49 protein-coding genes (2 of these 49 running past the window's edge) are annotated in these 57671 nt (G+C 70.6%); 26 read left to right on the forward strand and 23 right to left on the reverse strand.

Annotated features, from left to right (window positions below; all coding sequences use genetic code 11):
- On the forward strand, positions 1-1776 hold the final stretch of the coding sequence (locus AB0O28_RS01400; protein ID WP_363635039.1) for a HAMP domain-containing protein. It extends 2436 nt beyond the left edge of the window; the window shows 1776 of its 4212 coding nt (coding positions 2437-4212); its start codon lies off the left edge, out of view; it ends in the stop codon at positions 1774-1776.
- A gap of 3 nt (positions 1777-1779) precedes the next feature.
- On the forward strand, positions 1780-2406 hold the full coding sequence (locus AB0O28_RS01405) for a response regulator (protein ID WP_363635041.1): 627 nt from the start codon (positions 1780-1782) through the stop codon (positions 2404-2406).
- Positions 2407-2581: 175 nt separating this feature from the next.
- On the opposite strand, the gene AB0O28_RS01410 is transcribed toward AB0O28_RS01405, so the two are convergent.
- Both AB0O28_RS01410 and AB0O28_RS01415 read right to left on the reverse strand, forming a co-directional pair.
- The gene (locus AB0O28_RS01410) at positions 2582-2905 is read right to left on the reverse strand and encodes a nuclear transport factor 2 family protein (RefSeq protein ID WP_354842435.1); all 324 of its coding nucleotides are present in this window, start codon (positions 2903-2905) and stop codon (positions 2582-2584) included.
- Between the two features lie 257 nt (positions 2906-3162).
- Complete coding sequence (locus AB0O28_RS01415) at positions 3163-3993, reverse strand: SDR family NAD(P)-dependent oxidoreductase (protein WP_363635043.1); 831 nt, start codon at positions 3991-3993, stop codon at positions 3163-3165.
- Positions 3994-4051: 58 nt separating this feature from the next.
- Here AB0O28_RS01415 and AB0O28_RS01420 point away from each other — a divergent pair, with 58 nt between their 5' ends.
- The gene (locus tag AB0O28_RS01420; RefSeq protein WP_363635045.1) at positions 4052-4708 is read left to right on the forward strand and encodes a TetR/AcrR family transcriptional regulator; all 657 of its coding nucleotides are present in this window, start codon (positions 4052-4054) and stop codon (positions 4706-4708) included.
- Positions 4709-5042: 334 nt separating this feature from the next.
- Here the strand turns inward: AB0O28_RS01420 and AB0O28_RS01425 are convergent, their stop codons facing one another.
- Positions 5043-6713 carry an NYN domain-containing protein gene (locus AB0O28_RS01425; protein ID WP_363635047.1) on the reverse strand — a complete coding sequence of 557 codons (1671 nt, stop codon included), beginning with the start codon at positions 6711-6713 and terminating at the stop codon, positions 5043-5045.
- Between the two features lie 273 nt (positions 6714-6986).
- Positions 6987-10475 carry a hypothetical protein gene (locus AB0O28_RS01430; protein ID WP_363635049.1) on the reverse strand — a complete coding sequence of 1163 codons (3489 nt, stop codon included), beginning with the start codon at positions 10473-10475 and terminating at the stop codon, positions 6987-6989.
- A 188-nt stretch (positions 10476-10663) separates the two neighbouring features.
- On the opposite strand from AB0O28_RS01430, the gene AB0O28_RS01435 reads away from it, so the two are divergent.
- Complete coding sequence (locus AB0O28_RS01435) at positions 10664-11206, forward strand: orotate phosphoribosyltransferase (protein WP_363635051.1); 543 nt, start codon at positions 10664-10666, stop codon at positions 11204-11206.
- Here AB0O28_RS01435 and AB0O28_RS01440 read toward each other — a convergent pair.
- Both AB0O28_RS01440 and AB0O28_RS01445 read right to left on the reverse strand, forming a co-directional pair.
- Positions 11178-11627 (reverse strand): hypothetical protein, encoded by a 450-nt coding sequence (locus tag AB0O28_RS01440; RefSeq protein ID WP_363635053.1) that lies wholly within the window; start codon positions 11625-11627, stop codon positions 11178-11180. The genes AB0O28_RS01435 and AB0O28_RS01440 overlap by 29 nt on opposite strands.
- A 237-nt stretch (positions 11628-11864) precedes the next feature.
- The gene (locus tag AB0O28_RS01445; protein ID WP_363635055.1) at positions 11865-12545 is read right to left on the reverse strand and encodes a VTT domain-containing protein; all 681 of its coding nucleotides are present in this window, start codon (positions 12543-12545) and stop codon (positions 11865-11867) included.
- A 176-nt stretch (positions 12546-12721) separates the two neighbouring features.
- Here AB0O28_RS01445 and fbaA point away from each other — a divergent pair, with 176 nt between their 5' ends.
- The 4 genes from fbaA to AB0O28_RS01465 all read left to right on the forward strand — a co-directional run bounded on the left by fbaA (position 12722) and on the right by AB0O28_RS01465 (position 16868).
- Positions 12722-13744, forward strand: a complete 1023-nt coding sequence (gene fbaA, locus AB0O28_RS01450; RefSeq protein ID WP_363635057.1) for a class II fructose-bisphosphate aldolase — start codon at positions 12722-12724, stop codon at positions 13742-13744.
- A 169-nt stretch (positions 13745-13913) separates the two neighbouring features.
- Positions 13914-14336, forward strand: a complete 423-nt coding sequence (locus AB0O28_RS01455) for a DUF3151 domain-containing protein (protein ID WP_363635059.1) — start codon at positions 13914-13916, stop codon at positions 14334-14336.
- A gap of 133 nt (positions 14337-14469) precedes the next feature.
- Positions 14470-15753 carry an adenylosuccinate synthase gene (locus AB0O28_RS01460; RefSeq protein WP_363635061.1) on the forward strand — a complete coding sequence of 428 codons (1284 nt, stop codon included), beginning with the start codon at positions 14470-14472 and terminating at the stop codon, positions 15751-15753.
- 188 nt (positions 15754-15941) lie between these two features.
- Positions 15942-16868 carry a glycerophosphodiester phosphodiesterase family protein gene (locus AB0O28_RS01465; protein WP_363635063.1) on the forward strand — a complete coding sequence of 309 codons (927 nt, stop codon included), beginning with the start codon at positions 15942-15944 and terminating at the stop codon, positions 16866-16868.
- A 184-nt stretch (positions 16869-17052) separates the two neighbouring features.
- On the opposite strand, the gene AB0O28_RS01470 is transcribed toward AB0O28_RS01465, so the two are convergent.
- The 3 genes from AB0O28_RS01470 to AB0O28_RS01480 all read right to left on the reverse strand — a co-directional run bounded on the left by AB0O28_RS01470 (position 17053) and on the right by AB0O28_RS01480 (position 19807).
- On the reverse strand, positions 17053-17247 hold the full coding sequence (locus AB0O28_RS01470; RefSeq protein WP_363635065.1) for a ferredoxin: 195 nt from the start codon (positions 17245-17247) through the stop codon (positions 17053-17055).
- Positions 17248-17267: 20 nt separating this feature from the next.
- Positions 17268-18464 carry a cytochrome P450 gene (locus AB0O28_RS01475; protein WP_363635067.1) on the reverse strand — a complete coding sequence of 399 codons (1197 nt, stop codon included), beginning with the start codon at positions 18462-18464 and terminating at the stop codon, positions 17268-17270.
- A 224-nt stretch (positions 18465-18688) separates the two neighbouring features.
- Positions 18689-19807 carry a magnesium and cobalt transport protein CorA gene (locus AB0O28_RS01480; protein WP_363635069.1) on the reverse strand — a complete coding sequence of 373 codons (1119 nt, stop codon included), beginning with the start codon at positions 19805-19807 and terminating at the stop codon, positions 18689-18691.
- Positions 19808-20263: 456 nt separating this feature from the next.
- Between AB0O28_RS01480 and purD the strand changes: the two genes are divergently transcribed.
- From purD to AB0O28_RS01520, 8 genes are all read left to right on the forward strand, one after another.
- The gene (gene purD, locus AB0O28_RS01485) at positions 20264-21502 is read left to right on the forward strand and encodes a phosphoribosylamine--glycine ligase (protein WP_363635071.1); all 1239 of its coding nucleotides are present in this window, start codon (positions 20264-20266) and stop codon (positions 21500-21502) included.
- Between the two features lie 85 nt (positions 21503-21587).
- Complete coding sequence (locus tag AB0O28_RS01490; RefSeq protein ID WP_363635073.1) at positions 21588-23177, forward strand: DUF262 domain-containing protein; 1590 nt, start codon at positions 21588-21590, stop codon at positions 23175-23177.
- Positions 23178-23181: 4 nt separating this feature from the next.
- Positions 23182-24372, forward strand: coding sequence for a type II toxin-antitoxin system HipA family toxin (locus tag AB0O28_RS01495; RefSeq protein WP_363635075.1), 1191 nt, complete (start codon positions 23182-23184; stop codon positions 24370-24372).
- The gene (locus AB0O28_RS01500) at positions 24369-25241 is read left to right on the forward strand and encodes a phosphoribosylaminoimidazolesuccinocarboxamide synthase (protein ID WP_363635077.1); all 873 of its coding nucleotides are present in this window, start codon (positions 24369-24371) and stop codon (positions 25239-25241) included. The genes AB0O28_RS01495 and AB0O28_RS01500 overlap by 4 nt, the downstream gene beginning before the upstream one ends.
- A gap of 173 nt (positions 25242-25414) precedes the next feature.
- The gene (gene murA / locus AB0O28_RS01505) at positions 25415-26692 is read left to right on the forward strand and encodes a UDP-N-acetylglucosamine 1-carboxyvinyltransferase (protein WP_363635079.1); all 1278 of its coding nucleotides are present in this window, start codon (positions 25415-25417) and stop codon (positions 26690-26692) included.
- A gap of 262 nt (positions 26693-26954) precedes the next feature.
- A complete protein-coding gene (locus tag AB0O28_RS01510; protein WP_363636135.1) occupies positions 26955-28199 on the forward strand; it encodes a transcriptional regulator in 1245 nt (414 codons plus the stop codon).
- Between the two features lie 36 nt (positions 28200-28235).
- On the forward strand, positions 28236-29240 hold the full coding sequence (locus tag AB0O28_RS01515) for an EamA family transporter (RefSeq protein WP_363635081.1): 1005 nt from the start codon (positions 28236-28238) through the stop codon (positions 29238-29240).
- A 275-nt stretch (positions 29241-29515) separates the two neighbouring features.
- The gene (locus tag AB0O28_RS01520; RefSeq protein WP_363635083.1) at positions 29516-29965 is read left to right on the forward strand and encodes a Clp protease N-terminal domain-containing protein; all 450 of its coding nucleotides are present in this window, start codon (positions 29516-29518) and stop codon (positions 29963-29965) included.
- On the opposite strand, the gene hisC is transcribed toward AB0O28_RS01520, so the two are convergent.
- Together hisC and AB0O28_RS01530 are read right to left on the reverse strand one after the other, a co-directional pair.
- Positions 29962-31026 carry a histidinol-phosphate transaminase gene (gene hisC / locus AB0O28_RS01525; protein WP_363635085.1) on the reverse strand — a complete coding sequence of 355 codons (1065 nt, stop codon included), beginning with the start codon at positions 31024-31026 and terminating at the stop codon, positions 29962-29964. The genes AB0O28_RS01520 and hisC overlap by 4 nt on opposite strands.
- Before the next feature lie 77 nt (positions 31027-31103).
- Positions 31104-31580, reverse strand: a complete 477-nt coding sequence (locus AB0O28_RS01530; protein ID WP_363635087.1) for a hypothetical protein — start codon at positions 31578-31580, stop codon at positions 31104-31106.
- Positions 31581-31754: 174 nt separating this feature from the next.
- Here AB0O28_RS01530 and AB0O28_RS01535 point away from each other — a divergent pair, with 174 nt between their 5' ends.
- Entirely contained in the window at positions 31755-33842 is a 2088-nt protein-coding gene (locus AB0O28_RS01535; RefSeq protein WP_363635089.1) for a glycoside hydrolase family 6 protein, read from the forward strand.
- Between the two features lie 8 nt (positions 33843-33850).
- Here AB0O28_RS01535 and AB0O28_RS01540 read toward each other — a convergent pair whose 3' ends face one another.
- Positions 33851-35062: a CU044_5270 family protein gene (locus AB0O28_RS01540; protein WP_363635091.1), complete on the reverse strand. Its 1212-nt coding sequence runs from the start codon at positions 35060-35062 to the stop codon at positions 33851-33853.
- Positions 35055-35657: an RNA polymerase sigma factor gene (locus AB0O28_RS01545; protein ID WP_363635093.1), complete on the reverse strand. Its 603-nt coding sequence runs from the start codon at positions 35655-35657 to the stop codon at positions 35055-35057. The genes AB0O28_RS01540 and AB0O28_RS01545 overlap by 8 nt, the downstream gene beginning before the upstream one ends.
- Positions 35658-35765: 108 nt before the next feature.
- On the opposite strand from AB0O28_RS01545, the gene AB0O28_RS01550 reads away from it, so the two are divergent.
- Complete coding sequence (locus tag AB0O28_RS01550; protein WP_363635095.1) at positions 35766-36566, forward strand: polysaccharide deacetylase family protein; 801 nt, start codon at positions 35766-35768, stop codon at positions 36564-36566.
- Here AB0O28_RS01550 and AB0O28_RS01555 read toward each other — a convergent pair.
- The 7 genes from AB0O28_RS01555 to AB0O28_RS01585 all read right to left on the reverse strand — a co-directional run bounded on the left by AB0O28_RS01555 (position 36545) and on the right by AB0O28_RS01585 (position 45698).
- Positions 36545-37783: an acyltransferase family protein gene (locus AB0O28_RS01555; RefSeq protein WP_363635097.1), complete on the reverse strand. Its 1239-nt coding sequence runs from the start codon at positions 37781-37783 to the stop codon at positions 36545-36547. The genes AB0O28_RS01550 and AB0O28_RS01555 overlap by 22 nt on opposite strands.
- Before the next feature lie 149 nt (positions 37784-37932).
- The gene (locus AB0O28_RS01560; RefSeq protein WP_363635099.1) at positions 37933-38589 is read right to left on the reverse strand and encodes an NUDIX domain-containing protein; all 657 of its coding nucleotides are present in this window, start codon (positions 38587-38589) and stop codon (positions 37933-37935) included.
- A gap of 130 nt (positions 38590-38719) precedes the next feature.
- On the reverse strand, positions 38720-39307 hold the full coding sequence (locus AB0O28_RS01565) for a hypothetical protein (protein WP_363635101.1): 588 nt from the start codon (positions 39305-39307) through the stop codon (positions 38720-38722).
- Positions 39308-39577: 270 nt separating this feature from the next.
- On the reverse strand, positions 39578-41404 hold the full coding sequence (locus AB0O28_RS01570) for a DUF4434 domain-containing protein (RefSeq protein WP_363635104.1): 1827 nt from the start codon (positions 41402-41404) through the stop codon (positions 39578-39580).
- A gap of 150 nt (positions 41405-41554) precedes the next feature.
- Complete coding sequence (locus AB0O28_RS01575; RefSeq protein ID WP_363635106.1) at positions 41555-42643, reverse strand: glycosyltransferase; 1089 nt, start codon at positions 42641-42643, stop codon at positions 41555-41557.
- A gap of 14 nt (positions 42644-42657) precedes the next feature.
- A complete protein-coding gene (locus AB0O28_RS01580) occupies positions 42658-43920 on the reverse strand; it encodes a nucleotide sugar dehydrogenase (RefSeq protein ID WP_363635108.1) in 1263 nt (420 codons plus the stop codon).
- Positions 43921-44030: 110 nt separating this feature from the next.
- Positions 44031-45698 (reverse strand): glycosyltransferase family 4 protein, encoded by a 1668-nt coding sequence (locus tag AB0O28_RS01585; RefSeq protein WP_363635110.1) that lies wholly within the window; start codon positions 45696-45698, stop codon positions 44031-44033.
- Between the two features lie 62 nt (positions 45699-45760).
- Here AB0O28_RS01585 and wecB point away from each other — a divergent pair, with 62 nt between their 5' ends.
- The 6 genes from wecB to AB0O28_RS01615 all read left to right on the forward strand — a co-directional run bounded on the left by wecB (position 45761) and on the right by AB0O28_RS01615 (position 53891).
- Positions 45761-46888 (forward strand): UDP-N-acetylglucosamine 2-epimerase (non-hydrolyzing), encoded by a 1128-nt coding sequence (gene wecB, locus AB0O28_RS01590; protein WP_363635112.1) that lies wholly within the window; start codon positions 45761-45763, stop codon positions 46886-46888.
- A gap of 81 nt (positions 46889-46969) precedes the next feature.
- Positions 46970-49039 (forward strand): glycosyltransferase, encoded by a 2070-nt coding sequence (locus tag AB0O28_RS01595; protein WP_363635114.1) that lies wholly within the window; start codon positions 46970-46972, stop codon positions 49037-49039.
- 222 nt (positions 49040-49261) lie between these two features.
- The gene (locus tag AB0O28_RS01600; protein WP_363635116.1) at positions 49262-50191 is read left to right on the forward strand and encodes a type II CAAX endopeptidase family protein; all 930 of its coding nucleotides are present in this window, start codon (positions 49262-49264) and stop codon (positions 50189-50191) included.
- A 91-nt stretch (positions 50192-50282) separates the two neighbouring features.
- On the forward strand, positions 50283-51602 hold the full coding sequence (locus AB0O28_RS01605) for a sensor domain-containing protein (protein WP_363635118.1): 1320 nt from the start codon (positions 50283-50285) through the stop codon (positions 51600-51602).
- A complete protein-coding gene (locus AB0O28_RS01610; protein ID WP_363635120.1) occupies positions 51590-52249 on the forward strand; it encodes a response regulator transcription factor in 660 nt (219 codons plus the stop codon). Before AB0O28_RS01605 ends, AB0O28_RS01610 begins: the two co-directional genes overlap by 13 nt.
- A 121-nt stretch (positions 52250-52370) precedes the next feature.
- Entirely contained in the window at positions 52371-53891 is a 1521-nt protein-coding gene (locus tag AB0O28_RS01615) for an MDR family MFS transporter (RefSeq protein WP_363635122.1), read from the forward strand.
- A gap of 66 nt (positions 53892-53957) precedes the next feature.
- On the opposite strand, the gene AB0O28_RS01620 is transcribed toward AB0O28_RS01615, so the two are convergent.
- Together AB0O28_RS01620 and AB0O28_RS01625 are read right to left on the reverse strand one after the other, a co-directional pair.
- Positions 53958-54467 (reverse strand): carboxymuconolactone decarboxylase family protein, encoded by a 510-nt coding sequence (locus AB0O28_RS01620; RefSeq protein ID WP_363635124.1) that lies wholly within the window; start codon positions 54465-54467, stop codon positions 53958-53960.
- A 96-nt stretch (positions 54468-54563) separates the two neighbouring features.
- Positions 54564-55250: an MFS transporter gene (locus AB0O28_RS01625; RefSeq protein WP_363636137.1), complete on the reverse strand. Its 687-nt coding sequence runs from the start codon at positions 55248-55250 to the stop codon at positions 54564-54566.
- Between AB0O28_RS01625 and AB0O28_RS01630 the strand changes: the two genes are divergently transcribed.
- Entirely contained in the window at positions 55165-55341 is a 177-nt protein-coding gene (locus AB0O28_RS01630) for a hypothetical protein (protein WP_363635126.1), read from the forward strand. The two genes, AB0O28_RS01625 and AB0O28_RS01630, sit on opposite strands and share 86 nt — an antisense overlap.
- 81 nt (positions 55342-55422) lie before the next feature.
- Entirely contained in the window at positions 55423-56310 is an 888-nt protein-coding gene (gene sigJ / locus AB0O28_RS01635) for an RNA polymerase sigma factor SigJ (RefSeq protein ID WP_363635128.1), read from the forward strand.
- 52 nt (positions 56311-56362) lie between these two features.
- Here the strand turns inward: sigJ and AB0O28_RS01640 are convergent, their stop codons facing one another.
- Positions 56363-57671 carry the 3' portion of an SPFH domain-containing protein gene (locus AB0O28_RS01640; protein WP_363635130.1) on the reverse strand. 200 nt of this gene lie beyond the right edge of the window, so the window shows 1309 of its 1509 coding nt (coding positions 201-1509); its start codon lies beyond the right edge, outside the window; its stop codon occupies positions 56363-56365.

The raw sequence follows: 57671 nt of genomic DNA on the forward strand, positions 1-57671 counted from the left end.
ACGGTCGAGACCGGGCTCAGCCGGTCGAACCCGGCGCAGATCGTCGTGCTGCCGATCCTCTTCGAGAACCAGGTGCTCGGCGTCCTGGAGATGGCCTCGTTCACCCAGTTCAGCGAGGTCCATCTGGCGTTCCTCACCCAGCTCGTCGAGACCATCGGGGTCACGATCAACACGATCATGGCCAACTCCCGTACCGAGGACCTGCTCACCGAGTCGCAGCGGCTCGCGATCGAGCTGCAGGAGCGCTCCGACGAGCTGCAGCGCCAGCAGGAGGAGCTGCGCCGGTCCAACGCCGAGCTGGAGGACAAGGCGGCGCTGCTGGCCAAGCAGAACCGCGCCATCGAAATTCAGAACTTCCAGATCGAGCAGGCCCGGCGGACGCTGGAGGAGCGGGCCGAGCAGCTCGCGGTGTCCTCGCGATACAAGTCCGAGTTCCTGGCGAACATGTCCCACGAGCTGCGCACCCCGCTGAACAGCCTGCTCGTGCTCGCCAAACTGCTGACGGAGAACGACGAGGGCAACCTGACCCCGCAACAGGTCGAGTTCGCCCGGACCATCCACGACGCCGGTTCCGCGCTGCTCCAGCTGATCAACGACATCCTCGACCTGACGAAGGTCGAGGCGGGCCGCATGGACATCCATTCCCAGACGATGTCGCTGTCCGCGCTGGTCGACTACATGGAGGCCACCTTCGCGCCGCTCGCTCAGGACAAGGGCCTGTCGTTCGCGGTCGAGGTCGACCCCTCCGTGCCGAACGAGCTGAGCAGCGACGAGCAGCGACTGCAGCAGGTGCTGCGCAACCTGCTGTCCAACGCGGTGAAGTTCACCCACGAGGGCGCGGTCAGGCTGGAGGTGACCCGCGCGCCCGCCGACGTCCCGTACGTGGACGAGAAGCTGCAGGGCGCGCAGGAGGACATGCTGGCCTTCAGGGTCGTGGACACCGGCATCGGCATCGCGCCCGACAAGCTCGAAGTGATCTTCGAGCAGTTCCGCCAGGCCGACGGCACGACCAGCCGCAAGTACGGCGGCACCGGCCTCGGTCTGTCGATCTGCCGGGAGATCGCCCGGCTCCTCGGCGGCGAGATCCACGTCGAGAGCGTCCCCGGAGAGGGCAGCACGTTCACGTTGTACCTGCCCCCCAACTACACGGGGCCGCTCGCCGCGCCCGACGGCGGCGCGATCGCCGCTCCGCCGAAGCCTGACGGCCGCGAGAACGAGGGCCCCGACCTGCACGTCAAGGACATCCTCCCGGAGATCCCCCTTCCCACCGACCTGCCGCTCCTCCAGTACACGCCGCTCGTCGACAGCCACGACTGGCAGGGGGACGACCCGCTGGCCGGGGCGAAGATCCTCATCGTGGACGACGACATCCGCAACGTCTTCGCGCTGACCAGCGTGCTGGAGCGGCACGGCTCGACCGTCGTGTACGCCGAGAACGGCCGCGAGGGCATCGAGCAGCTCGAACGCAACGAGGACGTCGCGCTCGTGCTGATGGACATCATGATGCCCGAGATGGACGGCTGGGCCACGACCTCGGCGATCCGCACGATGCCGCAGTTCGCCGACCTGCCGATCATCGCCTTGACGGCGAAGGTCATGCGGGGCGACCGCGAGAAGAGCATCGCTTCCGGCGCCTCCGACTACGTGCCCAAGCCGGTCGACGTCGACCGGCTGCTCGAGCGACTGCGCGGATGGCTCATGCGCGGCCGCAGCGGGGGCACAGAACGAACGAGGGGCGTGCCGTCCCCGGAGTCCCGTGACGCCCAGGAGGCGTGATCGATGCCTGAGCGTGCCAGGGTCCTGCTGGTCGACGACCGTGAGGAGAACCTGATCGCCCTGGAGGCGATCCTCAGCTCGCTGGACGTCGTGCCCATACGGGCCCGGTCCGGAGAGGAGGCCCTGAAGGCCCTCCTGTCGACCGACTTCGCTCTCATCCTGCTCGACGTGCGCATGCCCGGCATGGACGGCTTCGAGACCGCCGCGCACATCAAGCGGAGAGAGCGCACCAGGAACATCCCGATCATCTTCCTGACCGTGGTCGACAGCGCGCCCGACTACGCCTTCCGCGGGTACGCCGCCGGGGCCGTGGACTACCTCACCAAACCGTTCGACCCCTGGGTGCTGCGCGCCAAGGTCGCCGTGTTCGTGGAGCTCTACACGATGAACCGGCGGCTCGCCGAGCAGGCGGCGCTGCTGCGGGAACGCCTGTCGAGCGAGCTTCCGGACGGCGGCGACCACACCTCCGTACTCGCCGAACTGGCGAACCGCGTCACCGCCGTGGAGGACGAGTTGCGGCGGGTGCGTGAACTGGCGGACAAGTCCGGCGACACGCCCCTGAACGGCGCGGTCGCCGAGCTGGGCGAGCGCGTCGCCCATCTGCGCGCGGGTTTCGACGCCCTCGGCTGAGCCCACGCGCATCTGACCCCGGCGCGCGCCTGACGCGGGTGGGCGGTGCGAATGCCTGACACGCCCGGGCGGCGTGACTGACGTGCGCGAGCCCGTGAAGGCCCAAGGCCTGTCCGACAATTCAAACAGGTGGAGCTTGATCGTCTCACCGCGGGCCGCCCCGGCCGGTGACGAGTCAGACGGGGTCGATCGCGAGGTCGGTGACCTGGTCGTCCTTGATGCCGAACACGAACGCGAAGGACAGAGGCCCGCCGGGGAACTCACCGTCCCCGGAGGCCACCAGACGGTCGCCCGCGAAAGAGGTCGGCGTGATCACGATCTTGGGGTTGATCAGGTGCCCCTGGATCCACTCGCGGATCTCGGCCTCGCCGGCGTAGGTCGTCCCGTCATCGCGCACGGTGGCCCCGTCGCCGAAGACCGCGGCCAGCGCGTTCGCGTCGTGCGCGTTGGTGGCCGCGATGAAGTTCTCGACAGCCTTGGGAAGGGTGATGTCGTCCATTTCTGCTCTCCGGTCTTCTCGGGTGACAGGACGCGGGCGCGTCCTGGTACGTCCCTGCGGCACCTCAGCAGCACGATGACGATGCGGGCGGCGACCCGCCACAGGCCGTGCAGCGCGGTGACCAGCTCGAGGTGCCGAGCAGGGGTCAAGTCGGCATAGACATGCGCGGGGCGCATACTGATGAAGGCTTCGTCGGGTCGGTTGTGTGTGGTGACTCAATCCACCCCGACGAGGCTCCTCACGTTCTGGCACCAGGCTTAGAAGTCCGCACCGCGCGAGAGCTTTTCGTTAGCGCGCAGCTCCGCGAGTGCGTTCTCGTGCATCGCAACAACGACGTCGTAGCCAGAGTTGCCGAGCACGATCCGTTGCGGCGGAACGGGTGCGTTCATCGCGCTGATCACGGCCTGCACTCCGCGTTCAGGGTCACCCTCTTGCTTGCCGTCATGTTCCACGAACGCCGCCTTGACGCCCTCGACCAGCGGCACGTAGGCGTCGACGGTCTCGTTGACGGGCTCGTTCTGGAAGCCGGCGTAAGCCTTGGTGCGGAACGCTCCCGGCTCTACGACGAGCACGCGCACACCGAACGGCTCAACTTCATGGCGCAGTGTCTCCGACAGTCCTTCGAGCGCGAACTTCGCCGCTGAGTAGTAGCCGAACCCCTGTGCGCCGACGAGGCCTGCCACCGAGGACATGTTCACGATCCAGCCGTCGCCGCGTGCCCGCATACCAGGCAGGACCGCGCGTATCACCTCGACCACGGCGAATAGGTTGAGGTCGAACGTGCGGCGGATCGTCTCGTCGGGGGCCCCCTCGACCGAGCCGAACCAGCCACGGCCCGCGTTGTTGACGAGCACGTCGATCCCGCCAAACCGCTCCTCTGCCGTCTTGACCGCCGCACGCACCTGCTCGGCATCGGTGACGTCGAGCTGGAGAACCAGCACACGGTCGCCGTGCGGTTCAGCCCATTCCCGCAGTTCAGAGGGCCGACGTGCTGTCACCACCACCTGATCGCCCTGTTTCAGTGCAGCCTCGGCATAGACCAGGCCGAACCCTCCGGGTGTCCCGCCGGTGACGAACCAAGTCCTCATGGACTTCTCCTTTCGCTATAGCGGGCAATGTAGCGCTATATGGGCTACTATAGCAAGCATGCAGAACGCACGAGATCGACTCCTGCTCGTCGCGGCGGAGTTGCTGGAGAGCGGCGGCACGGTGTCCACGAGGGCGGTGTGCGAACGCGCCGGGGTGCAGGCCCCGACGCTGTACCACCACTTCGGCAGCAAGCAGGGCCTGATTGATGCCGTGCTGAACCACGGCTTCACCCAGTACACCGCGATCGAGAGCTCTGGCGACCCGCTGGACGACCTGCGCGAGGGCTGGGACAGGCACGTGCGGTTCGGGCTGGAGCACCCGTCGTTCTACGGGCTGCTTTACGGCCGCGTCGAGCCGGGAAAGCCCTGCGCCGTCACCGCTCCCGCGCACGCCGCGTTGCGCGAGCGGTTGACCGCCGCCGCCGCCCAGGGCCTGCTCAAGGTGCCGGCAGACGAAGCCGCCGAACAGGTGCTTGCCGCCAACGTCGGCATCACGCTCACCTTGATCAGCCAGCCGGAGCCGGACTTCAGGCTGTCCGTACGCGTCCGCGAGGCCGCGCTGGCCGGAGTCCTGCACACGCCCTCCGCCGACGCCCCCGCGACCCGTGCGAGCGCCGCACTGACGTTGCGTGCGCTGGTCGGCAACGACCCGGGCGACCTCACCCCTGGCGAACGCGCGCTGCTCGGCGAGCTGCTGGACCGCCTGGCCCGCTAGAGCACGCGGTGTTCCTCAGAGGGGCCGCACGACCTCGTCGCTCCGGACGCGCGGCCCCGCCCGGATGTGCCGCTGCGCTACTTGGTTTGAGTTGTCAGACAGGCCTCTTAACGCGCGCGAGCCCGTGAAGGCCTGACGTGCGCCGGGCGCGTGAATGCCTGACGTGGGTGGGGGCGGAGTTGGCGATTCGCCGTTGGTAGGAGACGTCACTTCGCCGGCCGGAAGCTCCGGTCCTCGCGAAGCCCGCTCCGCTGGGCCTTCGCTGCGGTCCTCCCTCCCGCCCGCTCCGCTCCTCCCCGCCGCACCCGTGCGCCCGGGAGCGAGGACGGCCGGGTCAGCGGCGGGCGCGCTCGAGGGCGTCCCAGAAGCCGCGGCGCAGGGCGTGCCGGACCTCGTCGTGCAGCAGGAAGTCGATCGGCAGTGAGGACCCCTGCAGCAGGCGGGCCTCAAGATCGGACGGCATGCGGGGCTTGCGGGCGAGCACGGCCTCCAGCCACAGGGCGGGCGCGTCCCGGGCGACCGACTCACCGAAGTCGTGGCCCTCCTTGTGCGCCGCCTTGACCGCCTCGGCCAGCGTCGTGGTGCCCCCGGTCTGCACCGGCACCGGCGCGGGCTGAGGGCCCGTGTACGGTCCCAGCTGGGAGGGCGAGTAGCCGGCGCCGGCCCCGGAGCCGTACTGGCTCTGCACCGGGCTGCTCGGCGGCGTCTGGGCCCCCGAGGGCGGCGACGCCGGGGGAGCCGGCAGCGGCGTGCTCACGGGTGGCGGAGCCTGCCGCGGCTGCTGGGGCGGCTGGCCCTGCGGCTGCTGGGACTCCGGCGAGTACCCGTTGTAGGCCGGTGGGGACGGCTGCGCGGGAAGGGCCGGACGCGCGTGGGACGCGGAGGACCGGCCGCCACTGTGTGCGCCCGTGCCCTGAGGAGTGCCCGTGCCCTGAGGAGTGCCCGTCGCATGAGAGCCCGTGCTCTGGGAGCCTGTCGTATGAGAGCCCGTGCCCTGAGAGCCCACGCCTTGGGAAGTGCCCATTCCATGAGAGCCCGTGCTCTGAGGAGTGCCGGTGCTGTGAGCGCCGCTTCCGTGGATGCCCGTGCCGTGCGATCCGGAACTGTACGTTCCCGTGCCGTCCGTCCCTGTGGCGGGTGTCCCTGCGGAGTGTGTCCCTGTGGGGTGGGGTTGTGTGACGTTGAACGCCGTGCCGGACGCGCTTGTGTCGTGCGACGCGCTCGGCGACTGAGCGCCGAACGATCCCGTCGCCGGGTTCGCCCCACCCGGGAGGGCGGTGGCGGCGTGGCTCCCCTGAGACTGGGTCGCGCTCGGCTGTGTTCCGTTGTGTTGGGAGCCGTTCTGCTGGGAGCCGTTGAAGGAAGTGCCGTTGGACAGCGAACCGTTCCCGAGGGGGACGAGGCCATTGCCGTGGGACTGGCCGTTGCTGTGGGACTGGCCGTTGCCGGAGCCGGAGCCGGGGGCCGTCCCGGTCAGCATCGTGACGTACGGCCGCAGATGCCCGCTCACGATCTCGACGAGGTCGTCGCATTCCTGCCGCAGGGTGCGCGCCGCCGACCAGGCGCCGTCGGAGGCGATCTGCATGACGGTCACGCGGATGCCGAGATCCTGCGCGTCGCTGATCACCTGGGTGAGGTCCTCGTCGCCGCTGACCACGACCGCGTCGCAGACCGCGTTGTTGCGTGCCAGGGTCATGAGGTCGCGGTGGACCTGGGCGTCCACACCCTCCCGCCGGCCCGGCCGGATCCGGCCGAGACGAAGCTTGAGCCCGGGGATGTCCGCCAGCACGTCGTGCTCGGGCGTACGGAGGCCCTCGACGGTCGCCTCGTACCAGTAGCAGCGCAGGAGGGGCAGGCCCGTGCGCTCTCTTGACAGGTTCGTCAGGAACTGCAGCAGGCCCGGATAGTCCCAGGAGACGGCCTCGCGATGGCGGGTCCCATGGACGGCCATCGCGCCGTCTGCCAGCAAGTAGCCGGCGTCAACGAACAGCGCGCAGCGATCCACGCGACACCGCCCTTCCTACGTGGCCCTCTCAGGGTAGTCAAGCGTGTCTTCCCGCGAGGGTGATTCCCGGCGATTCAGCCCTCGCCCGCCTGGTGGGGGTCGGGATGCCAACGACCCTGGGATCGGAAGCGTTAACGCCGACCGTACCAGTTTGTCCAGGTATCGCCTCCCACCAAATTGTTATAGAACGAGGGGACATACGCGCTCCGTGCCGCCGAGTGAGCACGTCTGGGGACGCACCCGCGGTGGGGGCTCCCCGGCCGGGACGGACCGTCACGACCATGTTCGCGCGCTCACGACCGCGACGCCGAAGAAGACGGGGTCACGCCCGGTCGCGAGCTGGAGCGCGGGATGGGGTCCCAGGAGGGCGTGGAGGGTGTCGACCACGACGCCTCCGGCGTCGCTCCGGCCCAGGACACCGGGCCGGTGCCGGTCCTCCCTCTGCGCACGATCACCCACGGTGACCACCCCCGCCCTGACCCCCTCGCCGTTCCACACCATCAGGTCGATTCGCGCGGGCGCGCCGTCCGGGGCGAGGCCGTCGAGGGGGAGCCGCAGGGCCTTCTCCTCACCGCCGACGACCGCGGCGGCGTCCAACACCGCCGCCCGCGTGTACGGCTGACGCGCGTCCGTCACGATCACCACCAGACCCCACGCCGCGTGCCGGACCGTCCCCGCACGCGCCGGAACGCCCGCGACCCACCAGCGACCACCGCCCGCCGTACGGACGAGAGAGGTCACGTCGGCGAACGCCTGGTAACCCGACCCGATGGGCAGAGTCCGCCGGGCGACCTCGGCGGCGTGCAGGGTCGCGTATCCCGGCCTCCCCGGAGCGCGCACCCTGATGTCCTCTGCGGGAACGACCCCCCGGCCGCCGCCGGACCAGTAGAGGCCCGCCCACAGCACCTGGCCTCCGCCCGGCAGGGAGAGATCGGCACAACTGGACGTACGCGTCGACGGATCCCTGTCGAGGTCGACCGGCACGCTCACGCCCGGGTTCCGGCCGCCTGCGGCGGCTCCACAGGGTGCGGCCGGCGCCGCGGAGCCGACGAGCACGTTGCCGACGACCCGGGCGGCGAGGCGGCCGTCCGCGGCGAAGCGCGCCGCCGCGCCCGAGGCGCGCACTCCCACGGTCGATTCCGCGGTGGTCTCCAGCCGCCCCGACCGTACCCGTACCGTGAAGGCCCGTCCCGTGGGCGCATCCGCGGCCACGGTCACCTTCAGGAAGATCGCCGTCACCTCACCCCCGGCGAGCGGCCCCCGAACGCACCGCACCGTGCTGCCGGACGTCTTGTTGCCGGACGTCTTGTTGCCGGACGTCTTGTTGCTCGACGTCTGGCTGCTCGACGCCAGACGACCCGACGCCTCGCACGCCCAGTCGTCGTCCACGCCGCTCCCCGTCCGCGCGCGTTCCGCTCGCCCACCCGTCGTGTGCCCCTGACCGGTGCCGTCGTTTGCCCTGCGATCCGCCGGTGTGCCGCCGTTCTGCCCCATGACGTCCGGCTTCGCCTCGTGGCTCTGTCGCCTGTCACCGTTCACGGGGCTCTGTGAAGCACCGTTCGCCGTGCGGTTCCGGCCTCCGCGCTCGTCCTGATTCACGTAGCGAACGCCGGGCGGCAGGGTCACCGTCGCGGTGACTCCGGCGGTGGCCGCGTCGCCCGCGTTCCGCACCCGTACGGCGACGAGCCCCGGCTGGCCGCGCAGCAGGGCGCCGAGCGGGTCGACGGCGACGACGATCGTCTCCTTCGCTTTCTTCCCGCTTACCGCGGGCTTGTGGTTGTTCCCGCTTCCCACGACCTCGTGGGAAGCGGCGCCGCTCCCGTCCGGTCGGCCTCGCTCTTGGGCCGCACGACCGCGTTCCCCGGCCTGCGGGCGGCCCAGCGCGTCGCCCAGGCTCACGAGTGGGGTGCCCCCGGTGGCCGGTCGCCGGGCCTGCGGCTCATGCCGGTCACCAGCCCGCCCCGGCGCCTGCCACGCCCCGCCCCCCGCGCTGCTCCGCGCGCGGACCTGCTCGCGCTGGTCCTGATAAGGGTGCCGGGAGAGCTGCCCTCGCACGCGTTGCCGTTCGGGAGCCGGGCCCCGTGAGGCGTCCGTGTGTACGCCCCGATCGCGACCGGCGAGGACGGCGGCCGCGCCCGGCTCGCCCCCGTCGCGGCCCCCCGCGCGGCCGCCCGCCGAGCCTCCCTGCGTCCCGCTTCCCTCCGCCGTGCTTCCCTGCGTCATGCTGTCTCGTGGCGAGCCTCCCTGCGCCCCGCTTCCTTGTGGCGGGGCCTCCTCGCGCCGTGACCGGCGGTCGGCACCGGGCGTGCCCCTGCCGGTGGTCTCGGGCATGCCAAGCGCGATGCCCGCGCCCGGCGAGCCGGGAGGGCTCCCCGCCGCCGGATCGTCCCCCGCCGTCCCGGACGTTCGCGCGCTCGGCCTCGTCGGGTCGTGCGGGTTCGTGGGCTCCGCCGATCCGGCGCGGCCGGTGGCCGTCTGTGAGCGCGAGGCGCCGCCGTCCGCGCCTCGCGGGCGGTCCAGGGCCCGCGTCCCTTCCCGGTCTCGGGGACCGTCTCCGGAACCGACCGTGGAGAACATGCCCGTCGGCTGGGCGACGAGCAGGAAGGCGGCCGTCGCGAGGCCGGCCACGGCGATGCCTCCGAGCACCGCCCGCTGCGGCGTCGGCACGCTCCGCACGAGTGCGGACAAGCGCGCCAGCGCCGCCCGCGCCCGCGTGAACGTCGCCCGTGCCGCCGCGCCCGCCGACGCCCACGTCTGTCCCGTCTTCGCCCGCACGAACGCCACCCAGCCCAGCCCCGGCCGGGCGCGCCCGGCCGCCGCCCGGGCTCGCGTCACCACCGCCCGCGGCATCGCTCCCGCCTTCCCGCACACGCGCCGGGTCGTCACCCGTGCCCGGCCGTACGCCTGGAGCAGGGCGTTCGCCCGCCCGCGCACGCCGTTGCCCACCCCGTCCACCCTGCCGCCCACCCCGCCGTCCGATCCGCGGCCGCTCGTGCCGCTCGTCGTGCCGTCCCCGGACGACCGTGAGCCCGTGGCGGTCGCGGCGGCGAGGCCGGCGAGGTAGTCGTCCACGGCCGGCCCGGCGACGAGCTGGCCGACGACGGCCCGCAGTTCCTGCGTGAGACCGACCATCTGAAGGAAGACCGACCGGCAGTCGATGCACTCGGCCACATGGGCGTCGACCGCGCCGGCCTCCTTCTTGGGCAGGCCGTTCCCGACGTAACGGAGGATCATCGACAGGATCGGCCGGCACTCGGCCCGGGGGTCGTTCTCCAGGTGCAGCCGCACGTATGCCTCCCGCAGGCCCTGACGGGCTCTGCGGAACAGACACATCGCGGCCCTGCCCGACATGCCGAGCAGCGGGCCCGTGTCGGCCGGCCTGCCGCCCTCGATCTCCACATGCCACAGCAGCATGCGCCAGCGTTCCGGCAGCGAGCGGTATGCCCGGGCGAGCAGCGAGCGCTCCAGCCCCGCGAGCTCGGGGTCCACGTAGAGGGAGTCGCCGTCGGCCAGGTCGACCGCTCCGGTGGCGGCGTAGCGGCGCAGCGACGCGAGGAGGTAGGGCCGGAAGGCGGAGGCGGGGCCGCCGCCGCGCCGCACCACCTCCAGCACCCTCGCGAAGGTCTCGACGAGGAGGTCCTCGGCCGTGTCCTCACTCTGTGCGATCTGCCGCGCCAGGGACCGCGCGGCGACCGAGTGCCGCCGGTAGAGCGTGCCGAAAGCCGCCGTGTCGCCTCCCCGCACGGCCTCGAGCAGCTCCATGTCGGCATGCCGGACTTCTCTACGCATTGCGACCTCGCGATTACGATGAGTTGCACCGCGATACATTCCGCAGTCCATGTCCTGGCTAAACCGCAGCGGCCTCTTTACTCTCGGTAGTCACCACCCGTCACATCCGCAAGCCCGGCCCGTTCGGCCCGCGCGGTGAGACCGGCCGTACGCTGAGCCTCATGAGTGACCGCGAGAGACTGCTGGACGAAATCAAGAACAAGGGCATCGTGCACGGCCGGGTCGTGCTGTCCTCCGGCAAGGAGGCCGACTGGTACGTGGACCTGCGCCGCATCACCCTGGACGGCGTGGCGGCGCCGCTGGTGGGCCGCGTGATGCTGGATCTCACCGAGGACCTGGGCTACGAGGCGGTCGGCGGTCTCACGCTGGGCGCCGACCCGGTGGCGACGGCCATGCTGCACGCCGCGGCGGCCCGGGGGCGCACCCTCGACGCGTTCGTCGTCCGCAAGGCGGGCAAGGCGCACGGCCTGCAGCGCAGGATCGAGGGTCCCGACGTCGCCGGACGCCGGGTGCTCGCGGTGGAGGACACCACCACGACGGGCGGGTCCGTGCTCACCGCCGTGGACGCGTTGCGGGAGGCCGGCGCCCAGGTCGTGGGCATCGCGACGATTGTGCACCGAGGCGGCGACGAGGCCCTGGCCGCCACGGGCGTGCCGTACCGCTCCGCCTACACGCTCACTGATTTGGGGATCGCTTCACACTGAACGCCTGCCGCTCGCCGGGCGGCCCGGGGGACCTGGCGGTTCCGTTCTCGAGGACCTGCACCGTGCTCGCGTCGTCGAGGACGACGTCGAGCTCGGGCTGGAAGTAGGACGCCTGCTCGTCCCGGGCCAGATCCCGGTCGATGAGCACGTCGCCGCCCGGCACCCGGACGAACACGGGACACCGCTCGGCCTGACACACCACCCGGACGGTGGGCACGCGGGGCGCGGAGGGCTCTGCGGAAGGCCCGGCGGAGGACCGCGCCGACGGGGTGGAGGAGACGCCGGCGGCGGGCTCCTGCGATCCCAGGATGGACAGCAGCGCTCTCGCGCCGATCACGATGACGGCGAGCAGCAGCACGACCGCCAGGCCGGTCACTGCCAGCCTGGCGATGCCGAGGGGATCAGACCTGTGGCGTCCCACACCCGGGAGAGTAGCGGGTGTGGGACACATCTCAGCGCTGACCGGTCACTTGTTGTGCGGTTGCACTTCCCCGCAGGTCACCCGCCCTCTCCGCGCGTTCCGGGGGTGGCCCTCGCGCCGTTCCGGGACCGGCCCGCTCTCGCGGGACACGTCACCGCGGAGCACCGGTCGTGCCGCGGCACGACCGGTCGCACGGCCGGCATGAAGGACCGTACGGCGGGGCCTCTACCGGGGCGTTTACCTGGGGGCGTGGTGACGGCCCTTGGGGACGGCGGCGCCGGCCCGGCGGTTCTTCAGCACCTCACGCACGATCGGGATCAGCGACAGGACCACGATGACGAAGACCCCGGGCAGGATGTATTTGTCGATGTCCTTGACCGTGTCCCCCAGGAAGCGGCCGAGAAGAAGCAGGGCCTCGACCCAGACGACGCCGCCGAGGACGTTCCAGACGAAGAAGCGGCGCGCGTCCATTTCCAGCACGCCGGCCACCGGGTTCATGAAGGTGCGGACGATCGGCATGAACCGCGCGGCGACCACGGCCTTCGCGGGACCGAACTTCTCGAAGTAGTACTCCGCCTTCTCGACGTGCTCACGTTTGAACAGCCTCGAGTTGGGTTTGTCGAACATCTTCCGTCCGACCTTCGCCCCCAGGAAGTGGCCCAGCTGTGCGCCCGCGATCGCCGCCAGCGGCGCGCCGATCAGCAGAGTCGGCAGTGACAGCGGCGCGATCCCGAGCTCCTGCACCGCCGCGGCGGTGCTGAAAATTCCAGCGGCCACCAGCAACGAGTCGCCGGGGAGGAAGAACCCGACGAGCAGCCCCGTCTCGGCGAATACGATGGCGATGACGCCGATCGTCGCGAAGGCGCCGAGCATGCTCAGCCACCACTTCGGGTCAAGAAGGTCCAAGAGCACGTCCACGGGGCGAGCCTACCTGTCCCGGATGAGATGAGACTGAGAAGCGGCAGGGCTGTGGAAAACCGTGAAGGGCGGAATGACCGCGGCTTTCCGGCGTCCCGCGTACCCGGCTTTCCGTATCCGGCCGGCCTTCGGGATACTTGGCCACGCCGCATACCGTCAGAAGGAGATGACTTCGCATGCCTATCGCGACCCCAGAGGTCTACGCCGAGATGCTCGACCGCGCCAAGGCGGGCGGCTTCGCGTACCCGGCGATCAACGTGACCTCGTCGCAGACCCTGCACGCCGCGCTGCGCGGCTTCGCGGAGGCGGAGAGTGACGGGATCATCCAGGTGTCGACCGGTGGCGCGGAGTTCCTCTCCGGCACCACGGTGAAGGACATGGTCACCGGGTCGGTGGCGTTCGCCGAGTTCGCCCGCGTGGTCGCCGAGAAGTACCCGGTGACGGTGGCGCTGCACACCGACCACTGCCCGAAGGACAAGCTCGGCTCGTTCGTCCGCCCGCTGCTGGAGATCTCCGCCGAGCGCGTCGCGCGCGGCCAGGACCCGCTGTTCCAGTCGCACATGTGGGACGGCTCGGCCGTGCCGCTGGACGAGAACCTCCAGATCGCGAGCGAGCTGCTCGACAAGACCGCCGCCGCCAAGGTCGTCCTCGAGATCGAGATCGGCGTGGTCGGCGGTGAGGAGGACGGCATCGTCGGCGAGATCAACGAGAAGCTCTACACGACGCCGGAGGACGCGCTGGCCGTCGCCGAGACCCTCGGCCTGGGCGAGCGTGGCCGCTACATCGTGGCCGCCACCTTCGGCAACGTCCACGGCGTGTACAAGCCGGGCCACGTCAAGCTGCGCCCGAGCGTGCTCAAGGAGATCCAGGACGCCGTCGGCGCCAAGTACGGCAAGGAGAAGCCGTTCTCGCTGGTCTTCCACGGCGGCTCCGGATCCACCGCGGAGGAGATCCGCGAGTCGATCTCGTACGGCGTGGTGAAGATGAACATCGACACCGACACGCAGTACGCCTTCACCCGTCCGATCGTGGACCACATCTTCCGCAACTACGACGGTGTGCTGAAGGTCGACGGCGAGGTCGGCAACAAGAAGGCCTACGACCCGCGCGCGTACGGCAAGGCCGCCGAGGCCGGCATGGCCGCGCGCATCGTCGAGGCCTGCCAGCAGCTCAACTCCGCGGGCACCAAGCTCAAGTGACGGACGGCCCGGCGTGAACGGAGGACGATCTTCTGTTCCCGCCGGGCCGATCCCGTCTTGCTCCTCCACGTCCGCCGGAGAGCGGCCCGCACTCCGGCGGACGGGCCCTGCCCGTTCGAAGGACGAGAGCAGGGCAGCGATCCGCAGACACGTAAATTACGCTGATCAGATGGAAACGCACGAGAACCTCCTTGCCGGCCCGCCGCCCACCCTGCTGCCGGACAACCTCGAGGCGCGGCAGATGCTCGAGTCGGGCGCCAAGGCGGCGGACGTGGCCGCTCGCTTCCCCGCCTACTCGGCCGCCTGGGCCGCTCTCGCCGACGACTACTTCGCCGCGGGTCACGCCGTCACCTCGTACGCGTTCGCGCGCACGGGGTACCACCGGGGTCTCGACCAGCTGCGCCGGGCGGGCTGGAAGGGGCATGGGCCGATCCCGTGGGAGCACGAGCCGAACCAGGGGTTCCTGCGCTGTCTGAACGCCCTCTCCCGGGCCGCCAACGCGATCGGTGAGAAGGACGAGGCCGAGCGCTGCGCCCAGTTCCTGCGCGACAGCAGCGCGGCCGCCGCGGAGACGCTCGCCGCGAGCTCCTGAGCCCGCGGAGGGGCCTGTCTCGCGACTTAAGACTCCGTTCACCGTCGGCATGCCCCTCGGGTAGTCTCTGTGTGCAAGAGGCCCCTGCCGCGCTTGCGTCAGGGGCTTTCGTCTTGGTGCGGGAGTTAAAACCATGCCGGCTGTCGTTCTCGTTGGCGCCCAGTGGGGCGATGAGGGCAAGGGGAAGGCCACCGACCTGCTGGGCGGCGACGTCGACTACGTCGTCCGTTACCAGGGTGGAAACAACGCGGGCCACACCGTCGTCATCGGCGACCAGAAGTACGCGTTGCACCTGCTGCCGACGGGTGTGCTGTCGCCCGACGTGGTGCCGGTGATCGGCAACGGCGTGGTCGTCGACCCGGGCGTGCTGCTCAGCGAGATCGACGGGCTGGCCGAGCGCGGCATCTCCTGCGACCGGCTGTTGATCTCGGCCAACGCGCACCTGATCATGCCCCAGCACAAGGCCATCGACAAGGTCAGCGAGCGTTTCCTCGGCAAGGCCAAGATCGGCACGACCGGCCGCGGCATCGGCCCGGCGTACGGCGACAAGATCTACCGCATGGGCATCCGCGTGCAGGACCTGCTCGACCCCGGCATCCTCGGCAAGAAGATCGAGGCCGCGGTGAGCGAGAAGAACCAGATCCTCACCAAGATCTACAACCGCCGGGGGCTCGACCCGGCGAAGGTTCTGGAGGAGTACCTCGGCTACGCCGAGCGGCTGCGCCCCCACATCGCCGACACCTCGCTCGTGCTCTCCCGCGCGCTCGACCAGGACAAGGTCGTGCTGCTCGAGGGCGGGCAGGGCACGCTGCTCGACATCGACCACGGCACCTACCCCTTCGTCACCTCGAGCTCCCCCACCTCGGGCGGCGCCTGCGCCGGCTCCGGCATCCCGCCGACCCGCCTGACCAGGATCATCGGCATCCTCAAGGCGTACACGACGCGTGTGGGGTCCGGGCCGTTCCCGACCGAGCTGCTGGACGAGCAGGGCGACTGGCTGCGCCAGACCGGCGGCGAGTACGGCGTGACCACCGGCCGCAACCGCCGCTGCGGCTGGTTCGACGCGGTCATCGCGCGGTACGCCACCCGGATCAACGGGGTGACCGACTTCTTCCTGACCAAGCTCGACGTGCTGTCGGGGCTGGAGCGGATCCCGGTCTGCGTGGCGTACGACGTCGACGGCGTCCGCCACGACGAGATCCCGATGACACAGACCGACTTCCACCACGCCACGCCGATCTACGAGGAGCTGCCCGGCTGGCAGGAGGACATCACCAGCGCCAAGACGTTCGACGACCTGCCGCCGAACGCGCAGGCGTACGTCAACGCGCTGGAAGAGATGAGCGGCGCCCCGATCTCGGCCATCGGCGTGGGTCCGGGCCGCACTCAGACCATTCAGATCCGTTCCCTCATCTGAGGACCATTCAGATCCGTTCCCTCATCTGAGGACCATTCAGATCCGTTCCCTCATCTGAGGACCATTCAGATTCGTTCCCTTATCTGAGGACCATTCAGGGTGTTCCCTTATCTGAGGATTCGTGGCGTACGCGCCCGGAACCGGGGGGTTCCGGGCCGCGGACGTGCGAGGCGGTAGGGTACGCCGCTGTGCATGGATACGTTGAGCTGCACGGGCACCGTGGAGCGCGGGGCCTGAGGCCCGAGAACACCCTGCCCGGCCTGGCCTTCGCGCTGGAGCTGGGAGTCGACGCACTCGAGTTCGACGTCGCCATGTCCGCGGACGGACAGCTCGTGCTCACCCACGACCTGCACGTGTCCGCGGTGACCAGCGCCGACACGGGCATGGCCACGCCGGGCGACGAGATGTTCCCCTACGTCGGCAAGCCGGTCATCGCGCTCACGCTGCCGCAGCTGCGCACCCTCGACGTCGGCGTACGGCTGCCTGAGCGGCCGGACGACCGCTTCGCGCTCACGCAGGTGCCGCTGCCCGACACGCGGATGCCGACGCTCGGAGCGGTGCTCGGCCTGATCGGCGCCCTCGGCGCAGACCACGTGCGTCTCCACGTCGAGCTGAAGTCCGATCCCACCCGTCCCGAGCTGTGCGCCGACCCGCGCCGCTTCGTCGAGGAGGTCGTCAGCGAGCTCGACCGGCACGACCGGCTGTCGAAGGCGGCCCTGCTCAGCTTCGACTGGCGCATCCTGGAGATCGCCAGGCCGCTCGTCGAGCGGCGGTACGCGCTGGTCGAGCGCGACACGATGACTCCTGCCTGGATGAACGGCATCCGCCTCGGCGAGGCCGGCGGCGACCTCGCGGCGGCGGCCGCGGCGGTGGGGGCGACGACGCTGTCCCCCGACCGCGTGCTCGTCGACGAGGCGCTGATGACCGGGGCGGCCCGGCAGGGCCTGCCGGTCGTGGTGTGGACGGTCAACGAGCCCGACGAGGCCGCCCGGCTGATCGACATGGGCGTGGCCGGCATCGTCACCGACTATCCCGACCGCATGCGCCGCCTGTGGAAGGCTCGCGGCCTTCCGCTGCCCGGCCCGGTGAGCCCGCTCCGCCCGGTCGGCGCCTGACCCCTCGGACCCGCGGACCCCGGGCAGGGGAAGAGCCCCGCCCGGACGACGGTTGTCTCAACCACCGGGGCGGGGCTCCAGGGTCACCCACAAAAATGGCTTTTACAGCCGATTACCAGCCAAGCGCATCGGACCGTGCCCGTCAAGTCGCCGAGCGTCACCCAGCCCAGCGTGCCGGGCGGGTTCACTCCTCCACGGACAGCGCGCCGGACGGGCAGAGCTGTACGGCCCTGTTCACAGCGGTCACGAGATCGGCCGCAGGCTCGGCGTCGAGCACCACGACCGTCCCGTCGTCCTCGCTCTGGTCGAACACCTCGGGCAGCGTGAGCACGCACATCCCCGCACCGACACACCGGCCGGTGTCCGCCTTGATCTTCATCGTTCCCCCAGCGGTCTTCCTCACCACAGCACCGGCAGCCGGTGCACACCATAGATCGCCATGTTGGACCGCAGCGGCACCTCCCGCGCCGGCACGGCCAGGCGCAGGTTGGGGAAGCGGCGCAGCAGGGCGGGATAGGCGATGCGCATCTCGATCCGGGCGAGCTGCTGACCCAGGCACTGGTGGATGCCGTGCCCGAAGCTCAGGTGCCCGTGCGCAGGCCGGGTCACGTCGAGCGCGTCGCCGTCCTCGAAGCGCCCGGGATCCCGGTTCGCCGCCCCGAGGGACAGCGTCACCGACTCGCCGGCCCTGATCAGGGCGCCGCCGACCTCCACATCCTCCAGGGCCGTACGGGTCGGCCCGATGTGCACGATGCTGAGGTAGCGCAGCAGCTCCTCCACCGCGTTCTCCACCGCGGCCGGATCGTCCCGCACGAGGGCGAGCTGTTCGGGGTTGGTCAGCAGCGCGAACGTGCCGAGGCCCAGCATGTTCGCGGTCGTCTCGTGCCCCGCGATGAGCAGCAGCAGTCCTACGCCGCCGATCTCCTCGGCTGTCAGCTCCCCGCCCGCGACCAGGCCGCTCAGTATGTCGTCGGCGGGATCCTTCGCCTTCGTCGTGACGAGACCGTGCAGGTAGAGGTACAGATCCTGCACCGCCGCCCGGATGTCCTCGATCGAGGAGTCCAGGTTCAGCAGCACCGCCGAGTCGCGCTGGAACTTCTCCCTGTCCTCGTACGGCACGCCGAGCAGTTCGCAGATCACCAGCGAGGGGATGGGCAGCGCGAAGGACTCGACGAGGTCGGCGGGGGCGCCCTCGCGCTCCATGGCGTCGAGGCGGCTCAGGGTGATCTCGTGGATCCTCGGTTCGAGCTGCTTCATCCGCCTCACGGTGAACTGCCCGGTCAGCAGGCGGCGGTAGCGGGTGTGCGCGGGAGGATCCATGCGGATGAAGAACCCCGGTGTCAGCGGCTCACGGCGGAACTCCCCGCGCTGGGGGATCGGCGAGTGCAGCAGTTCGGGGCGGCTGCTGAAACGGTTGTCGGCCAGAATGGCCCGTGACTCCGCGTACCCCGTCACCAGCCAGCCGTCGTGCCCGTCCGCGTACGTCATCCGCTGGACGGGCGCCTCGGCACGGCGGCGTGCCAGCTCGTCCGGCGGGTCGAAGGCACGTTCCCGAGTGAGGGGATAAGTCGCCAGCCGGGGTGTCGCCTCTGTCATGACACGCTCCTGCGAGAGTGGAAACGGTCGAGTGTCGAGCGCCCGCTCCCCCACCTAACAACATCATCTGACGTATCGCAATGACTGGTTGCTCACGATTACGGTCAGAAAGCGTACGCGTCCCGATTGCGAGGACGGGGGTCCTTCCCGGAAGACACCGGCGCGGGTTTCGCGAGAAGGCGACGCCCCCGGGACGCGCGGGGCGGCGTCCCGGGAAAGGGCGGTCAGAGCCAGCCGTTGCGCCGGAAGGCGCGGTGCAGAAGCGTGCAGGCGATCACCATGACGCCGATCACGACCGGATAGCCCCAGACGGAATCGATCTCCGGCATGTTGTGGAAGTTCATGCCGTAGATCCCGGCGATCATCGTGGGGACCGAGATGATCGCCACCCAGGAGGAGATCTTGCGCATGTCCTCGTTGGCGAGGGCGTTGGAGCGCGCCAGGGCGGCCTGGAGGATCGAGTCGGACAGCTCGTTGGACGCCTGGACCTGCTCGCACACGCGGGACAGGTGGTCGCCGACGTCGCGGAAGTACTCACGCATCTCGGAGGGGATGCTGCGCCGCTGGGGAAGGGCGTTGAAGGGGGTCTGGAGCGGCCCGACGGCGCGCTTGAGCTCCAGCATCTCGCGCTTGAGCTGGTAGATCCTGTTGATGTCGCGGGAGCTGACCTCGGCGAAGACGGCCGCCTCGACCTCTTCGAGCTCGGCCTGCATGAGGTCGGCCACCTGCAGGTACTTGTCCACGACGTGGTCGGCGATGGCGTGCAGGACGCCCGTGGGGCCGCGGCCGATCAGCTTCGGCTTCGACTCCAGCTTCTCGCGGACGTCGCCGAGCGGACAGTGCCGCCCGTGCCGTACGGTCACGACGAAGTCGGGCCCGACGAACGCCATGATCTCGCCGGTGCCGATGATCTCACTGCTCGCCGTCGACACCTCGTGGTCGAGGAACGCGACGGTCTTGAGCACCATGAACAGCGAGTCGCCGTACCGCTCGACCTTGGGCCGCTGGTGGGCCTTGATGGCGTCCTCGACGGCGAGCGGGTGCAGGCCGAACACCTCGGCGAGCCACTCGACCTCGGGCGCGGCGGGCTCGTGCAGGCCGACCCAGACGTACGCGTCGGGCACCTCGTTGGCCTCGTTGTGCTCGCGGACCAGGCGCACGGCCTCGGGAATGCCGCCGGCCTCGACCTTCTTGCCGGCGACGTACGCGCCGAACTCGACGAGGGAGTTGCTCGGCGGCACGCAGCGGACGACCGTCTCCGCGTTCATCGACGCGGCGCCGAGGTGCGTGGACATGACGCGGGTGTGCCTGTTGATGCGGGGAAAGAGCAGAGAGGAGCGCATGGCGGTCCCTTCCCGCCCGAGCCGGCACGCTCTACGCGCGACGTGATGTCACCCCTTCATGCAGGCGTGAGCTGCCCTCGGGCTTCAGTTTCGGAGTGGTCGGGAATGCGCACGACGTACGTGCGCGAGCACGTACTGACGGGATCACCAGAAGGCATCCCAACCACCTCCAATCGCCACGAGACAGCGCGAAGCCTAGCTAATCTACCACATTGCCGTTCGACGGCTTTTCCAGAGTACCCGCGTCAAGTGCCGTCGATCATGCACTTCTTGCCAAAAACAGCCCGAACAAACTAGCCATCGCTGTGTAACCCCACCCAAATGGGGCATCGCCCCATGCCCCTTGTGGATGGTCCGGAGAGCGGCGGCGCGTCCGGACAGCTCCTCGGCGTCCGCACCGGGGTGCCGGCCCGTGCCCGAGAACGGGAGGCGGCCGAACGCTGCGACAATGGTCGGGTGCGCGTACTTGTCATCGGTTCCGGGGGTCGTGAGCACGCTCTGTGCCGGGCCCTGCGGCTCGACCCCGCCGTCGTTGAAGTCCACTGCGCTCCCGGCAACGCCGGCATCGCCGAGGTGGCCACCCTGCACCAGGTCACGCCGACCGACGGCGCGGCGGTGACCGCGCTCGCGGAACGGCTGGGGGCCGGCCTCGTGGTGATCGGCCCCGAGGCGCCGTTGGTCGCCGGCGTCGCCGACGCCGTCAGGGCCGCCGGAATCCCCTGCTTCGGCCCGTCGGCGGAGGCGGCCCGGGTCGAGGGGTCCAAGGCGTTCGCGAAGGACGTGATGACCGCCGCCGGCGTGCCGACCGCGCGCGCGTACACCTGCACCACCGAGGAGGAGGCCGCGGCGGCGCTCGACGAGTTCGGCGCGCCGTACGTGGTGAAGGACGACGGCCTGGCCGCGGGCAAGGGCGTGGTCGTGACCGACAGCCGCGAGGAGGCCCTCGATCACGCCAGGGCGTGCGGGCGGGTCGTCATCGAGGAGTACCTCGACGGCCCCGAGGTGTCGCTGTTCGCGCTGTGCGACGGAACGAGCGCGGTGGCGCTGCAGCCCGCCCAGGACTTCAAGCGGGCCTACGACGGCGACAAGGGCCCCAACACCGGCGGCATGGGTGCCTACACCCCGCTGCCGTGGGCGCCCGAGGGCCTGTCCGAGCGGGTCATGGACGAGATCGTGCGCCCGACCGTGACGGAGATGGCCCGGCGCGGCACGCCGTACACGGGAGTGCTGTACGCCGGGCTGGCACTGACCTCGGCCGGACCACGGGTGATCGAGTTCAACGCGCGGTTCGGCGACCCGGAGACCCAGGTCGTGCTCGACCGGCTGGAGACCCCGCTCGGTGAGCTGCTGCTCGCCTGCGCGACCGGCGCGCTCGCCGGTCACCCGCCGCTGCGCTGGCGCGACGGCGCCGCCGTGACCGTGGTGCTCGCCGCCGAGAACTACCCGGCCGACCCGGTGAAGGGCGATCCGATCGCGGGGCTGCCGGTGACCGTCGAGGATGCGTACGTGCTGCACGCGGGCACGGCCCTGGACAAGGACAACCGGATCGTGTCCAACGGCGGGCGGGTGCTCAGCGTGGTCGGCACGGGCGCGGACGTCGCCCAGGCGCGGGCGCGCGCCTACGAGGTCCTGGAGCAGATCACGCTGCGCGGCTCCCACCACCGCTCCGACATCGCTCTGGCCGCCTCCTCCTGACGCCTGACGAACGGTGATTTCTGCGTAACGGTTGGTGCACGGATCGTACGCGGACATACCATCTGATCAGCGGAGGGGAGGGCGCATGGCCGCGGTGACCAGGCCACGACTCGAGCAGGTCCGTCTCGCACACCTCCTTTGGCTGGCACGCGACGGGCGGCTGCGCATTCCGTCCTTCCAGCGCTCCTTTCGCTGGGGGCGCGACGACGTCATCAAGCTCTTCGACAGCGTCCTGCGCGGCTACCCCATCGGCACCCTGCTCCTGTGGCAGCGCCCGGCGGCCGCGGCGCGCCTGGAGATCGGGCCTCTGGTGGTCGACGCACCTGAGGCGGCGGACGCGTACTGGGTGGTGGACGGCCAGCAGCGTCTGACGAGCCTCGTCGGCGCCCTGGCCGCACCCCCGGACGTGGTCGACCCACGGTTTCGAATCTTCTACGACCTCCGTGAGGACAGGTTCGTCTCGGCGGGGCGACGTGAGTCGGTGCCTGAGCACTGGCTCTCCGTTCAGGCCATGCTCAGCGGGGAGAGTGTCTCGACCTGGCGGTGGAACCGTCCCGGGCTGTCGGACACCGATGTCCGCCGCTGTATCGAGGCCACCCGCGCGATCCAGGATCACGAGATCCCGCTCACCATCGTCAGCGGCGATGACGAGCAGGCCGTACGGGAGATGTTCGACCGGTTGAACACCTCCGGGCATCGGCTCACGCAAGTGGAGATCTTCGACGCCCTCAACACCGTCTCCGATCAGATGGAGCCCTCCGGTCTCGCTGCGCTGTCCGCCGACATCAGGGGCTTCGGCTTCGGTGAGGTCCCCGATCGGATCCTCATGCAGTCAGTCCTGGCGACCAGGCACGGACGTGTCGACCGGGATTTTCGCGGCGAGTTTCACGATGACGCCGATCGGCACGAAGCGTTCAAGAACACGGAGCACGCGCTGGGGATCGTTGTCGACTTCCTGCGAGAAGAGGCGGCGATTCCACACGTTCGGGTGCTCCCGTACCTGCTCTTCCTGCCGGTACTGGCGCGGTTCGTCGCGTTGTTCGGGCCGCCGGAGGGTCGCGCAGGGGAGCTGCTGCGCAGATGGGTTTGGCGCGGCTCCGCCGTGGGCGTGCCGCCGCGGGGCAACACGGCCGCGCTGCGAAAAAACGCTGCGGCCGTCGTGGACGACCCGCTGAAGAGCGCGGACCGGCTGCTTCAGCTGCTCCCCCCTGCCGGGTGGGATCCCGATCTGCGGGCCGTTCGGCTCGCCCAGCCTCAGGCGAAGCTCAATCTGCTCGCCATGCTCTCCGACTTTCCCCGAGTCCTCGCCGCCCCCGAGGATGCACAGGAGCGGAAGGGCACACTGATCGATCCCGTCTGGCTCCTCGACCAGGGGTGGAATCCCCTCATCACCCTCACGGCCAGCGGAGGAGAGATGCGGGACACCATGGCGAATCGCGTCGTACACCCCCGCGACGTCTCCGAGCGGCACGTGCGGCGAGCGATCGAGCACGCCGACGACGAGACGCTGTCCAGCCACATGATCGACGAGGACGGTCGACGCCTCTGGCATCAGGACCAGGAGATGTTTCTCAAACACCGAGCGCGTCTGGTCAGGAACACGATCCTGACCCACGTACACGAGAACGCGCTCTTCGGTTTCCCCGACGGCCCTGATCTCGTCAGGCCGGAGTGAGCCCATGAGCACACAGACCACCGCTCAGGTGCTGCTCGGCGAACGCCCAATCGGCGTGCTCACCATGCGAGCGGGACGGGTGACGTTCCAGTACACGGATCGGGGGCTCGACCGGCCCGTGCTGGGCCTGGCGTATGAGTACAACCCACGCAAGCGAGAGACCGCTCCCGGCGGGCAGCTTCCGCCCTGGTTCGCCAATCTACTGCCGGAGCGGGAGTCGGGGCTGCGGCGGCTCATTACGGCACAGCTGGGGCTCAAGTCCGTCGCGGACTTCTCCCTGCTCGTTCACCTCGGTCAGGACCTTCCGGGGGCCGTACGAGTGGTCTGCGAGGCGCCCGGCCTGCAGGACAGCGAGACAGAACGCGCGTGGCGACGCCCCGACGCCCGCAAGATGAGCTTCTCTCTCGCCGGCATGCAGGTGAAGCTCTCGATGGTGCGGACCACGGACAAGTTCCTGTACGAGGGCACCGGCGGCGACTGGATCGTGAAGTTCCCGAGCGACCGGCATGATCTTCTGCCGGAGAACGAGCACGCCATGATGACCTGGCTCGCCATGTCGGGCATCGCCGTCCCGCCGCACGAACTCGTCCCGGCCGACTCTCTGGTCGACATCCCTGACGGCCTGATCCGCCCGGGTGAGAGGGCTTTCGCGATCCAGAGGTTCGACAGGCGCGCGGGTGGGCGGATCCACCAGGAGGACTTCGCCCAGATCTTCGGGCTCCTCCCGCAGGAGAAGGACCGCGGACGCGCGGAGCACGTCGGAGCGGTGATCCAGCGGGAGTGCCCGGACGATCTGGAGGAGTACGTCCGGCGTCTGACGGCGTGCGTCCTCATCGGCAACACCGACGAGCACCTGAAGAACTGGTCGCTGCGATATCCCGACGGGCGGACTCGCAGGCTGTCACCGGCCTACGACTTCGTCTCGGTCACCTCCTATGAGACGTTCAGGAGGGACGTCCTCACCTTGCCGGTGGGCGAGCAGAACGACACGTCCTTCATCACGCTCGATCACTTCCGGCGCTTCGCCGAGACCGTGGGCGCCGACGAGGAAAAGGTCACCGCGGCGGTGTCGGCGACGGCCGAGGCCATGGCGTCCTCGTGGTCCTCGGTGCTGCGGGAGTGTCCCGTTCCCCCGTTCGTGGCCGACCACGTCGGCGCGCGGCTGCGTACTGTCCCCTTGCTCAATGCGGGATGAAGAGCTGGGAAGATGGAACCGTGAAGCACCTGCACTCCGGCAAGGTACGCGACCTCTACGAGACCCCCGACGGGCTGCTGCTGATGGTCGCGTCCGACCGCATCTCGGCCTTCGACTACGTGCTCGAACCCGGCATCCCCGACAAGGGGGAGATCCTCACCCGGCTGTCGCTGTGGTGGTTCGAGCAGCTCAAGGACGTCGTCCCCAATCATGTGGTCTCGACCGACGTCCCGGCGGAGTTCGCCGGCCGCGGCGTGCTGTGCCGCCGCCTGCGGATGGTGCCGGTGGAGTGCGTGGCCCGCGGCTACCTCACCGGCTCCGGGCTGGTGGACTACCGCAGGGAGGGCGTCGTCTCCGGCGTACGCCTCCCGGAGGGGCTCACCGACGGGTCGCGGCTGCCCGAGCCGATCTTCACGCCGTCGACCAAGGCCCCCATGGGGGAGCACGACGAGCCCATGACGTACGACGAGGTCGCGGCGGAGGTGGGCGAGGACGTCGCCGAGCGGCTGCGCCGGATCACCCTCGACGTCTACAGCCGCGGAGCCGAGATCGCTTTGGAACGTGGCATCATCCTGGCCGACACGAAGATCGAACTGGGCTGGGACGCCGACGGTGTGCTGACGCTGGGCGACGAGGTGCTGACGCCCGACTCCTCCCGCTTCTGGCCCCTGGACCAGTGGGAGCCGGGCCACTCCCAGCCGTCGTTCGACAAGCAGTTCGTCAGGGACTGGCTGCTGTCCCCCGAGTCGGGCTGGGACAGGTCGTCCGGAGAGGCGCCCCCGCCGCTGCCCGACGAGATCGTCGAGCGCACCCGCAGCCGCTACGTCGAGGCGTACGAACGGCTCACCGGAGAGCGCTTTCGCGGCTGAATCACACAGGTCACAGCAGTAGTCTCAAGTGACCCGTTCCCCCACGCGTTCTGGGGGTAGTTCCTCCCCGTAACTCCCGGGCCAGCGGCTACTCTAGGCCGATCGTCCTCCCCGACGATCGGCCGCCGGCTGACGGGAGTCCCCCACTTTCCCCCGAAATAGGAGTCGTATTCATGGTCCGTTACCGCGTGCGCGGTGGCAACGTACTGCGTGGAACCGCCTTCATCCAGGGCGCGAAGAACGCCGTACTGCCCATGATCGGGGCGGCGCTGCTCGCGGCCGAGGGCCGCACGGTGCTCCGCAACGTGCCCGTCATCGAGGACGTGCGCCGGGCGGTCGAACTCGCCCAGGCCATCGGCGCGAAGGTGGAGTTCCACGAGAGCGAGCGGACGCTCGTCATCGACGCCTCCCGCCTGACCAGCCCTGTTCTGCCCGCGGAGATCGCCCGCCGGTTCCGGGGGTCGGTGCTGTTCGTCCCCGCGCTGCTCCACCGCCTCGGCGAGGCGATCATCGAGGGCATCGGCGGGTGCAACCTCGGCAGCCGCAACCTCGACTTCCACTACCTGGGCTACAAGCGCCTGGGCGCGATGGTGGACGAGGGCGAGGCCGTCATCCACATCAAGGCCGGCGGGCTCCTCGGCGCCCCCCTGTACCTCGACACCCCGTCGCACACCGGCACCGAGAACCTGATCATGGCCGCGTCTCTGGCGCGCGGGACCACCGTCATCGAGAACGCCGCCCTCGAGCCCGAGGTGCTCGACGTCATCACGATGCTGACCCGGATGGGCGCGCGCATCCGCGGCGGCGGCACGGGCTTCATCACGGTCGAGGGCGTCGACGAGCTGACGGCGGTCGAGCACACGGTGATGCCGGACCGGCTCGACGCGGGCGTGTTCGCGATGGCATCGGCGATCACGGGGGGTGAGGTGAGCCTGGTCGGCGCCTCCCTGGAGCACCTCGGCGTGGTCCGGTGGAAGCTGGAGCAGATGGGCGTCGAGTTCGAGCAGCACGGCGCGGTGCTGCAGGTGCGCCGTGACCGGCCGCTGCGCCCGATCAACGTGATCACCGACACCTACCCCGGCTTCGCGACCGACCTGCAGTCGCCGCTGATGACCGTGGCCTGCCTCGCGGAGGGCTCCAGCTACATCCACGAGCGCATCTTCGACGGCCGTTTCGCGCTCGCGGGCGAGCTCAACAAGATGGGGGCGAACGTCGAGGTCGAGGGGAGCCGGGCGGTCGTGCACGGTCCCACACCGCTGCGCGGCACCGACGTGACGGCGCACGACCTGCGGTCGGGAATCGCGCTCGTGCTCGCCGGTCTCGCGGCGGAGGGCGAGACGACGATCGGGTCCGGATATCTCATCGACCGCGGTCACGCCGCGCTCGCACAGCGTATGCAGGCGCTCGGGGCAGATGTGGTGCGTGAAATTTCCACTTCGGACGAGGGCTGAGTCCGCAAACCTTTACTAATGCCCTGACCAGCGGGGACCTTCCGATTTACGGAAGCGCCCGGACCACCCAGAATGGTATTCCGGAAAATCTGGGCGTGACATTACGGCCTTGACCAGCGATCGTTCCAAAGAGAAGCCACAACAACGAGGGCGACGTGGGATGGGACGAACATTGGTCGAGCGCACGGAAGACACTCCGCGCGGGTCACGTCTGGGAACGGTGACACCCGACCTCACCATCGGCGTGGTGGGGTCGCACGATCTGGTCGAGCGGGTGATGTTGATGGGGCACTCGGCTGCCCCGGTGCCCTGCCGGCTGGTCGCCGCCGCATACCGGGATGAGCAGGAGGCGGCGGACAAGGTGACCCGGCTCGGGCCGGGTGTGGACGCGTGCCTGTTCGCGAGTCCGGTGCCGTTCGAGCTCGCGCGACGGGCCGGGGTGCTCACGATGCCCGCCACGCACGTGCAGCTTGGCGGGGCGGCACTCGTGGCGGCGATCGCGCGGGCCGCACTGGACGAGCGGATCGATCCGCGCCGGGTGAGCGTCGACGTGGTCAGCCGGCCGGACATCGACGAGGCGTACGCGGATCTCAACCTCTCCTCCGGGGAGGTGCACAGCCGTGACGAGCCGGGCCCTGTCGGCGCGATCACGGCCTTCCACGAGCGGCTGCTCCGCCAGGGGGCCACGACGGGCGCGCTCACCTGCGTGTCCGGCGTGGCCGACCGGCTGACCGCCGCCGGGGTGCCGGTGGTGCCGATCCGGCCGACCTCCGCGGCCGTCCGTACGGCACTGCACACGGCGGCGCTGCTCGGGGCCCGGCACCGGCTGGAGGAGTCGCAGCTCACGGTCGTGCTGGTCGAGGTGCCGACACTGCGCGAGCCGGTACGGCGGGCCGCCCCGCGCTACTGGCGTGACGAGCTGCGCTTGTCGCTGCACCGCCTGCTCGTGCAGGAGGCCAACCGGATCAACGCGAGCGTGTGGCCGATCGACGACCACAGCTACCTGGTGGTGGCCACGAAGGGCTCGATCGCGACGGCCACGGACGGGTTCCGGGTGCTGCCGTTCGCCGCGAGGATCCGCGAGGAGCTGGGCCTGGCCGTCGAGGTGGGTGTGGGGATGGGCCGCACGACGCACGAGGCGGAGACGCACGCGAGGGGCGCGCTCGCCCGCACGCAGGGCGGCAAGCAGCCGCAGGGCTTCGCGGTGGACCGGGAGGGCCGCGCGCTGGTGCCGCCGCCCCGGATGCCGCCCCAGCCCGGCGGGCCGATCAAGCCCAAGGGGGTCGAGGTGCTTGCGCGCCTGGCCGCCAAGCTGGAGGGCGGGGACACGGTCGTGGACGCGGAGGGGGCCGGGCGCATGCTCGGAGTGACCCCGCGTACGGCCAGGCGGTTGTTGCGCACGCTGGTTGACGAGGGACTCGCGTGGCCGCTGCCGCCGAACCGAACCCCCCAGCCGGGCCGGCCCCGGCAGCTCTACCGGCTCATCGTGGAGAAGCTGAACCGGTAATCACCGTCCGGAGGCGACGGTTTATTGTCATGACCTATGGAGCGAAACGGTCATGACATACGGGTGTGGTTGGCGCTGGCGGCCGTGTACGTGGTGTGGGGCTCGACGTACCTCGGCATCGCGATCGCCATCGAGACCCTTCCGCCGATGACGAGCGGTGGACTCCGTTTCGTCGCGGCGGCGCTGATCCTCGGCACGGTCCTGCTCGTCAGGGCCGTGCCGTACCGGATGAGCTGGAGACAGTTCGGCGGTGCCGCGCTGGTCGGGCTCCTGCTCCTCGCCGGAGGCAACGGCATGGTCGCCGTGGCCGAGCAGCACATCTCCAGCGGCCTGGCCGCGCTGCTCGTCGCCTCGACCCCGCTGTGGCTTGTCGTGCTCAGGACGGTCTTCCGGGACCGGCCGCACGTGCTGACCCTGGCCGGGGTGCTGGTCGGCTTCGCAGGCGTCGCCTTCCTCTCGCTCGGCGGCGACGACGCGTCGGGCAGCACGGGCAGCGGGGTGGGCATCGCCGTGGTGTTGCTGGGCTCGTTCTCGTGGTCGGTGGGGTCGTTCATCTCCCCGCGGATCCCGATGCCGGCCAATCCGTTCGTGGCCAGCACGATCGAGATGGCGGTGGGCGGCGCCGCGCTGCTGGTCATGGGCGCCGTGCAGGGTGAGCGGCTGCACCTCGGCGCGGTGAGCTGGCAGTCGTGGGCGGCCCTGGCGTACCTGGTGCTGGTGGGCTCCCTGATCGGCTTCACCTCCTACATCTGGCTGCTCGGCCATGCGCCGATATCGCTCGTGTCCACCTACGCGTACGTGAACCCGGTGGTGGCGGTGATCCTCGGAGCGGCGATCCTGTCGGAACCGGTCACCGGGGCCATGCTCGTGGCGGGAGCCCTGATCGTCGTCGGGGTCGCGCTGGTGGTCTCGACAGAGCGCCGCAAGCGGGCCGGTGGGAGGCCTGCGGTGCGGAAAACGGCGACGGGCCCCGAACGCGACCCGGCGTCCTCGCCCGGTGGTGAACGCCTCCCGGACGCCCGGCCGGCCACCGAGGCGTGACAGCGACCGGGCTCGGGTGGAAGCGCGAGGGCGGCGCCCGCGAATCGAGGCCGCGACCGAATCGGCCGCTTGATTTCGAAGCGATTCGCCAATCGTGCCGCGACATTCGTCAGAGGAATCATGAAATAAGGCGGCAGATGCCCGAACTTCGGCCAGTCTCCTTACCAACTCTGCTCACTGCTGCATGCATGACTCGCAGAGGTCCACTACCGTCAATCACAAACGTCCCATCGGACCCACAATGGGACCACTGACTGCTTTGTGAGGAGTGCGCAATGTTCGAGAAGTTCACCGACCGAGCGCGACAGGTCGTCGTCCTGTCTCAGACCGAGGCCCGGACGCTCGACCACCACTCCATCGGCGCCGAGCACATCCTGCTCGGACTGATCCGCGAGGACGGGGGCATCGCGGCCCAGGTGCTCAAAAGCCTGGGCCTGAGCCTTGAGGACGTGCGCCTCCAGGTCAAGGAGGCCACCGGCCACGGCCAGGCCGCCCCGTCGGGGCACCTTCCGTTCACTCCGGCGGCCGGCGCGGTCCTCCAGTCGTCGGATCAGGAGTCCCTGGAGCGCGGCCATGACCGCATCGGCACCGAGCACATCCTGCTCGCGCTCATCCGCGATCGCGAGAGTGCGGCGTGCCGGATCCTGGTCACGCTCGGAGCCGACCTCGACCAGGTGAAACAGAGCACGGACGCGCTCGTCCGGCAGTACTACCCGGCGCGCTAGAGAGCCTGGCGGAACGCCTCGGCGGCGGCGAGGAAGACGTCGTTGGCCTCTCCGTCGCCGATCGAGATCCGGGCCCCCTCCCCGTCGAACGGGCGCACGGCGACACCCACGGCCGCGCACTTCTCGGCGAACTCCATCGTTCGCTCGCCGAGGCGCAGCCACACGAAGTTGGCCTCCGTGGGCGGGACGGTCCAGCCCTGCGACAGCAGCGTCTCCCTGACGCGGGCACGCTCCTTGATCACCGTCTCGACCCGCTCCTGCAACTCGTCCTCGGCCTGCAGCGACGCGATCGCGGCCGCCTGGGCGAGGTGGTTGACCGCGAAGGGCAGCAGCGTCTTGCGGACGGCGGCCGCCACCGGCTCGTGGCCGATCAGGTAGCCGACCCGCAGCCCCGCCAGGCCGTACGCCTTGGAGAACGTGCGCAGGACGGCGACGTTGGGGCGGTCGCGGTAGAGCGTGAGGCCGTCCGGCACGTCCGCGTCCCTGACGTACTCCCGGTAGGCCTCGTCGAGGACGACGGTGACGTTCTCCGGCACGCGGTCGAGGAATCGCGTGAGCTCCTCCGTCCGGTTCACCGTCCCGGTCGGGTTGTTGGGGTTGCACACGAAGACCAGGCGCGTCTCCGGCGTGATCGCGTCCGCCATGGCCTCGAGGTCGTGCGTCTCGTCGCGCAGCGGCACCTCGACCGCGTTGGCGCCCGAGAGGCCGACCAGCAGCGGGTAGGCCTCGAACGAGCGCCACGCGTACAGCACGTCCGCGCCGGGCTCGCCGACCGCCTCCAGGATCTGCTGCGCGACCGCCACCGACCCCGCGCCCAGCGCGACGTGGGCGTACGGCACGCCGAACCGCTCGGCGACCTTCTCGGTGAGCCTGACCGCGCCGGGGTCGGGATAGCGGTGGACGTCCGTGGCCGCCCGTGCGATCGCCTCCACCACCGACGGCAGGGGTCCGAAGGGGCTCTCGTTGGAGGACAGCTTGTACGACCGGCCGTCCGGGGAGACCACGGCCTTACCGGGCTTGTAGGGCGGCATGGTGTCGAGGATCGAGCGGAATCGAGGCATGTCCTAACGATAGGAGATCCGCCTGATCGGGCGGCACCCCGCACGCCCCTGTGTGGACGACCCGCGGGCCCCGGCCCCTAGTTGTAGTAGGCATAGAGGGTCTTCCAGGTGCCGGCGTACTGGCAGGTGAGAGACGGCTTGGCGGCCTTGGTCTCGGAGCAGGTCTTGAGCTCGACCTCGCCGACGTTCCTGACGGTGAAGGCGAACTTCGTCTTCGCGCCGTACGAGCAGGTGCGGTAGTTGCGGTAGGCCAGGTGCGGCTTGTTGGCGGCGTCGAAGTAGCTGACGCGGAACAGGGCCCAGCCGCAGGTGGACGCCTTCTGGGTCAGGCTGGTGACGCTGCCGGCGACCTTGACATACGGCGCGGGCCGGCTCGGGTCGTCCTTGGCCGCGGCGGTCAGCGAGCCGCTCACCTTGGCCTTCGACCCGGCCGCGTAGTAGGGGCCGAAGGGCTTGGCGGTGTCGGCCTGGGCGGCCGTCGCCGTGGCGAGCGGGGCCAGGGCCAGGATGCCTGCCGCGAGCGTGATTCCTGCCAGGGAGCGGGTGAGGGTCATGGCTGGGGTTCCTTTCCTCTGTCGTCGCCGGCAGTTTGTCGCGCGCCGCTTTCAAAGTCCTTGACGCCCGCTGTACCACGCCCTTCGCCTAGGGCCCTTCGCCTACGGCCCATCGCCTGGTGGGCCGGGGACCGCGTGGTTAGGATCACGCGGTAACCGGCGAGCGGGGAGAGCATGACGAGCGGCGCGGAGGGCGGCGGACCGCGACACGGCGATCCCCGGCGGATCGGGCCGTTCCGCATCCTCGGCAGGCTCGGCCAGGGCGGCATGGGCACGGTCTACCTCGGCCGGGACGACGAGGGCCGCGACGCGGCGGTCAAGGTGATCCATCCGCAGTGGGCGGCCGACCCCGACTTCCGGCGCCGGTTCCGGCGCGAGGTCGCCGCCGCGCAGCGGGTCGCCCGCTTCTGCACCGCCGCCGTCCTCGGGGCGGGGCTGGACGGCGACGTCGCCTACCTCGCCACCGAGTACGTCCCCGGGCCCACGCTGCAGGAGGTCGTGCGGGAGCGTGGGCCGCTGGCGGGGTCGAGCCTGGAGGCGGTGGCGGTCAACGTGGCCGTGGCCCTGCAGGCGATCCACAGCGCGGGGGTGATCCACCGCGACCTCAAGCCGTCGAACGTGCTGCTGTCTCCGGTCGGTCCCAAGGTCATCGACTTCGGCATCGCCCAGGTCACCGACACCACCGCGGACATCAGCGGCATCGTCGCGGGGACCCCGTCCTTCATGTCACCCGAGCAGGCGAAGGGCGACCGGCTGACCCCGGCGTCCGACATCTTCGCCTGGGGCGCCCTGGTGGCGTACACCGCCTCGGGCCGGGCGCCGTTCGGCGGCGAGTCGATTCCGACCATCCTCTATCGGGTGCTGCACGAGCCCCCGCGCATCTCGGGCCTCGACCCCCGGCTGCGGTCGATCGTCGACCTGGCGCTGGCGAAGGACCCGGCCCACCGGCCGACCGCGCAGCGGCTGGTCGAGATGCTGACCGGCCACGAGCCGATCGCACCCGCGCCGGGAAGCGTGCGGGGAGAGCCGACGGCCATGGCGAGCGCGACGGGCGGGACGGGCGAAAGCGGGACGAACCGCCGGTCGCGCCTGGGCGTGGGCATCGCCACCGCCGCCACCGCCATCGTGGTCACGGCGGGCGTGGTCGTCGCCGTCCGGGCCGCGTCGTCCGGCGACTCCGGGCCGTCTCCGAAACCCCCGGCGCACGCCACCGCGAGCGCCTCGGGCGGGAACCCGCTGCGCGGGCAGGCCGTACGGCTCTACGTGAGCCCGACCGGCGACGAGGCGCACCAGGCGGACGTCTGGCAGGCCGCGGGCCGGGCCGGCGACGCCGCGCTGATGCGGAAGCTGGCCGCCGTGCCCAGGGCCGTGTGGCTCGGCCAGACGAGCGCGAGCGAGGTGGCGCGTACGGCGAGCGCCACGGCGGAGGCCGCGGCGCGGCAGGACGCGGTTCCGGTCTTCGTCACCGATCACATCCCGCTGCGCGCGTGCAACGAGGACGGCGGCGCGGCGGACTCGGCGGACTACCTCGCCTGGATCGACGCGCTCGCGTCGGCGGTCGGCGACCGCAGGGCGGTGTTCGTGCTGGAGCCCAACAGCCTCGCGGAGTTGCCCGGCTCGCCCGACTGCTCGCTCGGCGACGCCGCCGACCAGCGCGCCAGGCTGCGCATGCTCGCCTCGGCGGCCAAGCGGCTCGGCGCGCTGCCGAACACCGCCGTCTACCTCGACGGCAGCCTCGACGGCTGGCCGTCGCCGGAGGTCGTCGCGACTCGGCTGGTCGACGCCGGGATCGCCGACGCCGACGGCTTCTACCTCAACGTCTCCGGATTCCAGAAGACCGACCGGCTCGTCGCGTACGGCACCCGCCTCGCCGCCTGCGTGAAGACCAAGTCGTCGAATCGCGGCCGCGCCTGCGACGACGCCGGCACGGACGCGGGGACGGCCGGGCTCCCCCACTTCGTGATCGACACGAGCAGGAACGGCACGGGCGAGTGGACCCCGCCGGAGGGCAGGTACAAGGACCCCCAGGACTGGTGCAACCCGCCGGGACGCGGCGCCGGCGCACGGCCGGCCACCCGCACCGGCAGCGCGCTCGTGGACGCGTACCTGTGGGTGCGGCCGGCCGGCATGTCCGACGACCGGTGCGACCGCGGCGAGGGCGGTCCCACCGACCCGGTGTACGGCGTCGTCCCGCCCTACGGCGGCGTGTGGTGGCCCGAACTCGCCCTCCAGCGGGCCGAGGCCGCCGTTCCGCCGCTCTGACGAGCGGCTCAGCTCCGGTACGCGGGCAGCTCGGGTCGCTCGTCGGTCCAGCCGATCGCCCGATAAGAGGTGGAGACACGCAGCTCCGCCCGCCGCCCGTTCGCGAGCGTGGTCGTGTTCGTCCTCACCTCGGCGAGAAGCAGGCCGGTGCCGGGATCGACCACGAGCTGCACCTTGCTGAACAGGCCCGGCTCTATCTCCTCCTGGTAGCTGAGCGCCTGCCCGCGCCGGCCCAGCGGGTCTGTCGTCTCCCCCTCGGCTTGTATGCCGGGCAGAGACGCGAGGATCCGGTACGCGGACGCACGGACCTCGGGCGAAGCGGGCAAACCGCTGATGATGCCCACACAGTCGCGCAGCAGGATGTACGCCCTCGCCTCCTTCACGTCCATCCCGGAGCCGGACAGCTCCAGCCGGCCGATGCGCTCCTCCAGGTAGCTCCGGAGCTTGCCGGTCTCGCCCGGGATCGCGCGCACCTCCTCCCAGGTCATCGAATCCCCCGCCATGTCACCGGCCGAGCCCTTCCACTTGCCGCGAAGCCGTTCGGCGGTTCGCTCGCCCGCAGCCGCCTTCAGCGGCCCGAACGGGACGGCGAACAGGTTCTCCGTCTCCATGTCCTTGGGGTAGCGCCAGCTGGTGGGCGCCCCCGCGGCCCGCCACGCCGCCTCGTCCTGCGGGGTCGCGGGCTTGACGCCGAGATCCTGCCCGATGCGCCAGCTCTGCAGATCCGGCCGCTTCGCCAGCCACTCCTCGATGGATCGGCCCTCCTCGAGCACATAGCTGCGCGTGGGGTCGGTCAGCATCCACCGGGTGACCGTCGCGGTGCGCCAGTAGTCGCCGCTCGCGGGGGCCTTCTCCATGGCGACGGCGGCGGCGAGCAGGATCTGCCGGGCGGTCGGCTCGGCCGCCGGGTGCGACGACGTGCTGGGCCTGGCCACGACGGAGATCGTGTCCTCCGACAGCACCGCGGGGACGACGGCCGCCACCGCCGCGGCCATGGCCAGGCTCAGCCCGGCGCCGATCAAGCGGCCACGCCGCCTCTTCCGCCTGGGTTCTGGGCCGTTGACCGTGGTGGTCGCCGTCGCTTCGGCGAGCAGCCGGGCACGGCCCGACGTGATCGCGTCGAGTGAGGGTTCATGAGTCCCCAGCAGGTGGAGCACCGCGTCCACGTGGCGCGGCTCGACACGATGACGGGAGTCCTGGTCATGATGCAGCTCATCCATCGGATCCTCCAGATTCAGCGGTGAGGTCGTCCAGCGCCGCGCGCAGCCTTCTGCGCACCCGGTGGAGCCGGGAGGCCACGGTGCCCAAGGGGATGTCGAGTGCCTGCGCGATCTCCTCGTAACTGAGATCGCCGTACGCGACGAGGAACAGCACGTCTCGCTCGCCGTCAGGCAGCCGGCTGAGTTCGGCGGCGAGCCGGCGCCGAGCGCCCGCCGCGGTCACCTGCGCCGCCACGCGGTCCGCGTGCTCGCCCTCGGCAGGGTCCTGCGGCGGCACCCTGGCCAGCGCCTCCAGCCTCCGGGTCTCGCTGCGGCGATGGCCGGCGAGGAGGTTGGTGGCGATTCCGTACAACCAGTGGCGCACGACGCCACGGCCGGGATCGAAGTCATGTCGTTTGCGAAAAGCGACCAGGAACGTCTCGGACGCCAGGTCGTCGGCGGTCTGCGGTCCGACCCGCGCGGCGACATAGCGGTAGATGTCACCGAAGTGGCGGTCGTACAGCATGGCGAAGGACTCGGGCCGATGCCGTGACTGCTCGATGAGCACGGCGTCGTCGAGTCTTCCGGGTGTATTGGGGGGAGCGGTCATCCGCATGGCGTCCCTTCTTTCAGGTACACCACTAATCCGCCGCAGAGCCCGGTTCACTTCGCAGTCGTCTTCGTCACCTGTCACATCGGGGGACAAGCACTAAGATCCACCGACATGTGGCGGAAAGTACAAATCGTGATGGCCGGTGCCTGCGCAGCCGGCGTGTGCGTCGTTCCCACCGCGGCCGGCTCCGCGACCGCCGCGACCTCCGGGGCAGCGGCCGTGACCGCGAAGGCCGCGGCCCCGGCCGGGGTGAAGACCGGAGTGCAGAAGACCGGGGTCAAGAAGAAGAACGTGCCCTACTGCGCCCGATACAAGTGCATCGCCCTCACGTTCGACGACGGCCCCTGGCCCTACACCCCCGAGCTGCTCGACACGCTGAAGAAGCACAAGGCCAAGGCCACGTTCTTTCTCCTCGGCCGGAAGGTGGCCAACCGGCCCGAGCTCACCCGGCGGATCTACGAGGAGGGGCACGACATCGGCAACCACACCTGGACCCACCCCTCGCTCACGAAGCTGTCCGACAGTGAGGTGCTCGAAGAGGTCTCCAGCACCTCCGACGTCATCTTCCAGATGATCGGCAAAAAGCCGGACTACATGCGCCCGCCGAACGGCGCGACCAACGCCAGGGTCTCGGGTCTCATGGCCGACCTGGGACTGCCGCAGATCCTGTGGACGGGGTCCACGCTCGACTGGCAGGCCCGGAACACCAAGGTGATCGCCCAGCGCACGCTGAAGCTCGCCAAGCGCGACGGTGTGATCCTGCTGCACGACATCGTTCCCGAGACCGTCAAGGCGATGCCCGGCGTGCTCACCGCGCTGGAGAAGGAGCACTACAAGTTCGTCACGCTCACGACCCTGCTGCAGGACCGCACCCTGCGCGGCGGCGAGATCTACCCGCCGCGCGGCAAGTAGCCGGTGCCGGGCGTCTCCGCGTACGGCGCCGGGGCCCGCAGCGGCGGGGACACCGGCGCGGACAGTTGCGGGGACACCGGTGCGGACACCACGGGCACGGCGGAGGCCGCCGCCGTCTCCGGCAGGGGGACGTGGGCGGAGTCGGCCGTGAGCGAGCGCTCCAGCGCCGCGCGCATCCGGGGTTGCAGGGGCCGCTCGACCAGGCGGTGCACGCCGTACGCGACCACGAGCGCGGCGGCCACGGCCAGCGGGAGCGTGACGCGGTTGCCCAGCACCGGGTGGAGCCACTGGATCAGCAGGAACCCGACGTGGTGGTGGAAGAGATACAGCGGATAGGTCAGCGCGCCGAGGAAGGTGAGCCACCGCCAGTCGATCCGGACGAACGCGCCGACCGCCACGAGGATCATCACCAGGAAGATCAGCGAGATCACGCCCACGACGAGCGCCGAGCCCAGCGCCTGGCCGTATCTCCGGACCGCCGGTGGCCCCTCGTTCAGCGCCGAGTAGAGCGCGAGGATCCAGCCCATGCCCACGAACAGCCAGGGGAACAGCGACCCGCCGAAGCGGTGGATGAGATAGAGGGCCATCCCCGCGATGAAGTACGGCGCGCTGAACGGGACGAGCACCGCCTGCAGCAGGTCGGCGTCCACCCGGTCGGCGATCGCCAGCAACAGCACCCATGCGCCCATGAACGCCAGGCACCGCCTGTAGGTGATCCCCACGGCCGCCAGGCAGGCGATGAGGGCGTAGAAGACCAGCTCCTGCCACAGCGTCCAGTAGACGATCTCCAGATCGCGTACGCGGAAGCCGTGCTGGAGCATCGTCATGTTGGCCAGCAGTTCGGTGAGGCTCGGCCGGTGGTCGGTGATCAGGCCTCCGACGGCCAGGCCGCCCAGCGCGAGCACGCTCGCCCAGTACGCGGGGAACAGCCGGGCGATCCGCGACGCCGCGAAGTGGCCGGGCGTGCGGCCCCAGGCGCTCATCAGGATCACGAATCCGCTGATCAGGAAGAACAGGCGCACGCCGTACACGCCGAACATGGTCACGGCGCTCAGCGCGGGGAAGGCGTTGGGCGTGCCCCAGGCACGCGTCTCGCCGAAGTGGAAGAGGACGACGCCGAGGGCCGCGCAGAACCGCAGAAGGTCGAGAACGCGCAGCCGGGACGGTCCGGGAGGAATGGCCGGCGCATCGGGGATGCGGGGGGCCGCAGCCAGCATAGGCCGGAATATATCCTGAAAGATCACTGTGAGTCGGAGCATTCGGTGGGCGAAACCCGTCGAGCCTCCGTATCCTCGCCCGGATGTCCGGCCGAGGCAGGCGGCGTCCCGCTCACCGGCCGGACCCGCCCCCCGCCGGGCGCCGCCGGTCAGGTGCGCAGCATGGGCGGATGCAACAGCACGGCGGGACCGCGGCGGTGGAGCATGGCCGGACGGCCACCGTCGCGGGTCGTCGTGCGCCCGGTGGGCACGAGGAAGCCCTCCGTCTTGGTGACCTTCCGGTGAAAGTTTCGCGGGTCGAGCGGCCGTCCCCAGACGATCTCGTAGACCCGGCGGAGCTCCGCGACGGTGAACTCGGGCGGGCAGAAGGCGGCGCCGAGCGAGGTGTATTCGAGCTTGCCCCTGGCCCGCTCCACGCCGTCGAGCATGATCCTGCGGTGGTCGAAGGCCATCTCGGTCAGCTCGGCCACCGGCTGCCAGCTCATGTGGGCCTCGGTCGACGCGGGCAGGTCCGGGGCGAGTCCCAGGTAGGCCACGCTGACAACCCGCTGGCGCGGATCGCGGTCCGGATATCCGTAGGTCTGGAGTTGCTCGAGGTGGACCGGCGCCCCGGGAAGGCCGGCCCGTTCGGCCAGCACGCGGGCCGCCGCGGCCGGAAGGTCCTCCTCCAGCTTGATGAAACCGCCGGAAAGCGCCCACCGGCCCTCGTACGGCGGCCGGTCGCGCCGCCAGACGAGGGCGCTGAGCTGCTGGGACCTGACGGTGAGCACGACCAGATCCACGCTGACCGGAATGCGCGGGATCATGTGCAGCACGCTACAGGACGCGGGCCGCGGTTCGGGCCGTCCTGAGTCGGCGGGGAGCCTCACCACCGCGTGCCCCCGGACGTCGCCCGGCCCGGCGCGTACGGGGCCGGGCGACACACCACCGGGAACGTCAGAGCGCCTGCGTGGGCTTGACGTAGGTCACCCGGAGGTTCAGGTAGGCCGCCACGCCGGCGTCATGGCCGCGTACGGCGAGCAGGTTGCAGCAGTCCAGGTCGGCCGCGGACACCACGACGTCGATCGCCCCGGCGGCGCAGGCGCCGCTCTTCACGCTCTGCACGAGGTGGCCGTTGAAGTAGACCTGCGCGTCGTTGTCCACCGTGCCCTGGATGCGCACCGCCTGCGCGTCCCGCGGCAGGTGCAGCCAGTGACGCGCGAGGATGTCGGTGTTGACCGCCCACGGGGTCTTGACGCTGGCCGCGTTGTTCCACGAACAGGTGCCGTTGGTGGTGCCGAAGCCCGCCTGTCCCGCCGGCCAGGCGCTGTCGTCGAATCCCCGCTCGGCGAAGCCCGGCACCTGCGTCGTGGCGGGCACCTGGCGGTAGGTCCAGCCCGTGCTGTTGTAGTCGAGCGCGGTGACGACGTAGGAACGCGCGTTCGCGGCCTGGGCGGCGGTGGCCGCCGGGGCGGCCAGGGCCATCGCCCCCACCAGCGTGCCCGCCGCGAGCCCTGCGGGCAGGAGGTGACGAAGTCGGTTCATGTGCGGTCTCCTTGTCGATCGTCGGATGCCCCGATGCGGCGGGCACCTCGGAACCGGCGTGGACGGGCCGGCCGTCGCTCCGCCTGCGGCGCGGGATCTGCCACGCGGCGGCGCAGGCAAAGAAGATCAGCGCGCGGGGCCGGCCGCGCGGGCGCCCCGCCGCGGCATTGTCCGTTCCTGGCGCGGACATTGCCGGGCCCAGACGGGACAGGGGAACCGGGACACGGGCCGGTACGGCCCGGCCCCTCCCGACGCTCGCGGGAAGGGTGGTCAGGCGGTGTTGTGGTAGTAGACCGCCTCGGCGGCCTTCCTGCCGTCGGTGGAGGTGACCTCCACCCGTATCCAGACGTCGCCGGGGACGGTGGCCCAGTCCACCGGGATCCAGATCATCTCCGTGCCCGTCGGCAGCCCCGTGATCGGCGTGGGGTCGTGCCAGCCGACCGTGGCCGAGTCGACGACCCGCGGGGTGTCCAGGCCCGGCCAGCTCAGCGTGACCTTGGCCGAGCCGAGGTGGTAGCCGCGGATCTCCAGGCCGTCCTGGATCTGCCGGGAGCGCCGCTGCGCCTCGATCGGAATCGGTCGGTCCCAGTCCGCCGCGATCTCCTCCGACAGCGACGGCGAGCCGCAGGTGAAGAAGTCGCTCCACATGTACGAGATGATCTTCGACACGTACGGCGCGGCGAGCGTCACCTGCGTGTCCAGCCTGGGCTTGTCCGTGCGCCCGCGGGTGCCCTGACGGCCGCATGCCTCGATCGAGGTGGACGGCTCGAAGGCCTCCACGTTGGCCCACAGCTCCACCTGGATGTTCTCCTGGGCCAGCTCCTGGCGGGCCAGGGACATCGCGCGGTAGTAGTCCCGTGTGGCGCCGTAGTAGGCCGTGGCGTACGTGCTCTCGCCGACGACCGGCTTGAGGCTGTCGTCCACCGGCTTGTTCTTCCAGTTGGGCCAGAACAGGCCGACCTTGCCCGTGCCCCGGCCGTCCTGCGGCGCGATGATCTCCACGCCGGTGCGTGCGAGGGCCTTGAAGCCCTCGGCCACCTGACCGGGCGTGGAGGTGTACTTCACCCGTCTGCGGCTGTCGATGTACGGGCTCACCAGGATCGGCTTGTCCGGCAGCACCTGTTCGACGATCAGGTGCTGCTCGGCGTACACCTGGAGCGTCTGGACCTTGCTCGGGTCGGGCCAGTCCCGCAGCTGCAGCTCGAACGGCTGGTAGACACCGCCCAGGGACTCGCGGCCGTTGAAGCGGTCGCCGTAGTCCTGCAGGATCCGCCGCGTCAGGGTGGTGAGCGTGCCGATGTGCCGGGGGTCGGCCCGGGTGGACTCCTCGGGGTCGCGCGGCGCGAGCGGCAGGGCCGGGAAGACCTTGATGCCGAACCGGTCGCCGAGGCCCAGCAGTTCGCTGAGGCTGTCCTCGGCGCCCGCCGAGACGAGGATCAGGTGAAAGCCGCGCCCCTCACGGGTGAAGTCGCAGGTGGGGTCGTCCGAGCCGTCCTCGGGCGCGAGGAGCCGGAAGAAGACGGCGTCCCCCACGACGACCTCGTGCTCCATCTGCGGGCAGCGGAAGATGCCATGGCCGAACCGCTCGTCGGTGCGGTAGACGTACGTCCGCGTGATGCGGTTGCCCGGGTTGGCCGCCTGAAGCTCCTTTTCCGCCGCCTTCAGGCAGGTGAGCCCGTTCTCGACGCAGCGGGCGTACCTGGCATCGGGCTTCGGGTTCTTCCCCTCGGGGGTCGACGCCTCCAGGACCTGCCCCGCGTCGTCGGTCTCGCGCGGCGACAGGCCGAAGCCGAGGCGCACGACCGTGTCTCCGCCGAGGCGGTGGATGGCCTCGAGCTGACTCCGCCAGGTGCAGGGGTCGGAGGTCGGGATCAGCCAGTAGCCGCTCACGGCGTACGGCGTGGTCGCGGCGGTCTCGAACGTTCCGCAGGGGTCGGTGAACTCGCTGTGCGTCGGCGACCCGATCCCGGGTGTCACGGGGGCGGTCTGCCCGGCGCTGGCGGTGCCGGAACCGGTGCTCCCGTCGCGGAGGACGATCACCACGGATGCGACACCGGCGAGAATCACCACGCCCAGGATCAGAGTGAGCCAGCGCACTTTCAGGACACTACCGCCCGTCGTTCAAATGATCTTGCTGCGCACAGACTACCCGCTTATCGCACTGCCCGACGGTCGTCACGAGCCGTCCCGAGCAGTGTTCACCGCGCGTTCAGACCCGTCCGTACGACCCGTGTGACGGGTGCGTCCTCAGCGCTTGACGCCCGCCCAGGTCTCCAACTGGTCGACGAACCGGCGTGCGGAGTTGGGCCAGTGGTGGTACGCCCGTGCGGCGGCGTAGCCGCGTCCGCCGGTCCCGTTCCGCTCGAAGGGGTTGTCCCTGAGCTGGAGCACCGCCCGCGCCACCGCCTGGGCGTCCCGCCAGGGGACGACCAGGCCGCACTGGTACCGCTCCACGAGCTCCACGGCCCGCGGCGAGGGAGTGGTGATGACCGGGATGCCGTGCGCCATGTACTCCACGATCTTCGTGGGCATCGAGTGGCGGTAGTTGGGCTCGTCGTGCAGCAGCGAGAGCCCGGCGAGCGCGCCGTCGAGCCGCTTGAGCGCCTCGTCGTTCGGCATGAAGTCGCGCCACTCCAGCACGCCCTGGGCGACGGCCTCGTTCAGCAGAGGGCGGCTCTGCGGGTCGGCGTAGCCGATGAGCTCCACCGCGACGCGGTGCGGCCGCAGCAGGCGGGCCACCTCGACGGCCTCCTGCACGCCCCGGGCCTCCGACAGCCAGCCGAGGTACACCACCCGGTCGTCGCCGGGCGGGCTGACGCTGTCGGGCACCCAGGTCTCGTTCGGCACCACGAGGTGCTGCTGTTTGAACCGCCCGGCGTACGCCGACTCGGCCAGCAGCAGGTGCAGCCGGCGCTCGGCGGTCCCTTCGAGGAGCCGGGCGAGGAACCGCGTCGGCGGGCGCAGGAACGCCGGCAGCCACGGCTTGAGCGACAACGTCGCGGGGGTGTCCTCGTGGACGTCCCACACGACCGGCGGTCGCCTGCGCACCCCGGCGACCGCGAACAGCAGCTCGGGGTCGTGGATGAGCGCCAGGTCGACCTTGCCGCGCATGCTCTTGAAGAGCTTGCGCGCCGCGCGCACCGCCGCCAGGCGGCGCCGCTCGGCGGCCCTGGGCAGGTCCACACCCGTCACCCACGAACGCGGCACGACCCCTCGGGCGGTGTACGGCGCGGCATACGTGACCTCATGACCGGCGTCGACGAGCGCGCGGATCTGCCGGTGCAGGATCCGGGCGTCCTCGGGGTGATGCACCACCGTCATGACGAGCACGTGCACGCGCGAAACCCTTCCTACAACCGCTCGACGCGATCACTCGTGGCCAGAACGCCGCGAGTGTCCAGCACGAGAGGGGCTCGCTCCTCCACGACGTCAAGGTCGAACACCGAGTGCTGCTGCAGCAGGACCACCACGTCGGCGGCGGCCACGGCCTCGCCCAGGTCCTCCTCGCGGGGGATCGCCCTGCCCTCGACCGACCACTCCTTGACGTACGGGTCGCAGAACGACAGCTCCGCGCCCAACTCCAAGAGCGCCTCCGCGACGGGGATCGCGGGCGTCTCCCGTTCATCGGCGATGTCCGGCTTGTACGTCACGCCGAGAAGCAGGACGCGCGAGCCGTTCACGGGCTTGCGGGCCCGGTTGAGCAGCCGCTGCACGCGGGCCACCACGTACGAGGGCATCCGCTCGTTGATCTCCTGGGCCAGCTCGACGAACCGGAAGGGATAGCCGAGCTTGCGGACCGTGTACGACAGGTACGAGGGGTCCACGGGGATGCAGTGCCCGCCGACGCCGGGGCCCGGCAGGAACTTCTGGAAGCCGAAGGGCTTGGTGGAAGCCGCCTCGATGGCCTCCCACAGGTTCACCCCGAGCTCGTCGCAGAAGATCGCCATCTCGTTGACGAGGGCGATGTTGACGTGCCGGTAGGTGTTCTCCAGCAGCTTGGCCATCTCCGCCTCGCGGGTGCCGCTGACCGGCACGACCCGCTCGACGAACTGGGCGTAGAAGGCGGCGGCCCGCTCCTTGCAGGCGGGGGTGTAGCCGCCGACGACCTTGGGGGTGTTGCGCAGGCCGAACTTGGGGTTGCCCGGGTCGATCCGCTCCGGCGAGAACGCCAGGTGGAAGTCCTCGCCGGCCGTCAGGCCGGACTGCTCCAGGATCGGCCGCGCCAGCTCGTCGGTGGTGCCGGGCCACGTGGTGGACTCCAGCACGACGAGCGTGCCCGCCTGAAGGTGCTGTGCGACGGTCCTGGTGGCGCCCTCGACGGCCGACAGGTCCGGACGGTGGTCCTCGTCCAGCGGCGTCGGGACGCAGATGACGATCGTGCGCGACCGCGACAGCACGGAGGCGTCCAGCGTGGCCGTGAAGCCGGCGGACAGCATCGCGTCGAGATCGGCGTCGGTCAGGTCGTCGATGTAGGAGCGGCCGGCGTTCAGGGCATCGACCTTGCGGGGGTCGACGTCCAGACCAGCCACCCGCAGGCCCGCCGCCGTGGCCTCCTTGGCCAGCGGCATGCCCACGTATCCCAGCCCGATGATCGTGAGATCGAAGGCTGTCACGACGAGGCCTTGGGGGGAACCTGGGGGCGGAAACAACACTTCATGGTCGCAAAGGTTATCTCAACTCGGAACCAAGCATGCCTGATGCAACACATCCGACTTTCTGCTGTTTATCGGCTTTCGGTCAACGACTGGTAGATCCCTCGGTAAGTGCGGGCCAGGCTGCTCCAGGTCCGGTGCGCGGCGACCTCGGCCTTACCGGCCTCGCCCATGGCGCGGCGGCGCTCCGGATCGTCGCGCAGCGCGGCCAGCGCCTTGGCGAGCTCCGCCGGGTCGCCGGGCGGCACCAGCAGGCCGGCTCCCTCGCCGCCGACGAGCTCCGACAGCGCGGGCAGGTCGCTCAGCACGACCGGCTTGCCTAGGGCCATCGCCTCGACCGGTTTCAGCGGCGTGACGAGGCGGCAGACGCGCAGGTCCTCACGCGGGCAGACGAAGATGTCGATGGCCGCCTGGGCCTGCAACGCCTCGTCCGGCCCCACCCGGCCGGGCAGGATCGCCTCCTTCAGGCCGAGCAGCTCGACCTGTTCGAGCAGCGCGGGCCGTTCGGCCCCGTCGCCGACCAGCAGGACCCGCACCGGCGTTCCGGCGTCACGCAGCAGCGCGGCGGCGTTCAGCAGCGTGGCGAAGCCCTCGTAGGCGACGATGCTCGACACCGAGCCCACAACGATCTCGTCCCGGCCGATCCCGAACTGGTCGCGGAACGTGTCTCCGTCGTAGTCCGCGGTCAGCAGGGAGTCGTCCACGGCGTTGGGCGCGAGGAAGATGCGCTCCCTGGGCACGCCGCGCTCCACGATCTCGGTGGCCATCGTCTCGGCCAGCGTGACGACCGCGTCGGCCTCGCGCATGATGTGCGCCTCGCGCTCACGCTGGAGTCTGTGCCGCTCGCTGCCGACCCTGGCCGGGTCCCGGGAGACCCAGGTCTCCTCCAGGAAGCCGCGCACCTCGTACACGAAGGGGGTGTTCGTCCGCTCGCGCACGGCGAGCGCGACCGAGCCGTTGCGGTGGTCGGTCGCCGCGTGCAGGACCTGCGGGCGGAGGGTCCTGACCAGCTCCGAGACGTCCGCGGCGCCCCGGATCATGCGCCCCTGGCTCTCGAACGGCATCTCGCCCTTGGGCAGCAGGCGGTAGTAGGGAATGCCGTCGATCTCCTCGAACGCCTCGGCGTCGGTGTGCCCCTGGAGCATGGGCCAGCCCCAGCTCGTCACGACGTGGGGGTCGAGCCCGGCCGCCTTCTGGGCGCTGACGATGCGGTGGGTGCGCACGGTGTAGCCGGCCTGCGTGTACGGCAGGGCGTTGGTGACCATGTGCAGCACCCGGCCGGGCACCCGCTCACCCATGATGATCTTCGGTTTGGGCGGGATCGGGGTGGGCCCGAGCGCGGCGAGCTCACCCTCGTAGTAGGCCATCCTCCGGCGGACGAACGGCCAGCGGCTCTGCGGCTGGAGCACCTTGACCGCGTCGGACATCCGGCCGGCCTCGAAGTGGGCCTTGGCGTCCCGCAGCGGGCCCTTGGCCGCACGCTGCAGGATCTTGCGGGTCCTGACCTTGACGAACCGGGCCGCGGGCCAGGCGACGCGGCCGACGACCGGGCGCACCCCGGGCGGCATCGCGTCGGCGGCGGCCTGGGCGACCCGCATGGGGTCGGACTTGACCTTGCTCACGAAGATCCGGGAGACGAGAACCGGGTTCTTCGCGAACCCCCGGAGGAAGCCGCCGAGGCCGGCCTTCGCGGACGCGGCGGACACGGCCTTTGTGGGCTTGTTGGCCTCGGTTTCCACGGCGCGACCGTACCATAGGCAACGTTTGTCCCAGGTCGGAGAAAAGGCGAAAGGCGAGGTAGATGAGAGACAACCCCCTCGTCCTGCACGTACTGGGCGCCCGGCCCAACTTCGTCAAGGCGGCCCCGGTCGTCAAGGGGTTGGCCGAGCTCGGGATCCGGCAGGGCATCATCCACACCGGCCAGCACTACGACGCGCTGATGTCGGATGTGTTCTTCGCCGACCTGGGGCTGCCCGAGCCGATCGCGAACCTCGGCGTCGGCAGCGGGACCCACGCCCGGCAGACGGCGGCCCTGCTCACGGGGCTGGAGGACGTGGTGCTCGAACACCGCCCGGCGCTCGTGGTGGTGTACGGCGACGTGAACTCGACGCTCGCGGCGATCCTCGTCTGCGCCAAGCTGCACGTGCCGACGGCGCACGTCGAGGCGGGCCTGCGCTCGTTCGACCGGGAGATGCCCGAGGAGGTCAACCGGGTCGTCACCGACGCGCTGTCGGACCTGCTGTTCGCCACCTCGCCCGAGGCGCTGTCGCACCTGGCCAACGAGGGTGTGGACCCGGCGAAGGTGCACCTCGTCGGCAACCCGATGATCGACAGCCTGTTCGCCGCGCTGCCGAAGCTCGACCCCGCCCCCGTACAGGAGCGGCTGGGGATCTCCGGGCGGTACGCCGTCGCCACGCTGCACCGGCCGGCGAACGTCGACGACCCGGAGGCGGCCCGCGAACTGGTGGACGCCGTGCTCGGAGTGGCCGATCAGGTGCCGGTCGTCGTCCCGCTCCACCCGCGCGGCCGGCAGCGGCTGGCGGAGGCCGGTCTCGTGGACCGGGAGAGCCTGAAGATCGTTGACCCGCTCGGCTACGTGGACTTCCTGTCCCTGGTGCGCGGCGCCGCCCTGGTGGTGACCGACTCGGGCGGCGTCCAGGAGGAGACGACCATGCTGGGCGTCCCCTGCCTCACCGTGCGGCCCAACACCGAGCGGCCGGTCACCGTGACCCACGGCACCAACCGGCTCGTCACCCCCGCCTCGTTGCCCGCCGCGGCGTCCAAGGCGCTGGCGGACGGCGCGGCGACGCCGAGCGGCGAGCTGCCGCCGCTGTGGGACGGCGCGGCCGGGCCGCGGATCGCCCGCGTCATCGAGGCCTGGCTCCGCGATGACAACCTCTCCCCCGCCGCCAAAGGCCGGGCGCGCTAGCGACCGGCGAGCGAAACCCCTATTCAGGCATAAAGGCGGCGCTGACCCCCGTACGATGACCCTTCCGTAAAGGGGAGAGGTATGGCTGAGACCGAAGAGACTCCTGAAGAGCCCCGCTTCCAGCGGCTGGGGCCGGTGAATTGGCTGCCCGAGGAGCGCAAGCACGTCGAGCAGTACGAGCAGCGGATCCGCGACCTGGAGAACCGGCTCGCCTACCAGGAGGCCCGCGCGGACTACGCCCTCTGGAGGCTGCAGGCCACCCAGACGCAGAAGCCCTACCGGGTCGCGCAGGTGCTGACGAACGCGGCGAAGCCCAAGAAGATCGTCCGGTTGCCGCGCGACCTCAGCAAGGCGATGAAGGACGGCAAGAAGGCGCCGAAGGCGCCGCCCTCCGCGATCGAGGTCGCCGCCGCCGCCGAGGCGCGGGGCCCCGAGGTCAAGATCCCGGGCCTCAAGTGGCCGGACGGCCCGATCGTACGGCCGGACCTGCGCGTCGCGGTGATCCTCGACGACTTCTCCCGCATGGCCTTCAAGTACGAGTGGGACCAGATCGAGTTCGGCCTGCAGGACTGGCGCGAGATCTTCGCCGAGAAGCGTCCCGAGATGCTGTTCTGCGAGTCGGCCTGGCACGGCAACCAGGGCCGCTGGCGCTACCAGATGACCGGGACCAACGCGCCCAAGCAGGAGCTGCGGGACCTGATCGCCTGGTGCCGCGAGGAGGGCATCCCCACGGTCTTCTGGAACAAGGAGGACCCGCCCAACTTCGACTTCTTCATCGACACGGCCAAGCTGTTCGACTACGTGTACACGTGCGACGGCGACATGATCCCGAAATATCGAGAGATGCTGGGTCATGACCGTGTCGGGGTGCTGCAGTTCGCCGCCCAGCCCCGGATCCACAACCCGATCCAGACCAAGCAGGGCCGGCCGTACGACGTGGTCTTCGCGGGGATGTACTTCCGCGACAAGCACCCCGAGCGGCGCGAGCAGATGGAGACGATCCTCGCGCCCGTACGCCCGCTCGGCCTGCACATCTACGCCAGGAACGCCTCCGTGGCCGACAAGTACGCCTGGCCCGAGGAGTACCGCCCCCACATCGTGGGCGAGCTGCCGTACGAGCAGATGCTGGCCGCGTACAAGATGTACAAGGTCTTCCTGAACGTGAACTCGGTGATCGACTCGCCGACCATGTGCGCGCGCCGGGTCTTCGAGCTGTCGGCCTGCTCGACCACGGTGCTGTCGGGGTGGTCGCGGGCCATCGAGGAGACCTTCGGCCCGCTCATCCCGGTCGCGCACTCCCAGGAGGAGGCGTACAACCGGGCCATCTACCTGATCAACAGCCCCGAGCTGCGGGCGCGCCAGGGCCACCTGGCGATGCGCGAGGTGTTCGACAAACACCTGTTCTCGCACCGGGTCGACCAGATCCTCGGCGACCTCGGCCTGCCGGTCGTCTCACGGTCGCGGTCGATCTCCGTGGTGCTGCCGACCAACCGGGCCGGCCAGCTCGAACACGCGATCAGCCAGGTGGCGCGGCAGCGGCACCGCAACCTGGAACTCGTGCTGGTCATGCACGGCCTGTCGGAGGACCCGGCGGTCGTCCGGGACAAGGCCCTCGCGGCGGGCATCCCGGCCGTGAAGGTGCTGACCGCCGATCCGTCCTGGACGCTCGGCGAGGTGCTCAACCACGGCATCGCCCACGCCGAGGGCGAGCTGATCTCGAAGATGGACGACGACAACATCTACGGCGAGCACTACCTGTCGGACCTGGTCCGCTCCTTCGACTACGCCGACGCCGAGATGGTCGGCAAGGGCGCGCACTACACGTACTTCCCCGACCAGGACGTCACGATCTTCCGCCTGCCGGGGCTGGAGCACCGCTACGCCCACCTCATCCAGGGGGCGACGATCCTGGCCAAGACCGACCTGCTGCGTGCCTTCCCGTTCGAGGCGGTCAACGCGGGCGAGGACACCCGGCTGGTACGGCGCTGCAAGGAGGAGGGCGTCCGGATCTACTCGGCCGACCGCTACAACTTCATCTACATGCGCGGCTCGGACGCCACCGCCCACACCTGGCAGGCGGCCGACTACAAGCTGACCCGCAACGCGCAGTTCTGCTTCGCCGGCAACCCCGAGGCGCACGTGCTCATCTGATCGTCGGGAGGAGGGCCGTTCAGGGCACGTGGCGGCCCTGAACGGCCGCCTCCGGCCTGCTCCGCACCCTCTCCCGGTCTCCGGGCCGACGCCCTGACCTGGTCGTTCCCTCCGTGGTACCCCTGGCTATACCTCCATTGGGCAGCACGCGGGAGCGACCGGGAGGGCCCGCGGCTGGTGTGCTGATCACTGTCAGTCGAGCACTCCACGGGAGACAGTGAAATGGCAGTCGACAGCCGGCCGGAGGCCGGAAACCACACGAGCGAGACCGGGATCCGGGGCTTCATCCGCCGCCGCCCGCTGGTCGGCTTCTTCGCCCTGGCCAACCTCATGAGCTGGGCGGCCTGGTTACCCTACGTCCTGTCGAACAACGGCCTGGGGGTCTGGGACTTCGACTTCCCCTCGCTGCTCGGTACGACCCAGTTCGCCGGCGTCCTCCCCGGCGCCTACCTCGGCCCCATCTTCGCCGCGTACATCGTGACCAGGGTCGCCGACGGCAGGGAAGGCGTCCGCCGGTGGGTCGGGCGGATGACCAAGTGGCGGGTCGGCTGGGTCTGGTATCTCGTGGCCGCCCTGGGCGTCCCCGCCGCCATCATGGTCACCGGTCTCGCGCTCTCCGGCGACGACCTCCGCATGCCGCCCGTCGCCGCGCTGGTCGCCTACGTGCCCAGCCTGCTGCTCCAGATGGTCACCACCGGGCTGGCCGAGGAGCCCGGCTGGCGTGACTTCGCCCTGCCCCGTATGCAGCGCAGGTTCGGCCCGCTGGGCGCCACCGTCATCCTCGGTCCGCTGTGGGGCGTCTGGCATCTGCCGCTGTTCCTGAGCCAGTGGGGCGGGTGGCCGGACGTCACCTGGATGAGGGTCGGCGAGTTCATCGCCTTCGCCTCCGTCTTCAGCGTGGTCGTCACCTGGGTGTTCAACCGGACCGGCCAGAGCCTGCCGCTGGTCATGCTGCTGCACGTCAGCGTCAACAACTTCATGTCGATCGTCTACTCGGGCATGTTCCCGTCGATCGACACCCCCGAGGCCGCGAGTCATGTCACCCTGCTCGCGGCCACCACGGCGGCGGTCCTGGTGCTCCTCGCGACCCGCGGCCGCCTCGGATACCGTCCGGCCGGGGAACCCGCGCCTGAACTCACTCCGCAGCGCTGAACCGTCGCGCCGAACCATCGCGCCGGAAGCCCGGACCCAGGCACATAGGCCGCGAAAAGACCCTAAGCTCCTTGGCCCGAGGGGGTGCACGATGGCGGCGCGCCAGCGGAAGCCGGCCGACACCCGGCGAGACGACCGGCAGGACGGCGGGCAAGACGACCGGCACGACGGCCCGCGAGACGGCCGGAGGGGCGTCGCCGCACGCGCCCGTGGCCTCTTCGACGCCTTCGAACACCTCGTCGGCGGTCTCGGCACCGCGCTGCTGGCGCTCGCCGGTCTGCTGTGGCTCGTCCTGGTCGCGCTCACCTGCGTGATCGGTCTGGGCCTGCTCCTGGCGCCCACCGTGCCGCGTGTCGTGCGGTCCGTCGCCGAGCGGGAGCGCGGCCGGTTGTCCCGCTGGGGGCCGGAGATCCCCGATCTGGGACCCGCGCCGGCCGGCGTACGCGCCGCCCTCGCCGATCCGGCCGTACGGCGGGAGCTGTGCTGGCTCCTCGTGCACGCCACGCTCGGCCTGTTCCTCGGCCTGGCGGCGTTGACCCTGGTGATGGACGCCGTGCAGGACATCACGTACCCGCTGTGGTGGCGGGCGCTGCCCGTGGAGGATCCCGCCCCGACCCTGGTGTTCTGGGACGTGCGCGACGACGCCGACGCCTGGGCGGTCGCGCTCCTCGGCGTGGGGCTGGCCGTCTGCTTCCTGGTCCTCGGAAGCGGGATGGCCCGGTTGCAGGCGTGGCCGGGACGCCGGCTCCTGGCGCCCACCGCCGACATGGACCTGTCCCTGCGCATCGCGCAGCTGTCGGCCACCCGTGCGGCGGCGCTGGACGCCCACGCCGTCGAGTTGCGGCGGATCGAACGCTCCCTGCACGACGGGGCGCAGAACCGGCTGGTCGCCGTCACCGTGCTGCTCGGGGCGGCCCGCCGCGCGCTGGCGCAGAACCGGCCGGGCGCCGACGACATGCTCGAACGCGCCCAGGAGACCGCCGAGCAGGCGCTGGCCGAGCTTCGTACGGTCGTCCGCAGCATCCTGCCGCCCGTGCTGGCCGACCGGGGGCTCGCCGACGCGCTCGCCGGGCTCGCGGCGAACTGCGGGGTGCCCTGCCGGGTCGACGTCGACGCGCCCGGCAGATGCGCCGCCTCCATCGAGGCCACCGCCTACTTCGTGAGCGCCGAGGCGCTCACGAACATCTCCAGGCACAGCCGGGCCCGGCACGCCACGGTGACCGTACGGCGGGAAAGCGGCCGGTTGTCCCTGCGGATCGAGGACGACGGCGTCGGCGGCGCGGACGAACGGCACGGCTCCGGGCTCACCGGCATGCGCAGCCGGATCGAGGCGCACGACGGGCGTCTCACCCTGACCAGCCCACCTGGTGGGCCGACCACCCTCGACGTGGAGTTGCCGTGCGGATCGTGATAGCCGAGGACGACCCGTTGCTGCGTGAAGGGGTCGCGCTGCTGCTGCGCGCGGAGTCGCTGGACGTGGTGGCCACGACCGACTCGCCGGACACCTTCCTGGCGGCCGTCGACGCCCACCGGCCCGACGTGGCCATCGTCGACGTCCGGATGCCGCCGACCCACACCACCGAGGGCATCGAAGCGGCCGTGGAGGCCAGGCGCCGTCGGCCCGGCCTGGCGGTGCTCGTGCTGTCCGCCTATGTCGAGCAGGCGTTCGCCACCGAACTGCTCGCCGCCGGAACCGACCGGCTCGGATATCTGCTCAAGGAGAGAGTCGGCCGCGTCGGCGAGTTCCTCGACGCCCTGCACCGGGTGGCCGCCGGAGGCACGGCCATCGACCCCGAGGTCGTCGCCCAACTGCTGACGCGCACCCGCTCCGACAGCGGGCTGGAACGGCTGACCGCCCGGGAACGCGACGTGCTCGCCCTGATGGCCGAGGGGCTGGGCAACACCGCCATCTCCGAACGGCTCTTCGTCAGCGAAGGCGCGGTCCACAAGCACATCCGCAGCATCTTCGCCAAACTCGACCTGGCGCCCACCGACCGGGCGGACCGGAGGGTCACGGCCGTCCTGCGCTACCTGGAGGAGACCCAGCGCCGCGGCTGACGTCGTATCGGCGACGAGGAATGCTGGGCGGTTTGCGATAGTTGGCCTGTTCCGGGGCCTTCCCGCTTCAGGCGGGCGGGTCCCGCGTACGTGCACGAACGCGTTCAGGGGAGCCTTCCACGTGACCACGACGACGACATCGAAGGGCATCGGCCTACGGTCGGAGCGCGGTCCCGTGCTCGCCGCCATCATGCTCTGCACCGCTCTGGTGGCGCTGGACAGCACGATCATCGCCACCGCGGTGCCGTCCGTCGTCACCGACCTCGGCGGGTTCTCCCAGTTCCCCTGGCTGTTTTCGATCTACCTGCTCACGCAGGCCGTGACCGTCCCCATCTACGGCAAGCTCGCCGACGTCTTCGGGCGCAAGCCGGTGATGTTCTTCGGCATCGCGGCGTTCCTGCTCGGGTCGGTGCTGTGCGGAGTGGCCTGGAGCATGCCGGCGCTGATCGCCTTCCGCGCGATCCAGGGCATCGGGGCCGGGGCGGTGCAGCCGATCAGCATGACGATGGCCGGCGACCTCTACACCGTCGAGGAGCGGGCCCGCGTCCAGGGCTACCTCGCCAGTGTGTGGGGCATGTCGGCCGTCGTCGGCCCGACGCTCGGCGGTGTGTTCTCCGAATACGTCTCCTGGCGCTGGATCTTCTTCATCAACCTGCCGCTCGGCGCGGTGGCCGCCTGGATGCTCGCCCGGCGCTTCAAGGAGCAGGTGAAGCGGGGCTCGCACCGGATCGACTACACCGGCGCCGTGCTGCTCACCGGCGGATCCTCGCTGCTCATCCTCGGCCTGCTGGAGGGCGGCGTCGCCTGGGACTGGAACTCGGCGCCCAGCCTGCTGATCTTCGCGGCGGGGCTGCTCCTGATCGTCGCCTTCGTGCTCGTGGAGCGCCGCGCGGCCGAGCCGGTGCTGCCGCTGTGGGTGTTCCGCCGCCGCACGCTGACCGGCGGCAACCTGACCTCGCTCGGCATCGGCGCCCTCACCATCGGGCTCACCTCGTACGTCCCGACGTACGCGCAGGGGGTGCTGGGCACCGGCGCGCTGGTGGCGGGCTTCGCCCTGGCCGCGCTCACCGTCGGCTGGCCTCTCGCGGCGACGTTCTCCGGCCGTTTCTACATGCGCATCGGATTCCGCGACACCGCGCTGATCGGCGTCGTCGTGGTGGTGGCCGGCACCGTGCTGTGCGCGCTGCTCGGGCAGAACGCGATGATCTGGCAGGTCGCCGTCGCCTGTTTCGTCGTCGGCGTCGGCCTCGGGCTGTCGGCCAGCCCCACGATGGTCGCCGTGCAGTCGGTCGTCGGCTGGGAACGCCGCGGCGTGGTCACCGCGACGAACATGTTCTGCCGTTCGATCGGCAGCACGGTCGGCGCCGCCGTGCTCGGCGCCATCTCCAACGCGACGCTGTCGGACCGCTTCGCCCACCCGCCCGCCGACGTCGCGGGACGCCTGCCGGGCAGCCTCGACGCCACGAGCCTGGTGTTGAAGGCCCAGGGCGCGCAGGCCCATACGGCCACCGCGTCCTTCGTCCGGGGCGCGTTGTACGACGCCGTCCACCACATCTTCATCGCGCTCGTCGTGGTGGCCGTGCTCAGCGTCGCCGCGCTGCTGCTCATGCCCCGCCGTACGACCGAGCTGACGTTCGACTGACCGGGGTTCCCTGCCCGCTCGGGGCGGAGGCACGGTCGCCGTGCCCCCACCCCGAGCGCCTTGGCGCTAGCGCCTCCACTGCTCCGCCGGTGACAGTCCGGGGAGCGGCTTGCCGATGAGGGCCAGGGGGATGAAGAAGCAGACCTGGCCGATCGCCATGATGAGCGTGGCCAGCGCCCTGTCGTCGTAGTGCTCACGCGCCTGGGCGTACAGCTCGTCGGAGACGCGCTCCCCGGCCGGGTTCGCGGTGAGGACGGCCTCCACCAGTGCCAGCGCGGCACGTTCGGCTCCGGTGAAGTAGGGGGCGTCCCTCCATGACGCCACTGCGGTGATGCGCTCCTCCGTCTCCCCGGCCTTGCGGAGGTTCCCTGTGTGCAGGACGGTCAGGTAGGTGTTGCCGACGATCTGCCCGGCGCGCAGGTGCAGCAGGCTGATGGTGGCCGCCGGGACCGAACCGTTCCCCGTGGCCTTGAACAGGATTCCTCCGATGTCCTTCAGCTCCGGGATGAGCTCGGCGGGGTTGGGCAGACGCGACTGGGAGGCATCCTGCTGGGCGGTCGCGGGTGTGGTCGACATCGTGGGGTCTTCCCTTCTGGTTTTCGTCGTGGTCACCGCTCTGACGGGTCGCAGGCGGTGAAGGTGACCGGCGATGGTGATCGGTTTCAGGACGCCTCAGAGTGCGCGGCGACGCCGTCTCGGCGAATCGCGCAGGAGGAGGGCGGCGGCGACGACGGCGGCCAGGTAGAACACCCCCGCGCCGAGCATTCCGGTGGTGTAGCCGCTGGTGAGCGCCTCGCGCACGGCCATGCCCCGCGGCGCGTCCGCGGTCGCGGTCACGGCGACGCCGGCCAGGACGGCCAGTCCCAGGGCGCCGCCGATCTGCTGGCTTGTGTTGACGAGCCCGGAGGCGATGCCCGAGTCCTGCGGCGCGATCCCCCGTACGCCTCCGATGGTGGCGGCGACGAAGCCGATGCCCAGGCCGACGCCGCCGACGAGCTGGGCGGGCAGCAGCACGAGAAACGCGTTCTGGTCCGGGACGAGCAGGCTGAACCAGCCCATCGCCGCGGCGGCCACCACCATGCCGATCGTCAGGACGTTCCGGGTCGAGGTGCGCGCCTGCAGCGTTGGGCCGATGGCACCGGAGCCCAGGCCGATCCCGATCGCGAACGGCAGGTAGGCCAGCCCGGTGATCATGGGCGAGTAGTGCTCGATCGCTTGCATGTAGAGGGTGAGGAAATAGAAGGTGGCCAGCTGCCCCGCGCCCATGAGCAGCATGACCAGGATGGCGCCGGACCTGCCGCGGTCGGCCAGAACCCTGGCCGGCAGCATCGGGGCGCGGGCGCCGCGCTGGATGAGCAGGAAGGCGATGAGCAGCGCGACGGCGACCGCGCCGAAGGTCAGGGTGATCCCGTCGCCGACGCCGTGGGATCCGGCGCGGTTGATCGTGTGACGAAGGTGACCGGCGGAGGTGGGTCACCTTCGTCGGGCGTGTTCCGTCAGCGGTACGAAATACGCGAGGAGAGGAACGCCCGTGAAGCCCCATGACCTTCTGGCCGTCGAGTTCGAGGGCCATCGCCCCCATCTGAGGGCCGTCGCCTACCGCATGCTCGGCTCACTGACGGAGGCAGAGGACGCCGTCCAGGAGGCATGGCTACGGCTGGCCCGCTCGGACGCCGACGACATCGACAACCTCGCCGGCTGGCTGACCACGGTGGTCGGCCGCGTGTGCCTGGACATGCTCCGGGCCAGAAAGACGCGGCGTGAGGAGCCGTTGCAAGCCCGTCTCCCGGATCCGATGATCAGCCGCGGGAACGCCGCCGATCCGGAGCAGCACGCGCTGCTGGCCGATTCCGTGGGGCTCGCACTACTGGTGGTGCTGGAGTCCCTCACCCCCGCGGAACGGCTGGCCTTCGTGCTGCACGACATGTTCGGCCTGCCGTTCGACCAGATCGCGCCCATCGTGGACCGCACACCGGCGGCGGCCAAGAAGCTGGCCAGCCGGGCGCGTCAGCGGGTCCGCGGCGCCGCCCCGAGCCCCGACCCGGATCCGGCCGGTCAGCGTCGGATGGTGGACGCCTTCCTGACCGCCGCGCGCGGCGGTGACTTCGACGCGCTGCTGACCGTCCTCGACCCCGACGTGGTGCTGCGAGCCGACGGCGGCGTGCTCACCGGCGGCATGCAGATCATCCGTGGTGCCGGGGCGGTGGCCGATCGGCTCGCCACCTTCCAGCGCATGGCCACCGCCGCCGTCACGCACCCTGCCTTGGTCAACGGAGCCGCGGGCCTGGTCAACACCATCGGCGACCGGCCGATCTCCATCATGAGCTTCACCGTCTCCGAGGGCAGGATCGCCGCGATCGACATCCTGTCCGACCCCGACCGGCTGGCCCGGCTCGACCTCACCCCCGTGGAGTCGTGACACCCGATACGTTCGTCCCCGTCCGGAGAGACGGGGACGAACGCACGCACCGTCAGGAGGCGCCGTCGACGGCGTTCTTCGCGACGGGCTCGGCCGGCGGAACCGCACCGTTGACACTCGGCGCGGCCGGGGTGCCCCCGGCGAGCAGGGAGCGCGCCAGGCCCAGCCCGGTGCCGCCCAGCGTCAGCGCCTTGGCCAGCATCTCCTCGATGCCCTGGGCGCCGTTGAGCACGACCATGTGGTCGACGTTGCCGAATGCCTTCGAGCCGGCCTCGACGATCTGCGGCCAGTTCTCGGCGAGCTGCTGGGCGATGACGGCTTCCTGGTTCTCGCGCAGCGCCTCGGAACGGGCCCTGATCGCCTCGGCCTCGGCCAGACCCTTGGCCTTGGCCGCCTCCGCCTCCGCGAGACCCTTGGCCTTGGCCGCCTCGGCCTCCGCGAGACCCCGCGCCTTGGCCGCCTCGGCCTCGCCCAAACCGGTCGCCTTGGTCGCCGCCGCGGCGGCCTCACCGCGCACCCGCACCGACTCGGCGTCGGCCGCCGCCGCCTGCTTCACCTGGGACGCCTGGGCGGCGGCGCGCAGCTCGGTCTCCCTGGCCTCCGCCTCGGCCTGGGCGATGCGCGCGTCGCGCTCGGCCTGGGACAGCGTGACGGTCTCGTACGCCTTGGCGTCGGCGGGCTTGCGCACCTGCGACTGGAGCCGCTGCTCGGCGAGCTGGGCCTCCAGCTCCGCGGCCCTCGTCTCCTGGACGACGACCTCCTGACGCGCGGTGGCCTCCGACAGCGGGCCGGCCTGGCGCGCCTTGGCCGCCGCCTGGTCCACCTCCGCCTGGTAGCCGGCCTGCTGGATCTGCGACTCGCGGATGGCGGAGGCCTTCTTGGCGGCCGCGACCTGCTCGGCCTCGGTGGCCTCCTGGTCGCGCTGCGCCTCGGCGATGCGCGCGGCGGCGGCGATCTTCGCGGCGTGCGGCTTGCCGAGGTTCGTGATGTAGCCGGTCTCGTCCTCGATCTCCTGGATCTGCAGCGAGTCGACCACCAGTCCGAGCTTGCTCATCTCGTCGGCCGCGGAGCTGCGGGTCTCGCTGGTGAGCCGCTCACGGTTGAGGATGAGGTCCTCGACGGTCAGGTTGCCGATGATCGAGCGCAGGTGACCGGTGAACAGCTCGTGGATGGCGCCGTTCATCGAGTCCTGCTGGTCGAGGAATCGCCGCGCGGCGTTCGCGATGCTGGTGAAGTCGTCGCCCACCTTGTAGATGATCACGCCGCGCACCTGGACCGGGATGCCCTGCTGGGTCACGCAGTTGACCTGCAGGTTGGTGGCCCGGCTGTCGAGGCGCAGCCGCCGGGCGGTCTGGAAACCG

Source organism: Microbispora sp. NPDC088329, from assembly GCF_040685655.1.
GTDB lineage: Bacteria > Actinomycetota > Actinomycetes > Streptosporangiales > Streptosporangiaceae > Microbispora.

Bases quoted from the DNA above. Each gene is read 5' to 3' on its own strand.
- AB0O28_RS01405 (WP_363635041.1), top strand. From the start codon at position 1,780: ATGCCTGAGCGTGCCAGGGTCCTGCTGGTCGACGACCGTGAGGAGAAC.
- AB0O28_RS01410 (WP_354842435.1), bottom strand. From the start codon at position 2,905: ATGGACGACATCACCCTTCCCAAGGCTGTCGAGAACTTCATCGCGGCC.
- AB0O28_RS01415 (WP_363635043.1), bottom strand. From the start codon at position 3,993: ATGAGGACTTGGTTCGTCACCGGCGGGACACCCGGAGGGTTCGGCCTG.
- AB0O28_RS01420 (WP_363635045.1), top strand. From the start codon at position 4,052: ATGCAGAACGCACGAGATCGACTCCTGCTCGTCGCGGCGGAGTTGCTG.
- AB0O28_RS01430 (WP_363635049.1), bottom strand. From the start codon at position 10,475: ATGGAGCTGCTCGAGGCCGTGCGGGGAGGCGACACGGCGGCTTTCGGC.
- AB0O28_RS01435 (WP_363635051.1), top strand. From the start codon at position 10,664: ATGAGTGACCGCGAGAGACTGCTGGACGAAATCAAGAACAAGGGCATC.
- fbaA (WP_363635057.1), top strand. From the start codon at position 12,722: ATGCCTATCGCGACCCCAGAGGTCTACGCCGAGATGCTCGACCGCGCC.
- AB0O28_RS01455 (WP_363635059.1), top strand. From the start codon at position 13,914: ATGGAAACGCACGAGAACCTCCTTGCCGGCCCGCCGCCCACCCTGCTG.
- AB0O28_RS01460 (WP_363635061.1), top strand. From the start codon at position 14,470: ATGCCGGCTGTCGTTCTCGTTGGCGCCCAGTGGGGCGATGAGGGCAAG.
- AB0O28_RS01470 (WP_363635065.1), bottom strand. From the start codon at position 17,247: ATGAAGATCAAGGCGGACACCGGCCGGTGTGTCGGTGCGGGGATGTGC.
- AB0O28_RS01475 (WP_363635067.1), bottom strand. From the start codon at position 18,464: ATGACAGAGGCGACACCCCGGCTGGCGACTTATCCCCTCACTCGGGAA.
- AB0O28_RS01480 (WP_363635069.1), bottom strand. From the start codon at position 19,807: ATGCGCTCCTCTCTGCTCTTTCCCCGCATCAACAGGCACACCCGCGTC.
- AB0O28_RS01490 (WP_363635073.1), top strand. From the start codon at position 21,588: ATGGCCGCGGTGACCAGGCCACGACTCGAGCAGGTCCGTCTCGCACAC.
- AB0O28_RS01495 (WP_363635075.1), top strand. From the start codon at position 23,182: ATGAGCACACAGACCACCGCTCAGGTGCTGCTCGGCGAACGCCCAATC.
- AB0O28_RS01500 (WP_363635077.1), top strand. From the start codon at position 24,369: ATGAAGAGCTGGGAAGATGGAACCGTGAAGCACCTGCACTCCGGCAAG.
- murA (WP_363635079.1), top strand. From the start codon at position 25,415: ATGGTCCGTTACCGCGTGCGCGGTGGCAACGTACTGCGTGGAACCGCC.
- AB0O28_RS01515 (WP_363635081.1), top strand. From the start codon at position 28,236: ATGGAGCGAAACGGTCATGACATACGGGTGTGGTTGGCGCTGGCGGCC.
- AB0O28_RS01520 (WP_363635083.1), top strand. From the start codon at position 29,516: ATGTTCGAGAAGTTCACCGACCGAGCGCGACAGGTCGTCGTCCTGTCT.
- hisC (WP_363635085.1), bottom strand. From the start codon at position 31,026: ATGCCTCGATTCCGCTCGATCCTCGACACCATGCCGCCCTACAAGCCC.
- AB0O28_RS01530 (WP_363635087.1), bottom strand. From the start codon at position 31,580: ATGACCCTCACCCGCTCCCTGGCAGGAATCACGCTCGCGGCAGGCATC.
- AB0O28_RS01535 (WP_363635089.1), top strand. From the start codon at position 31,755: ATGACGAGCGGCGCGGAGGGCGGCGGACCGCGACACGGCGATCCCCGG.
- AB0O28_RS01540 (WP_363635091.1), bottom strand. From the start codon at position 35,062: ATGGATGAGCTGCATCATGACCAGGACTCCCGTCATCGTGTCGAGCCG.
- AB0O28_RS01545 (WP_363635093.1), bottom strand. From the start codon at position 35,657: ATGCGGATGACCGCTCCCCCCAATACACCCGGAAGACTCGACGACGCC.
- AB0O28_RS01550 (WP_363635095.1), top strand. From the start codon at position 35,766: ATGTGGCGGAAAGTACAAATCGTGATGGCCGGTGCCTGCGCAGCCGGC.
- AB0O28_RS01555 (WP_363635097.1), bottom strand. From the start codon at position 37,783: ATGCTGGCTGCGGCCCCCCGCATCCCCGATGCGCCGGCCATTCCTCCC.
- AB0O28_RS01560 (WP_363635099.1), bottom strand. From the start codon at position 38,589: ATGATCCCGCGCATTCCGGTCAGCGTGGATCTGGTCGTGCTCACCGTC.
- AB0O28_RS01565 (WP_363635101.1), bottom strand. From the start codon at position 39,307: ATGAACCGACTTCGTCACCTCCTGCCCGCAGGGCTCGCGGCGGGCACG.
- wecB (WP_363635112.1), top strand. From the start codon at position 45,761: ATGAGAGACAACCCCCTCGTCCTGCACGTACTGGGCGCCCGGCCCAAC.
- AB0O28_RS01595 (WP_363635114.1), top strand. From the start codon at position 46,970: ATGGCTGAGACCGAAGAGACTCCTGAAGAGCCCCGCTTCCAGCGGCTG.
- AB0O28_RS01600 (WP_363635116.1), top strand. From the start codon at position 49,262: ATGGCAGTCGACAGCCGGCCGGAGGCCGGAAACCACACGAGCGAGACC.
- AB0O28_RS01605 (WP_363635118.1), top strand. From the start codon at position 50,283: ATGGCGGCGCGCCAGCGGAAGCCGGCCGACACCCGGCGAGACGACCGG.
- AB0O28_RS01620 (WP_363635124.1), bottom strand. From the start codon at position 54,467: ATGTCGACCACACCCGCGACCGCCCAGCAGGATGCCTCCCAGTCGCGT.
- AB0O28_RS01630 (WP_363635126.1), top strand. From the start codon at position 55,165: ATGACCAGGATGGCGCCGGACCTGCCGCGGTCGGCCAGAACCCTGGCC.